Source organism: Streptomyces sp. NBC_00178, assembly GCF_036206005.1.
Classification (GTDB): domain Bacteria; phylum Actinomycetota; class Actinomycetes; order Streptomycetales; family Streptomycetaceae; genus Streptomyces.
Map to the genome: position 1 here is coordinate 1321332 of NZ_CP108143.1, position 55306 is coordinate 1376637.

A 55306-nucleotide genomic window follows, 5' to 3' on the forward strand; every position below is an offset into this window, starting at 1 on the left:
GGCGATGAAGATCGAGGAGTACGCACCTGCGGCCAGACCGACGAAGAGCGACAGCGAGATGTCGTTCAGCGTGCCCGCGCCCAGGACACCGCCGCCGATGAACAGCAGACCGGCGACCGGGAGCAGCGCGACGACGGTGGTGTTGATGGAACGCACCAGCGTGCCGTTGATGGACCGGTTGGCGATCTCGCTGTAGGTCCAGCGGGTCTGCTTGGTGATCCCCTTCGTGCCCTCCTTGAGGCTGTCGAAGACGACGACCGTGTCGTAGAGGGAGTAACCGAGGATGGTGAGCAGACCGATCACGGTGCCCGGGGTGACCTCGAAGCCGACGAGGGCGTAGACACCGACGGTGATCGTGATGTCGTGGATCAGCGCGATGAGGGCCGCCACCGCCATGCGCCATTCGAAGGCGATCGCCAGGTAGACCACCACGAGGACCATGAAGATGCCGAGGCCGGTCCACGCCTTGTTCGCGATCTGCTCACCCCAGCTGGGGCCGACCAGGTCCGCGTTGATCTGCTCCTCGGGGATGCCGAGGTCCTCGGAAAGCTGGCTCTTGATCTGGTCGGCCTTGGCGGTGTCGACCTCGGTGATCTGGATCCGGAGCCCGTCGCTCCCGCCATTGCCGAGTTCTTGAACGATCGCCTCGTGGCCGGAGGCGGCGACCGCGTCCTCGCGGACCTGGGAAAGCGAGATCTTGGCCTTGGTGTCCGTCGTGAAGACGGCACCGCCCTTGAACTCGATGCCCAGGTTGAGACCACTGACCGCCAGGCCGACGATGGCCGTGATGGTGATCAGGATCGATACGCCATACCAGAGCTTGCGCTTGCCGATGAAGTCGTAACCGACCTCGCCACGGTAGAGCCGGGCGCCGAGATCGCCGAGTCGCGACATCTCACGCCTCCTTCGGGTGGTCGGTACGGGCGTTGACGCGGCGCGAGCGGCGGAGCGGCGGCTGGGCGCCCAGCCGCTCGGGGTCCAGACCGGACCACGGGTGACCGCCGCCGAAGAACTTCGTGCGGGCCATCAGCGTCATGACGGGCTTGGTGAAGAAGAACACCACGACCACGTCGAGCACGGTCGTGAGGCCGAGCGTGAACGCGAAGCCCTGGACCTTGCCGACGGTGACGAGGAAGAGCACCGCCGCGGCGAGGAACGACACGAAGTCGGACACCAGGATGGTGCGGCGGGCACGGGGCCACGCCCGCTCGACGGCCGGACGGAGCGTGCGGCCCTCCCGGATCTCGTCGCGGATGCGTTCGAAGTAGACGATGAACGAGTCCGCCGTGATACCGATCGCCACGATCGCACCGCAGACGGCCGGGAGGTTCAGCGCGAAGCCGATGGCCGGACCGAGGAGCGCCATGATCGTGTAGGTCAGGATGCCGGAGGCCAGCAGGCTGAGGAGCGCGATGAGCGACAGACCGCGGTAGTAGGCGACCAGGTAGATCACGACCAGGGCCAAGCCGATGGCGCCGGCGATGAGGCCGGCCTTCAACTGCTCGCCGCCGAGCGCGGCGGTGACGGTGGTGGCCGTCTCCTCGCTGAAGGACAGCGGCAGCGCACCGTAGGACAGGACGTTGGCCAGGGACTCCGCGGACTGCTGGGTGAAGCTGCCGGAGATCTCCGCGCTGCCGCTGAGCGCCTCGTTCACCTGGGGCGCGGAGACGACCTCACCGTCGAGGGCGATCGCGAACTGGTTCTGCGGGGACTGCTGCGTGGACAGCTTCTTGGTGATCGTCTGGAACTTCTTGGAGCCCTTGTCCGTGAACTCCATCGAGACGAGCCAGATGCCGCGCTGCTGGTCGAACTGCGCCTTCGCGTCGTCGACGTCGGTACCGGAGACCGCGGCCGGGCCGAGGAGGTACTTGGCGTCACCCTCCGAGCTGCACGCGACCGTGGGGTCCTCGGGCTTGACGCCGACGCCGGCGGCCACACGGGCCTCCTTGTCGGCGCAGTCGAGCTCCGTGAACTTCTTCTGGAGCGCCGCGGTGGCGGGGTCGGGGGCCTCGGTCGCCGCGGGGCTCTTCGAGGACTCCGGAGCACCGGTGGTGCCGGCCTTGGGGGTCGGCGTCGCGTCCTTCTTCAGGGCGTCGGTGACGGCACGGCCCTGGGTGGTGGCGCCGTCCGACGGGGTCGCCTTTGAACCGGACGCGGTCTCGGGCTCCGTCGCCTTGGCACTCGGCTTCGCCGAACCGGTGGCGGACGGGCTCGCGGAACCCTCCGGGGTCGGTGCACCGTCCGCGACCGTCAGCACGGGCCGGAAGTAGAGCTGGGCGGTCGTGCCGACCTGCTCCCGGGCCTGCTTCGAGTTCGTCCCCTTGGGGATGTTGACGATGATGTTCGAGGCGCCCTGGGTCTGGACCTCGGCCTCGGAGACACCCAGACCGTTGACACGGCGTTCGATGATGCCGACCGCGGTGTTCATGTTGGTCTCGTTGATCGCGTCAGGCTTGCCCGGCTGGCTCTTCGCCTTGAGCGTGATCGACGTACCGCCGGCGAGGTCGATACCGAGCCGGGGCGTGGTGTGACCGGACAGGAAAATCCCTCCGGTCAGGGCGACCATGGCAATCAGGATCAAAGCCAGGGAACGCCCCGGCCTGCCCTGTCCACCGGTTGAGCCCCGGCCTTTCTTCGGTGCTGCCACCTTCTTGTTTCTCCCTGTCCAACCGCCCCGCGCCGGGTACGCGCCCGAGCGGCCACGAAGTGTTGTGAGGACCCGCCCCCGCAGAAGACCGCACGGCCCGTGAGAAGCCGGACACCTCAAGGTGTCCGGCGTCTGTGGGTCGTGGAACTACTTGGCGTCGCTCTCGCCGTCGGCCTTGGCGTCCTTGGTCTCCGCGCCCTTGGCTTCCTTCGCCACGGTCTCGTCCTCGGCCTTCTTGCCCAGGTCGATCTTCGCGACGTCGTCGTCCGCCGTGCTCTCACCGTCGGTGAGGGAGGAGGCGTCGTCGGGCACGAGCGTGCCGTCGGAGTCGTCGCCGTGGACGATGCGGTTGTACTCCGCGTCGTCGAGGACGGCACCGATCGAGTTCTTGGCGTAGACGGCGTGGACGCCGGGCGCGACCTCGAGGAGGACCGTGTCGTCCTGGATCTCCTTGACAGTGGCGTACATGCCTCCGATCGTCCGGACGCCGGTGCCGGGCTGCATGTCGCTGCGCATCTGCGCCGCCGCCTGCTGCTTCTTCTTGGCGGACCGGGTCATCAGGAACATGGCCCCGATGAGCACGATGAAGGGGAGGAGGGTCACGAGACTCACGGGACGGACTTCCTTCGCACGACCACGCTGGATTCACGCGGCCTGGTCTACGGGGGTGGGTACACCGACCTGTACGGGCGGCATCGGCGGAGTCTAAGCGAGTCCGCATCGTTGGAACAACGTCCAGCATGGCACCGGGGTTCCCCTGCTGGCCAACCCGTGACGTGTCACGCCCCGAACAGGCCCTGTTGTCCCTTTGCGCCGTGCTGCGGGGGCACGAGGCCGAGGTGCGCCCAGGCGGCAGGGGTGGCGACCCTGCCGCGCGGCGTCCTGGCGAGCAGTCCCTCCCGCACGAGGAAGGGCTCGGCGACCTCCTCGACCGTCTCGCGCTCCTCCCCCACGGCCACCGCGAGGGTCGAGAGGCCGACGGGGCCGCCGCCGAAGAGCTTGAGCAGCGCCCCGAGCACCGCGCGGTCCAGGCGGTCGAGTCCGCGGGCGTCGACCTCGTACACCCGCAGGGCCGCTGCCGCGATGTCCCGGTCGATGCGCCCTTCGGCCTTGACCTGGGCGTAGTCCCGGACCCGGCGCAGCAGACGGTTGGCGATGCGGGGCGTACCCCGGGAGCGTCCGGCGATCTCGGCGGCGCCGGCCGGGTCTATGGCCACGTCCAGGAGGCCGGCGGACCGGTGGATGACCCGCTCCAGCTCGGTGGGGGCGTAGAACTCCATGTGCCCGGTGAAACCGAAACGGTCGCGGAGCGGGGGCGGCAGCAGTCCCGCCCTGGTGGTGGCGCCGACCAGGGTGAACGGGGGCAGCTCCAGCGGGATGGCCGTGGCGCCGGGCCCCTTGCCGACGATGACGTCGACCCGGAAGTCCTCCATCGCCATGTAGAGCATCTCCTCCGCGGGCCGCGACATGCGGTGGATCTCGTCGAGGAAGAGGACCTCGCCCTCCTGGAGGGAGGAGAGGATCGCGGCGAGGTCCCCCGCGTGCTGGATCGCGGGGCCGGAGGTGATGCGGATCGGGGCTCCCATCTCCGCCGCAATGATCATGGAAAGGGTGGTCTTGCCGAGACCGGGGGCGCCGGAGAGGAGCACGTGGTCGGCGGTGGCACCGCGGGCGCGGGCCGCCTTAAGGACGAGGTCGAGCTGCTCGCGCACCTTTTCCTGGCCGACGAATTCATCGAGGTCCTTCGGGCGCAGGGCCGCCTCGACCGCGGTGTCCTCGCCGTCCGCCCCGGCGGCGACCAGGCGGTCGTCCAGCCGCTCGTCGGTGAGTTCGCCGGTGTCGGGCCCGGTCTCGTCCCAGTTCATCTCTCAGTCCCGCCTCGGGTGTTTCGGTGCCGGTCCGTGCGGTGTTCCGGCCGGCGTACGGAGCGCGTCGGCGCCCCGGGGTCAGCGTGCGCGGTTGAGCGTCTGCAGGGCGGCGCGGAGGAGCTGGGGCACCGGGGCCCGTTCCCCGCCCGCGATCGCGGCCTCGGCCTGCGGGGCCACGGCGGCCACCGCCTCGTCCGCCTCACGGGTCGCGTAGCCGAGGCCGATCAGCGCGGCCTGGAGCTGGTCGCGCCAGGAGGAGCTGACGGCGGCGCCGATGCCCTGCTGCCCGATGTGGGCGCCGACCGGTTCGCCCAGCCGGTCCTTCAGTTCCAGGAGGAGCTTCTGGGCGCCCTTCTTGCCGATGCCGGACACCGCGGTGAGCGCCTTCTCGTCACCGGTGGCGACCGCGATGCGCAGGGCGTCGGGGCTGTGGGTGGCGAGCATGGCCTGGGCGAGCCGGGGGCCGACACCGCTGGCGGTCTGCAGGAGTTCGAAGACCTGCCGCTCGTCGTCGTCGGCGAAGCCGTAGAGCGTGAGCGAGTCCTCCCGCACGACGAGGGAGGTGGCCAGCTTGGCCTCCTGGCCGATCCGCAGGCCGGCGAGGGTGCCGGGGGCGCACTGGACGGCCATGCCGATGCCACCGACCTCGATCACGGCCGTGGTCGGAGCGAGGGCGGCCACCGGGCCGGAGACGAAGGCGATCATGCGGTGCGGCCTTTCAGCGTGCGATGGGCGGCGACGGCCTGCTGCAGTCGGTTCTGCGCGGGTGCGCGCCAGATGTGGCAGATGGCGAGGGCGAGCGCGTCGGCGGCGTCCGCGGGCTTCGGGGGGGCGTCGAGCCGCAGCAGCCGGGTCACCATGGCTCCGACCTGGGCCTTGTCGGCGCGTCCCGAGCCCGTGACGGCGGCCTTGACCTCGCTGGGGGTGTGCAGGGCGACGGGGATGCCCCGGCGGGAGGCGCAGAGCATGGCGACCGCGCTGGCCTGGGCGGTGCCCATCACCGTGCGGACGTTGTGCTGGGCGAACACCCGCTCCACGGCGACGAACTCCGGGCGGTGCTCGTCGAGCCACTCCTCGATGCCCCGCTCGACGGCGACCAGCCGGTGGCCGAGTTCCGCGTCGGCCGGGGTCCGCACGACGCCGACGCCGAGCATGGTCAGCGGCCGGCCGGCGACTCCCTCGACGACTCCGACACCGCACCGGGTCAGCCCCGGGTCCACGCCCAACACCCGCATCTGAGGGCCCCCTCCACCGCTCGGTCACCTGTTCCCGCAGGCTATCGGGTCCCACCGACAATGCGGCGGGCCGACGGGGTGTGTCCCGTCGGCCCGCCGGCGTACCGCGAGTGACCGCCCTCAGGCGTCGACCTTCTCCATGACCTCGTCGGAGACGTCGAAGTTGGCGAAGACGTTCTGCACGTCGTCGCTGTCCTCCAGCGCGTCGATCAGCTTGAAGATCTTGCGCGCGCCCTCTTCGTCGAGCTCGACCTGCATGGTCGGGACGAAGTTGGCCTCGGCCGAGTCGTAGTCGATGCCGGCGTCCTGGAGCGCGGTGCGGACCGCGACCATGTCGGTGGCCTCGCTGAGGACCTCGAAGGTGTCACCGAGGTCGTTGACCTCCTCGGCACCCGCGTCGAGCACCGCACCGAGGACGTCGTCCTCGCCCAGTTCGCCCTTGGGGACGATCACGACGCCCTTGCGGTTGAACAGGTACGAGACCGAGCCCGGGTCCGCCATCGAGCCGCCGTTGCGGGTCATCGCGACCCGGACGTCGGACGCGGCGCGGTTGCGGTTGTCGGTGAGGCACTCGATGAGCACCGCGACGCCGTTCGGGCCGTAGCCCTCGTACATGATCGTCTCGTAGTCGGCGCCACCGGCTTCGAGACCGGCACCGCGCTTGACCGCCGAGTCGATGTTCTTGTTCGGGACCGAGCTCTTCTTCGCCTTCTGGATGGCGTCGAACAGGGTCGGGTTACCGGACACGTCGGCGCCGCCCGTGCGGGCCGCGACCTCGATGTTCTTGATCATCTTCGCGAAGAGCTTGCCGCGCTTGGCGTCGATCACGGCCTTCTTGTGCTTCGTCGTAGCCCATTTAGAGTGGCCGGACATCTGCCTTCTCCTTCGCGTCACCAAAATCGATCCGAACCCGAGAGATCCTACCGGGATCGGATCAGCCCACGGCGCGCACCATGTCGGTGAAGAACGCGTGCAGACGATGGTCCCCGGTCAGTTCCGGGTGGAACGAGGTCGCCAGGGCGTTTCCCTGGCGTACGGCCACGATATGGCCGCCGTGCGTCGCGAGGACCTCGGCGCCGGCGCCCACGGACTCCACCCAGGGCGCCCGGATGAAGACGCCGTCGACCGGCCCGCCGGGCACTCCGTCGACCTCGACGGCCGCCTCGAAGGACTCGTTCTGCCGCCCGAAAGCGTTACGGCGCACGATCATCTCGATGCCGCCGACGGTCTCCTGGCCCGCGCGGGGGTCGAGGATCTTGTCGGCGAGGAGGATCATGCCGGCGCAGGTGCCGTAGACCGGCATCCCGGCGGCGACCCGTTCGCGCAGCGGTTCCATCATGCCGAAGAGCACGGCGAGCTTGGACATGGTGGTGGACTCACCGCCGGGCAGGACCAGCCCGTCGACCTCGGCCAGCTCCTCGGGGCGCCGGACCGGCCTGGCCAGGGCGTCCGCCATGGCCAGGGCCGTCAGGTGCTCCCGTACGTCGCCCTGCAGAGCCAGGACTCCGATGACAGGGGATTCGGTCATCGTTGCTTACCAGCCGCGGTTGGCGTAGCGCTCGGCCTCGGGCAGCGTGTCGCAGTTGATGCCGACCATGGCCTCGCCGAGGTTGCGCGAGGCGTCCGCGATGACCTTCGGGTCGTCGTAGAAGGTGGTGGCCTTCACGATGGCGGCGGCGCGCTTGGCCGGGTCGCCGGACTTGAAGATGCCGGAGCCGACGAAGACGCCCTCGGCGCCGAGCTGGCGCATGAGCGCGGCGTCCGCGGGGGTGGCGACACCACCGGCGGAGAACAGGACGACGGGCAGCTTGCCGAGCTCGGCGACCTCCTTGACCAGCTCGTAGGGGGCACGGAGGTCCTTGGCGGCGGCGTACAGCTCGTTGTTGTCGAAGCCGCGGAGCCGGGCGATCTCGTTCTTGATCTGGCGCAGGTGGCGGACGGCCTCGACGACGTTGCCGGTGCCGGCCTCGCCCTTGGAGCGGATCATGGCGGCACCCTCGGCGATGCGGCGCAGGGCCTCGCCCAGGTTGGTGGCGCCGCAGACGAAGGGGGTGGTGAAGGCGAACTTGTCGCTGTGGTTGACCTCGTCGGCCGGGGTGAGGACCTCGGACTCGTCGATGTAGTCGACGCCGAGGGACTGGAGCACCTGGGCCTCGACGAAGTGGCCGATGCGGGACTTGGCCATGACGGGGATGGAGACGGCCCCGATGATCTCCTCGATCATGTTGGGGTCGGACATCCGGGCCACGCCGCCGTCCTTGCGGATGTCGGCCGGCACCCGCTCCAGCGCCATGACGGCCACGGCGCCCGCGTCCTCGGCGATCTTCGCCTGCTCGGCGTCGACGACGTCCATGATCACGCCGCCCTTGAGCTGCTCGGCCATGCCGCGCTTGACGCGGGCGGTACCGGTGGCCGGGGACTCGGCGGACTGCGGGGTGGTGGGAAGCGTGGACACGGATCGACCTCACTGGGGGTGAAAGACTCTGGGCACTCCAGAGCAAACGCCCCGGGACCGGTCCACAGCAAGGGCCAATGGACACCCCGTGGACCGGTCCGCGACCCGGGTCAGCTGCCCGGCCGGTCCGCGAGCGCCACCGGCGGCTCGTCGTCCATCTCGAAGGCGAGCGGGAACGGCGCGTGCCCGGCGAGCCTGAACAGCCGTACCGTCCGGTGCCTGCGCAGCGCGCGGGCGGCACGCACGGCGTCGTTGTGGAAGCGGCGCGCCATCGGCACGCGGCGCACGGCGGCGGCCAGTTCCCTGGCCGCGTCCTCGCCGCCGGGGACCTCCTTCACCGCGTCGACCTGCGCGGACTCACCGAACACGGCCCGCAGGGCGGTGCTCAGCTCGCTCTCGGCGACCTCGCGCCGCTCCTCCTCGGTCTGCCGCGCCGCGTGGGCCGCCTCGTACAGCACCATCGACGCGGCGGGGTCCAGGACACCGGACGTGGCCACTTCCTGGGTGACCGAGGCGCGCCGCAGCAGCTGGGCGTCAAGTGCCGCGCGCGCCGCGTCGATACGGGCGTGGAGCCGGTCCAGCCGCCCGGCCGTCCAGCTGAGGTACAGGCCGATCGCGACGAGGGCGACGACGGTCCAGATGAGGATTTCGATCACGGGCGGCAAGGCTACCGTCGGCGGGCACCGGCGGGTCCCGCCGGTGCCCGGTCCGCGTCACGGCCCCGGTTCAGTCCCGGGCGAGGCCGAAGCGCCCGCGCAGCCCGAGGCGTTCATCGGTGTCCACGGCGGCGGCGCCGTCCGTGACCGTCTCGTACACGGCCAGGATGTCCGCGCCGACCGTGGTCCAGTCGAAGCGGCGCACGTGCGCGCTGCCGCGTTCCCGGAGCCCGGCACGCCGCTCCGGGTCGCCGAGGAGCCGGATCGCCGCCGCTGCCAGCGCGCCCGCGTCCTCGTTGGCGAACAGGTCGCCCGCCGCGCCCTGGTCGAGGACCTGGGCGAAGGCGTCCAGGTCGCTGGCGAGCACGGGAGCACCCGCCGAGAGCGCCTCCACGAGGATGATGCCGAAGCTCTCGCCACCGGTGTTCGGGGCGACGTAGACGTCGACGCTGCGCAGCAGCCGCGCCTTGTCCTCGTCGCTCACCATGCCGAGGAATTCGACCCGTTCGCGCATCTCCGGCGGCAGCGAGGCCACCGCCTCCTCCTCGTCCCCGCGTCCGGCGACCAGCAGCCGGGTCTCCGGGCGGGCGGCGAGGATCGCCGGGAGCGCCTTCATCAGGACGGGCAGCCCCTTGCGCGGCTCGTCGATGCGGCCTATGAAGCCGATCGTGCCGCCCTGCCACTCGGCCTTCGGCTCGGCGCGGGCGAAGAAGTCGACGTCGACGCCGTTCGGGATGACGACCGCGTCGCCGCCCAGGTGCTCGACCAGCGTCCGCCGCGCGTACTCGCTCACCGCGATGCGGGCGCTGATCTTCTCCAGTGCCGCCTGGAGGATCGCGTAGGCCGCGATCATGGCGCGGGAACGCGGGTTGGACGTGTGGAAGGTGGCCACGATCGGCCCCTGCGCCGCCCAGCAGGTGAGCAGTCCGAGCGAGGGCGAGGTGGGCTCGTGGATGTGGATGACGTCGAAGGTGCCGTCCTTCAGCCAGCGCCGCACCCGTGCGGCGGACAGGAAGCCGAAGTTGAGCCGGGCGACCGAGCCGTTGTACGGCACGGGCACCGCACGGCCCGCGGAGACGACGTAGGGCGGCAGCGGGGTGTCGTCGTCGGCGGGGGCCAGCACCGAGACGTCGTGTCCGAGACGGATGAGGTGCTCGGCGAGGTCGCGGATGTGGAACTGCACGCCGCCCGGGACGTCCCAGGAGTACGGGCAGACGATGCCGATCTTCACGGCGTTCCCCCCCGGGGTTCCAGATCGGAGAGCCAGAGCCGCTGCAGCATGTGCCAGTCCTCCGGGTGCTCGGCGATCCCGCCGGCGAAGGCGTCGGCCAGCGCCTGTGTCATCGCGGTTGTCTTCTCCGCGCGGGTACCCGACTCCGGCACGGCGACCGGCGGGTGCACACGGGCTCCCATCACCGGCGTGCCGTCGTACCAGAGGGTGACGGGAAGCAGGAGGGCGCCCGTCTGCTGTGCCAGGAGGGCGGGGCCCGCGGGCATGCGCGCGGTGTCGCCGAAGAAGTCGACCTCGACGCCCGAGGCCGACAGGTCGCGGTCGGCGACCAGGCAGACGAGGCCGCCGGCCCGGAGGCGGCGCGCCAGGGTCCCGAACGCGGCGCCGCCCTCGTGCGGGAGGACCTCCATGCCCAGTCCCTGGCGGTAGGCCACGAACCGGTCGTAGAGGCGCTCGGGCTTGAGCCGCTCCGCGACCGTCGTGAACGGCACCTTGAGGTCGGTGGTGACCCACGCCCCCGCCAGGTCCCAGTTCCCCAGGTGGGGCAGCGCGAGTACGACGCCCCGGCCCGCGTCGAGGGCCTCGGTCAGCAGGTGGGCGTCGTGGACGTCGATGGACTCCCTGATCCGCCGCGGGCTCCAGGTCGGCAGCCGGAAGGACTCCATCCAGTACCGCATGTACGAGCGCATGCCGGCTCTGGACAGTTCGGCGAGCCGGGCGGCGTCCGCGTCGGGGACCACCCGCGCGAGGTTCGACTCCAGGCGCAGGACGGACCTGCCGCGCCGCTTCCACACCTGGTCGGCGAGGCCGCGGAAGAGAGCGGTGGCCGCCGGCTCGGGAAGCTTCTTGACGGCGCCCCAGCCGAGCCCGTAGAGCCCGTCGGTCAGCCGTTCCCGCAGGTCGGATGCGGTGCCGGTCACTGGGCCTTCCCGCTCCCGCGTCCGGCGGGCCCGTCCTGGACGGCCGCGGCGGCGTCCGCCTCGGCCGACTCCCTGCGGACGGTCACCACCCGCTGGACCAGGGTCACCAGGCTGCCCGCGGCGACGGCCCACAGCGCGATCGGCAGCAGGATCTGGATGCCGGGCACCCCGAAGGCGTGCAGACCCGCGAAGCCGGCGGCGACCAGCGAGATCACCAGCCGCTCGGCGCGCTCCACCAGGCCGTTGACCGCGACCGGAAGCCCGATCGACTCGCCCCGGGCCTTGGTGTACGACACCACCTGGCCGCTGGCCAGGCAGAAGATCGCGACGGCGCACATCACGTTGTCGTCGCCGCTGCCCGCGTACCAGAGCGCGAAGCCGGCGAAGATCGCCCCGTCGGCCACCCGGTCGAGCGTCGAGTCGAGGAACGCGCCCCACCGGCTGGAGATCCCGGCCTGGCGGGCCATGTTGCCGTCGACCAGGTCGGAGAAGACGAAGACCGTGATCACGATCGTGCCCCAGAAGAACTCCCCCATCGGGAAGAACACCAGCGCACCTGCCATCACTCCGGCCGTGCCGACGAGTGTGACCGCGTCGGGGCTGACCCCGAGACGGAGCAGCAGAGCGGCGAACGGCGTGAGGACACGCGTGAAGAATGCACGCGCGTACTTGTTCAGCATGGCCTTCCCGAGGTTCGGTGGGCGCCGTGCGGCCACTTCGGCCACCGGCCGCACCATCGTAGTCACGAGCCGCGCCGGGCATCGGCGGGGCACCCCGTCCCGCCGGGTCTCCCGGATGTCCCGCCGCGTGCCGGGCGACGTATGGACGGGCCGGGCGGCGGGTGCGAAGCTCGAATGACCGCGGGCGTCGCCGAAGCCGCCACGGTGGCCACCGGTCGTCCGCTCTCAGTTCTCGCGGCATCGCGCCGCCGATCGGGAGGCACGCGTCATGGGCGACAGGTCACACACGCACCCCGGGGCCGCCGGCAGGGCGACGGCGGCCGGCCCGCCCGGTTCCGTACGGAACGTCGCGCTGGTCGGCCACAGCGGCTCGGGCAAGACCACGCTGGTCGAGGCCCTCGCGCTGACGGCCGGAGCCGTCAACCGGGCCGGCCGGGTCGAGGACGGGGCCACCGTGTCCGACCACGACGAGAGCGAGCGGCGCGCCGGACGCTCCGTACAGCTGTCAGTGGTCCCGGTCGACTGGGCGGGCTGCCGGATCAATCTCCTGGACACCCCCGGCTACGCGGACTTCGTCGGGGAACTGAGGGCCGGTCTGCGCGCGGCGGACGCGGTCCTCTTCGTGGTCTCGGCCGCGCAGGAGGCGGAGGCCGTGGCGGACACGACCCGGGCGCTCTGGGAGGAGTGCGCGGCGGTCGGGATGCCGGGGGCCGTCGTCCTCACGCACCTGGACACCGCGCGCACCCCGTTCGACGAGCTGACGCGGGTCTGCGGGCGTGTCCTCGGGGGCGGTGACCCCGACGCCCTGCTGCCCCTGTACCTGCCGGTGGAGGGGCCCCGGGGCCCGGACGGGCGCGCCCCGCTCACCGGGCTCACCGGACTCCTCACCCGGCGGATCTTCGACTACTCCTCGGGGGAGCGGCGCGAGCTGCCGCCCGACGGGGACCAGCGGGAGCGGCTCCTGGGGGCCCGCGCGCGGCTCATCGAGGGGATCATCGCCGAGAGCGAGGACGAGACGCTGATGGACCGCTACCTCGGCGGCGGGGAGATCGACACCGGGACGCTCGTCCGCGATCTGCGGCGCGCCGTCGCACGCGGGTCCTTCCATCCCGTCCTCACCGCGGCCCCGGCGGCCCCCGGCGCACGTCAGGGGATCGGGACCGTGGAGCTGCTGGACCTGATCACCGCCGGGTTCCCCGCGCCGTCGGAGCGCGTGGCGCCCGCGGTCACGGGCCCGGACGGCGGGGTCCGCCCCGCTCCGGTCTGCGATCCGGCGGCGCCCCTGGTCGCCGAGGTCGTGAAGACCGCCTCCGACCCCTATGTGGGTCGGATCTCCCTCGTCCGCGTCTTCTCCGGCACCCTGCGCCCCGACGAGACCGTGCACGTGTGCGGCCACGGCGTCGGCGCTCCCGCGGGCGGTCCGCGCCCCCGCCACGAGGCCGACGTGCGCGTGGGGGCGCTCACGGCTCCCTTCGGGAAGCAGCAGCGTCCCCTGGACAGCTGCGGGGCGGGCGACCTGGCCTGCGTGTCCAAGCTGACCGGGGCCCGGACCGGTGACACGCTCTCCGCCTCCGGTGATCCGCTGCTCATGGAGCCGTGGACCCTGCCCGACCCGTTGATGCCCCTGGCCGTGCGGGCCCACGGCCAGGCGGACGAGGACAAGCTCTCGCAGGGCCTGTCCCGCCTCGTCGCCGAGGATCCGGCCCTGCGCCTGGAGCGGAACCCGGACACCCACCAGGTGGTCCTGTGGTGCATGGGCGAGGCCCACACGGATGTCGCGCTGGAACGCCTGCGCGGCAGGTACGGCGTGCAGGTCGACGCGGAGCCCCACCGGGTCCCGCTCCGCGAGACGTTCGCCGCACGCTCGGCCGGGCGCGGACGCCACGTCAAGCAGTCCGGGGGCCACGGCCACTACGCCGTCTGCGAGATCGAGGTGGAGCCGCTGGAGCCGGGGGCGGGTCTGGTGTTCGCCGACGAGGTGGCGGGCGGCTCGGTCCCCCGGCAGTTCGTCGCGTCCGTGGAGAAGGGGGTGCGCGCCCAGGCGGCTCGCGGGGTCGCCGCCGGGTACCCCCTCGTCGACGTACGCGTCACCCTCCTCGACGGGAAGGCGCATTCGGTCGACTCCTCCGACGCCGCCTTCCAGGCCGCCGGCGCGCTGGCCCTGCGCGAGGCCGCAGCCGACGCCCGGGTGGAGCTCCTCGAGCCCGTGGCGGACGTGGCGGTCCTGGTGCCCGACGACTACGTGGGCGCCGTCATGGGCGACCTCTCGGGCCGGCGCGGCCGCGTCGTCGGCACCGAGCAGGCGACCGGCGGGAGGACCCTCGTGCGGGCCGAGGTGCCGGAGATCGAGATCGGCGGGTACACGGTCGATCTCCGCTCGCTGACGCACGGCACCGGCCGGTTCGACCGGGCGTACGCCCGCCACGAGCCCATGCCCCCGCAGCTCGCGGACCGCCTGCGCACATCGCGCGAAACCGCTGCGAACCAGGCCTAGCCGGCCGGGCACGGCGTCTTCCGGCCGCCCCCGGTGAACGTGAGGGCGGCCGCCCGGCCTGGGCGATATCCTGTGATCCCAGCTCAGAAGGTGTGCGACGTCCGGTAGTTGGGAACAGCCGCAGTGGCAGGGCCGTACGGGCGAGTGGGGGCGACAGTGGCCAACGACGGATTCGATTTCTCTCCTGGAGCGCAGATCCCGCTCCAGGGTGCGGGGGCACAGGCGGTGGCGACGAACGCCCTCGCCTCGGCCGCGTACCGCGACAGTGATGTGAAGGAGATCCTGAAGGCCAACAGCGAGTGGCACAAGTCCGAGGTCAAGCCGGGCGAGTCCAAGCTGTTCAAGTCCGACTATTTCAAGCCCAATCTGGGCGAGGCGTTCTCCAGGGCCGTCCAGGAACGCATGCTCGGCGGCGGCCGCGCGGCACTCATCCAGTCGTTCGGCACGGACCCTCAGACCGTCGTCGAGCACTGCCTGTCCGCGACCCGGCTGCGGAAGGCGCGCGACACCAAGCTGACCATGATCACCGCCGTCTGCGGCATCGTCTTCCTGCCCGGGCTGCTGTTCTGGGTGCTCGCCTTCCGGCTGCGCGACTCGCTCAACAAGTCCAAGGACACCTTCTTCAAGGCCCTCGGCGGCCTCCTGCTGGTCATCTTCGGCGGCCTCGCCGCGGTGTTCCTGATCGCCATGCCGCTCACCGGGCTGCCGGCGCTCTATCTGCGTGCCGCAGCCGTCGCGCCGCTGATCGGCTGGCTGCTGGCCAAGCGGATCGCGGAGTCCTCCGTACGGGATCTGCGCGACCGCTGGGCAGGACTCCTCTCCGGCGCCGGCGTCAGCGCGAAGATCCCCGAGGCCGCGCCCAAGAACCCCAACGAGACGGCGCGCGAGGCCCTGCGGCAGGGGCTGGAGAAGCTGAGCGCCGAGCAGCAGTCGAATTCGGTCTTCTACGCGGGACCCAAGGGCATCCTCGGCATGGGGACCCGCTGGGGCAGCTGGCAGCTCGCCGAGGACCTCGCCCCCGAGGACCCGGCCAAGGAGATCCACCAGTTCCGCAGCTGGGACGTCGTCCGCGCCATCCACGACCAGCTGAAGCTGCTGGAGCGCGGCCCGCTCAACACCGGCGGTTTCCCGACCCCTTCCGTCAAGCACTGGGTCGTCTCCCCCGTCGGCGAGAACGCGGACTCGGTGTCCCGGCCCGCGGGCGAGGACGTCGCGACCTTCCAGGTCAAGCCCCACGAGATACAGCGGATCTGCAACCACCAGCAGTTCGGCAGCGGCGACCGTCACTACCTGGGCGTCCAGTTCACGCTGTGGGACGGCCAGCTCGTCATCACGATGCTGATCACGGTCACGGTGCTGCACGAGACCCTGCGGATCGAGGTCACGGGGCACGCCCTGGGCCCGGTCCACTCCCTCTTCCTCAGCAAGCCGGAGGCGCCGACCAAGACGGTCAAGAAGGCCGTGCGGTTCTGGGAGACCCGGAAGATCGCGCTTCCGCTCGTCAAGGCGGACGAGGTGGTCAGGCTCGCCCTGCGCGCCCCGCTCACCTGGTACCCGCCGCTGCTCGACTACCTGGGCGGCAAGATCGTCCTGCCCGAGCCCTTCGGCCTGCGGCACGCCTGGGCGGCCAAGCCGTGGGGCCACCGGTTCATGGCGGACGACGCCATGCGAGCGGCGACCCCCGTCCTGCGCGTCGTGCACTCCGCCGCGAAGAAGGTCCTGATGGAGCACGGCGTCGCGACCGAGCGCTTCGACAACCGTTCCATGGTCCTCAGCGGCATGGTCCAGGACGCCGCCCCGAGGAAGGCCGACGTCTACGACGCGTGAGCTCCTCGGGGCACCCGGCAGAAGCGGTACTCAGCCGGACGGGAGCTCGGCCGGCCACACGCCGGCCAGCATCGTCCGGGTGTCCCCGAGCAGCTGCGGCAGGACCTTGGTGTGCCCCACGACCGGCATGAAGTTGGTGTCCCCGCCCCAGCGGGGCACCACGTGCTGGTGCAGGTGCGCGGCGATCCCGGCGCCCGCGGCCTCGCCCTGGTTCATCCCGATGTTGAAGCCGTGCGCGCCCGAGGCCGCCCGCAGCGCGACCATGGCCCGCTTGGTGAAGTCGGCCAGTTCGGCCGTCTCGGCGCCGTCCAGCTCCGTGTAGTCGGCGACGTGCCGGTAGGGCACCACCATGAGGTGCCCGCCGTTGTAGGGGTACAGGTTGAGCACGGCGTAGACCTTCTCGCCGCGGGCGACGATGAGCCCGTCCTCGTCCGACTTCGACGGGATCACGCAGAACGGACAGCCGTCCCCGGACCCCGGACCGCTCGGCTTGTTCTCACCCTGGATGTAGGCCATCCGGTGGGGCGTCCACAGGCGCTGGAACGCGTCGGGCGTCCCCACTCCGATCTGCTGCTCCGGCTCACTCGTCATGCCCGTCAGCATATTGCGTCACTCCCGCCGCGCGTGTCGCCGGGGCCGACCCGGCCGGCGCACCGGGATGCTGGCGCCATGAGCCACCGCCCCCCGGCCCCCGTCCCCCCTCGGCTCCTGGAGTGGGAGCAGCGCACGGAGGCGCCGCTCTTCGTCGCGGCGATGGTCTTCCTGCTGGGTTACGCGGTCCGCGTGCTCGCCCCCGACGACGCGGGACCCCTGCGCGACCTCGCCCTCGCGCTGGTCTGCGCGACCTGGCTGCTCTTCGCCGTGGACTACGTGACGAGGCTCCGGCTGAGCGGTCTGGGCAGGCACTTCGTACGCGCCCACTGGCTGGACACCGTGGTCCTGCTGCTGCCGCTGCTGCGGCCGCTGCGCATGATCCAGGTCTACACGGCGGTCCAGAAGCGACGGGAGCAGCCCCGGCTGAGCCTCTACGCGCGGGTGATGGCGTACGCGAGCCTCACGGCCGTCCTCCTCGGTTTCTCGGCTGCGCTGGCGGTCTACCACCAGGAGCACGACGCCCCGGGGGCGTCGATCCGCACGTTCGGGGACTCGGTGTGGTGGGCGTGCGCGACGCTGACGACGGTGGGCTACGGCGACGCGGTCCCCGTCACGTTCGGCGGCAGGGTCGTCGCGGTGGGCCTCATGACCTGCGGACTGGCGCTGCTGGGCGCGGTGACGGGTTCGTTCTCGTCGTGGCTGCTGCAGGTGTTCCGGCGGGAGGACGAGAAGGGGCCCCCGGCGGGCGCGTAGCTCTCCGGGGGCCCTTCTCGGCGCGGGTCAGACCTGGACGCGGTCCTCGACGGCCTTCGCGATCTTGGCGATGGCCTCGTCGACCGGGATGCCGTTCTCCTGCGAACCGTCGCGGTATCGGAAGGAGACGGCGCCGTTGGCCATGTCCTCGTCGCCCGCGATGATCATGAAGGGCACCTTGGCCTTCTGCTGGTTGCGGATCTTCTTCTGCATGCGGTCGGACGAGGAGTCCACGTCCACCCGGAGCCCCTGCTTGCGCGCCTTGGCGGCGAACTCCTGCAGGTACGGGATGTGGGCGTCGCCGATCGGGATGCCGACGGCCTGGACCGGGGCGAGCCAGACAGGGAAGGCCCCGGCGTAGTGCTCGAGCAGCACCGCGAAGAAGCGCTCGATGGAGCCGAACAGCGCACGGTGGATCATCACCGGCCGCTGCTTGGTGCCGTCCGGGCCGGTGTACTCCAGGTCGAAGCGCTCCGGCAGGTTGAAGTCGAGCTGCACGGTCGACATCTGCCACGTCCGGCCGATGGCGTCCTTGCACTGCACCGAGATCTTCGGGCCGTAGAACGCGGCGCCGCCCGGGTCGGGGACCAGCGGGAGGCCCTGCTTCTCGGCGACCTGCCGCAGCGTCTCGGTGGCCTCGGCCCAGGTCTCGTCGGAGCCGACGTACTTCTCCGGGTCCTTGGTGGAGAGCTCCAGGTAGAAGTCGGTCAGGCCGTAGTCGCGCAGCAGGTTCAGGACGAAGGTGAGCGTCCGGTCCAGCTCCTCGGCCATCTGCTCGCGGGTGCAGTAGATGTGCGCGTCGTCCTGGGTGAAGCCGCGCGAGCGGGTCAGGCCGTGGACGACACCCGACTTCTCGTAGCGGTACACCGTGCCGAACTCGAACAGACGCAGCGGGAGCTCGCGGTACGAGCGGCCGCGCGCGTCGAAGATCAGGTTGTGCATCGGGCAGTTCATCGGCTTGAGGTAGTAGTCCACCCCGTCGTCGAGCTGCATGGGCGGGTACATGCCGTCGGCGTACCAGTCCAGGTGGCCGGACTTCTCGAACAGCTTGCCCTTGGTCGCGTGGGGGCTGTAGACGAACTCGTAGCCCTCCTCCTCGTGGCGGCGCCGCGAGTAGTCCTCCATGGCCCGGCGGATGACGCCGCCCTTGGGGTGGAAGACGGCGAGGCCGGGACCGATCTCGTCGGGGAAGGAGAAGAGGTCCAGTTCGTTGCCGAGCTTGCGGTGGTCGCGCTTGGCGGCCTCCTCCAGGAACTCCAGGTGCGCCTTGAGCTCGTCCTTGGTGGGCCAGGCGGTGCCGTAGATGCGCTGGAGCATCGGGTTCTTCTCGCTGCCGCGCCAGTACGCCGCCGCGTTCCGCATCAGCTTGAACGCCGGGATGTACCGGGTGGTCGGCAGGTGCGGACCACGGCACAGGTCCTTCCAGCACAGCTCGCCGGTCTTCGCGTCGATGTTGTCGTAGATGGTCAGCTCGGCGCCGCCCACCTCGACGTCCGCACCGTCGTCCGAGGACGCGGAACCCTTGATGCCGATGAGCTCCAGCTTGTACGGCTCGTCCGCGAGCTCCTCGCGGGCGGCCTCGTCGCTGACGACCCGACGGGAGAAACGCTGCCCCCGCTTCTGGATCTCCTGCATCTTCTTCTCGATGGCCTTGAGGTCCTCGGGCGTGAACGGCTTCTCGACGTCGAAGTCGTAGTAGAAGCCGTCCTTGACCGGCGGGCCGATGCCCAGCTTCGCCTCGGGGTGCAGCTCCTGCACGGCCTGCGCCATCACGTGCGCGGTGGAGTGCCGCAGGATGTCGAGACCGTCCTGGGAGGAGATCTCGACGGGCTCGACGACCTCGCCGTCCTTGAGCGCGTACGCCAGGTCCCGGAGTTCGCCGTCGACCCGCGCGGCGACGACGGTGCGCTGCCCGGGGAAGAGTTCGGCGGCCGTCGTGCCCGTCGTCACCACGTGCTCTTCCCGCTCGGAATCGCGTTGGATGATCACACGGACGTCTGACACCGGTCTCTCCTGACTGAGGGGGTACGCCGCTTTCCTCTGCGCGCGCAGAAGCGATCGTACCGAGCCGGGGGCCCTCGACGCGAAAGGGATACCCGGGGCTACTCCTCGTCCCCCGAGCAGGCCTCCTCTAAGAAGTCGACGTTCTCGTGGAGCGACTTCATCAGCCGGTCCCGCTCCGCCTCGTCCACCTGCACCGGCGCGACCTGCGAGGCCCCCGTGAGGCGGCGGAATCCGCCCCGGTTCTCCAGCCGGCCCTCCACCCGCAGGGGCAGTCCGACCAGGTGGGCGTGGCCCGCGATCCGGTAGGCCTCCTCGTCGAGTTCGATCCGTACGTGCGCGACCTCGGCCCCCGCGAGCACCCGCAGGCGCACGACCCCGGGGCCGCGCGGACCCGCGCGCCGCAGCCGGACGACGGCTCCGGTGACGCGCACCGGAACGGCGGGCTCGTCGCGGAGGTAGCGGACGCCCGCCAGGCGCAGCGAGGGCAGGTCACCGGGCGAGAACTCGACGGGCCCGGGGCTCGGGGGACAGCCCGGCGGGGTGCCGGCGGCGGGCGCCCAGGCCAGGGTGATGCCGGCGCCCTCCGCTCCCCTGACCAGCGCCACGACCGCCTCGGTCAGCTCGCGGCTGACCCCTGCGGCCACCGCCGCGTCGAACGCCTCCATCCCGCCGGTGGCGCGCTGGTAGTCGACCGCCTCCCGGGTGGCGTGCAGCGCCGCGTAGAGCTGTACGGCGACGTCCCGGCCCCCGGCCACGGGCACGAACGCGGTGAGGCCGCGCCCTCCGGGAGCGGGTCCGACGAGGGTGCCGTCGAGCGCGGTCCGCGCCTTCCTGCGGTGACGCGCTCCGTGGTAGCCCGCTTTGCCGCGCACGGCCAGGGCCCCGGCGAGCAGTATCTGCCGTGCGGCCGCGCGCAGTTGGTCCGCGCCGGTCCAGTCGGCAGCGCCGGCGGTTCCTTCGGGTACGTCCCTCCACCAGCGGATCTCGTCACTGGGCACGGTGAGAGCGGTGAGGATGTCGCGGGCCGACGGGTCGGCGCTGCGGGTGAGGGCGGTGAGGGCTTCGGCGAGCAGGTCCACGCTGTCGGGGAATCCGGTGGTGTCGGGGACGAGGAGGCTCGTGCCCGAGGCCGGGGGGCCGGGCGGAGTCCAGCGGCCGTAGCGCCCCGGGGGGCCTCCGCGCCGCTGCCACCCGTGCCGCAGCAGGAGGGCTCCCAGGACGGCGGGGTCGACCTGGGCGGGGTCGGGTCCCGGTCCGGGGTCCGGAGCGGGGTACGGGACCGGGCCGGGCCCGTCCGCGCGGGAGCGGGGGTCCGGGTCGTCGGCGTACGGGTGCGTTCGTGTGCCCGCCGGGGGTGTTCCTCCGGTGGGCTCGTCCATCGACCGGTGCATCAGGGTCTCCCTCCCGCCCCGACCCGGGCCATGATCTCGCAGAGTGCGCGGTCGTCGAAGATCCGCGAGGTCGGGATGCGCACGGTGGTCCGGTACCGGCCCGTCACCGGGTGGCCGGCCAGATTCGTCCAGTAGCAGCAGTGGCGCAGGTCGAGCCGTTCGTGGCCGGCCCGCAGCCAGTCGTCCTGGCTGCGGGGCACGAGCATGACGACCAGGATCTTGTGCACCGACACGGGCGTGCGCGCGAGCTTCACCAGGTGCGCGTTGTCGAGGGTGAAGGAGAAGGCGGCGCCGGGCGGGTGCGGGGGGATCTGGTAGGTGCATTTCAGCTGCACCTTGACGGTCACTTCGTCGTCGACGGTGTGCTCGGGCGCGCCGTGGCTGACGTGCCAGTCGATGCCGTTGTCGGGGAAGGGCTGCGAGAGCGAGCAGCCGGCCGCGGCGGCCACGGCGTGGAGGTAGCCCACCTGGAGGGTCTCCATGCAGGCGGTGGTGGCGAGTGTGCCGCGCAGCGGTGGTGGGTTCCGTTGCGACGGCGGCTTTCCCCCGTGGTCCTCGGTGCGGGCGGGACTCCCTGGGTTCGGCTGCGCGAGCGCCATGGCTCCGTGCCTTCCGGGCTGTGCCGACCGGTTGCCCGGTCTCCGCTGACGGGCTGGTCAACTTCCGTGCCCGTCAGTTGTGTTGTCACCGCAGGAGAGGTCCCGTAAACGGCGTATCCGGCATAGGGCGCGGGTATCACCGAATCGGGCGGAGTAATCCCGCCATCTGCCAAGCCGGTGCGAGGAGTTCGGGGATGATGCATTGGTTCGAGGGGCCGCTGGCGGCTTTTGACACCGAGACGACAGGCGTGGACGTCGAGGAGGACCGGATCGTCTCGGCCTCCCTGGTAGTCCAGGACACGGCGGGCGGGCGGCTGCGCGTCACCCGCTGGCTGGTCAATCCGGGGGTTCCGGTGCCGCCCGGCGCCACCGAGATCCACGGACTGACGGACGACCATCTGCAGCGCAACGGCCGGTGGCCCGCACCGGTGGTCGAGGAGATAGCCCGGTCCCTGGCCGAGCAGTGCGCGACGGGTCGGCCGCTGGTCGTGATGAACGCTCCGTTCGATCTGACGCTGCTCGACCGGGAACTGAGGCGTCACCGCGCTTCCTCACTGGCCGCCTATCTGGGCGACGCACCGCTGTGTGTGCTCGATCCGCGGGTGCTGGACAAGCATCTGGACCGCTACCGCAAGGGCCGTCGCACGCTGACGGACCTCTGCGAGCTGTACGGCGTGACGCTCGACGGGGCGCATGACGCGGCCGCCGACGCGGCGGCGTCCCTGGAGCTGGTGCGCGCGGTGGGGCGTCGGTTCTCCACGCGGCTGGAGCGGCTGTCCGCCGCCGAGGTCCACTCGCTCCAGGCGGTGTGGCACGCGGCGCAGGCCCGCGGTCTGCAGGCGTGGTTCGAGAAGAGCGGTACGCCCGAGACGGTGGATCCGGCCTGGCCCCTGCGTCCGGCGCTGCCGGCCGCCGCCTGATCGGAGTGCCGGTACGCGAAAGCCGGTCCGTCGGTGGTGCTGACGGACCGACTCTTCCCGGGTGGGCGATACTGGTTTCGAACCAGTGACCTCTTCGGTGTGAACGAAGCGCTCTCCCACTGAGCTAATCGCCCGGGAACGGGTTGAACCATACAGGGCCCGGCGCCCTGGGTTCAAACTCCTACTCAGTGGCGGAACTGAGTATCCGGACCCATGTGCGCGGATGTGGCCGCCGCCACACTCGCCTGCATGACACATGTGCCGCCACCCGCCGAGGAATTGGCGCTCCTCGATCACGAACTGGCCCGTCTGGACGCCCGGCGTCTGCAGTTGCTGAACCGCCGTGCCTGGCTGGTGAACGTGCTGCGCGCACCGGCCGGCCCGCCGCCCTTCCCGGCGCCCCCCGCCGGGCCCGTCCCGCCGCCGTCCACCGCGCCCGCACACGGTGTGCAGAACGTGCTGCTGGTCCTCGGCGGCCTGCTGCTCACCGTCGCGGCGATCGCGTTCACCCTGTTCAGCTGGGGCGAGATGGGCATCGCGGGCCGGTCGGCGGTGCTGGCGGCGGTGACCGCGGGCGCCGTGGTGGCGCCCGCCGTGCTGCTGGGCCGCCGGCTGCCCGCGACGGCCGAGTCGGTTGCCGCGCTCGCCCTCGTGCTGACGGCGCTGGACGCGTTCGCCCTGCACGCCGTCGCGGCGCCGGACACGGACGGGCTGGTGTTCGCGGCGGTCGCGTCCGCGGTGCTGGCCACGGCGTGGACGGCGTACGGGCTGCTGCTCGGGGGCCTTCGGGTACCGCTTCCCTCGGCCGTGGTGGCGGGGCAGTTGCCGCTGGTGCTGACGGCGTGGGCGGCGGGGGCCTCCGCGACCGGCTTCGGCTGGGCGCTCGCGGTGACGGCGGCGGCGAACGTCGCGGTGGCCCTGCGGGCCCGGGGCACCGCGGTGCGGATCACGGCGTGCGTCGGCGCGTGGCTCACGGGATCGCTCGCACTCGCGCTGGGGCTGGGGCTGTCCCTGACGTCGGACGGCGCCGTGGCGGCCGCGGGCGCGGGGGCGTTGCTGCTGGCCGGTGCGGCGGTGGCGCTCCTGGGGGCCTGGCGGGCGCCGAAGGGCATGGCATCGGCGGCGGGCGCCGTCGCCGGTCTCGCGGTGGTGGCCGCGGTCGGCGGCGTGGTGCGGACGCCGCTGCCGTGGGACTGGGCGGTCGTCGCGTACCTGGTGTGCGGAGCGGCGCCGGCGGTGGCGCTCCGGCTCCCGGTTCCGCGACCGGTGCTCCGGGGTCTGCTGGCAGCGTCGGCCGCGGTCGTGGCGGCCGCGGTGCTGTGGGCGTCGCCGGTGGTCGCCGCGGTGCTCCTGGGGCCGGTGTCGCTGCTGGGGGACGTATGGGCGGGGGCGCCGGAGGACTTCCGGGACGCGCTCGGGCCCTCTGCTCCCTGGCCCTGGTCGGCAGCCGTTCCCGTGGTGCTGGGGACCGCCGCGGCCCTGGCGGCCGCGCTGCACTCCCGGTGGCCGCGGGCCCTCCCCGGCAACGGCCTGCGGGCGGCGGCGGCGGCTTCGGCCTCGGTCCTCGGCTGGGCGGCGGTCCTGACGCTGCCTGCGGTGGCGGACGCCCCGTACGCGGTGGCCGTCGTCGTGGAGCTGTCGCTGACCGCGTCGTTGCTGGCCCTCGCGGTGCGGCGGACGGGTGCCCTCGCGGTGACCTGGCTCGTGTGCGCGCTGGCGGGTGCCGCGAGCACCGGACTCCTGGGCCTCGCCGCCGAACCCGCGACCCACGCGGTGTGCGGGACCCTGACGGTGCTCCTCGCGGCAGGCGCGGCCCGGTCCCGGGTCCCGGCCGTGCGGGCGCTGCTCGCCTGCGGCTCGGTGACGGCCGCGACGGCCGAGGCCGTCGCGGTGGGGGCTTCGCTGGGCTGGAGCGCCGCGCACACGGCTCCGCTGCTGCTCGTGGTGACGGCGGTGACGGTGTTCCTCGGGGGAAGGTTGCGCCACCCTGCGACGGCGGCGTCCGTGGAGGCTGCGGGGGCCTTCGGGGCGGTGGCGGCCGTGCTGCTCGCGCTGCCCGAGCCGCCGGTCCTGGCGCTGGTCCTCGGCCTGTGCGGGGTGCTGGCCGCCGCGACGGCGCTGCGGCCGGAGCGCCGGCCGGCGGCGGGGTACGTCGCGGCAGCCCTGTTCGTGTCCGCGGCGTGGGTGCGGCTGGCGGCGTCCGGGGTGTCGGACCCGGAGGCCTACACGCTCCCGGTGTCGGTGGCGGCGTTCGCGGTGGGGCATCTGCGCCGCCGCAGGGACCCTGCCGCCTCCTCCTGGGTGGCCTACGGCCCCGCCCTGTCCATGACGATGGTGCCGAGCCTCGTCGTGGCCTGGGCCGACCCGCACTGGCTGCGGCCCCTGCTGCTGGGGATCGCCGCGCTGGTGGTGACCCTGGCCGGGGCCCGCCGGCGACTGCAGGCGCCCCTGGTACTGGGCGGTGCGGTGCTGGCCCTGGACGGGCTGCACGAGCTCGCGCCGCACGTGGTGCAGGTCTTCGACGCGCTCCCCCGCTGGGCGCCCCCGGCGCTCGCCGGGCTGCTGCTGCTCGCCGTGGGCGCGACGTACGAACAGCGGCTGCGTGACGCGCGCCGGGTCAGGGAGAGTTTCGGCCGGATGCGGTGACGGGCGGAAGCGCCGTCGGGAGGGGAGCTGCACGGGGCTCCCCCTCCCGACGGCCGCCCGGGTACGCGGAAACACCGATGGCCCGGAAGCTCTTCAAGAGCTTCCGGGCCATCGGTTCCGGGTGGGCGATACTGGGTTCGAACCAGTGACCTCTTCGGTGTGAACGAAGCGCTCTCCCACTGAGCTAATCGCCCCGGCGCACGGCACACATTACCCCATGTCAGCGGCGCCTCAGGACCACCACGGGGTCACTGCTCGATCTTCCACGGCATCACGATGCCGAACTTCCAGACGTAGATCCCCACCAGCACCGCGATGATCACGAGCCCGACCACGGTCAGGACGATGTTGCGCCGGCGCACCTTGGGATCGAGGGCCCGCTGCGCGGCCTCGGTGACCTTGCGCCGGGTCCATCGCAGCACCAGCTGCGCCCACACGAACTCGGTCGCCCAGATCGCCATGCCGCCGAAGATCACCAGCCATCCGGGACCCGGCAGCGGCAGCATCACGATGCCCGCCCCGACGACGGCGAGGCCGACGACGAAGATCCCCACCTGCCAGCTCACGTGCAGCACCTTCGAGGCCCGGATGAACCCGGGCGCCCGCGACCCCAGCTCCCGCTGCGCCGCATGCCCGTCCCCCGCGCGCCCGTCCCCCGCAGCGGACCCGGCGGCCACCGTCGCGGCGGCCACTCCCCGCTCGTCACTCTCCGCGTTCATGGACCCCAACCTACCGGACCCGCTTCCGTCACTGGAATGGACGCATGACGCAAAGTTACACACCGCTGTACGAGCGACCCGAAGCGACACAAATAGGTCAGAGGGGTTTACAACGCCACCGTAGGTGGCATGTCGATTTCGCCGACGTGCGAATCCCCGAGCGCACACTGAGCGAAAGGCCCTGGCGCTTATGAACACCACGGTCAGCTGCGAGCTGCACCTGCGCCTCGTTGTGTCGAGCGAGTCCTCACTGCCTGTACCCGCGGGCCTGCGGTATGACACGGCCGATCCCTATGCCGTGCACGCCACCTTCCACACCGGAGCGGAGGAGACGGTCGAGTGGGTTTTCGCCCGTGACCTCCTTGCCGAGGGGCTGCACCGGCCCACCGGCACCGGAGACGTCCGCGTCTGGCCATCTCGTAGTCACGGTCAAGGCGTCGTCTGCATCGCACTGAGCTCCCCTGAGGGAGAAGCCCTGCTGGAGGCCCCGGCGAGGGCCCTGGAGTCGTTCCTGAAGAGGACCGACGCCGCGGTTCCGCCCGGCACCGAGCATCGTCACTTCGACCTCGACACGGAGCTCTCACACATCCTGGCCGAGAGCTGAGCCAGGCCGAGAGCTGCGGGACGCCGTCCGACTCGGGGCGACGGCGTCGCGCGGACAACTCCATACGCCTCACACCGGCGCCGTCGCCGCGGAACCCACCGCGGCGGCGGCGCCGGCGCGGTTCGGGCCGGGGCCGCCGACGGGCGCGGAGGGCTCCGGCGGCGTCGTACGCGGCCGACGGGCCGCCCCCGCTCCCGCGCGGGCAGGCACCGGGCCCTGGCGCCTCCCTGTGAGCCAGTAGAGTCAGCCCGCATCGGCGGGCACCCGTCCGCCGGAGGCCAGGGAGCGAAGCGTGCTGATCCCACACGACACCCGGATCGCCCTCGAAACGGTGGTCGATCTGGTGAACACCGCGCCGGAGGACGGCGCCGGCGACGGTCTCGCCGACGTCCCCGCCCTCTACGGTTTCGCGGAGCGGCACCGGATCAGCGGCGTCGGGGCCCTCGGCGACAGGGACCTGCGGGCCGTGCGGGACGTACGGGGCAGGTTCGCCGAGATATTCGCGGCGCCGGACGCCCGGACCGCCGCGGAGCTCGTCAACGGCCTGGTGGCCGCCGCGGGCACGACACCGCAGCTCACGAACCACGACGGCTACGACTGGCACGTCCACTACTTCGCACCGGACGCGTCGGTCGCGGACCACCTCGCGGCCGACTGCGGCATGGCACTGGCCTTCATCGTCGTCGCGGGCGAGCAGGAACGCCTGCGCCGCTGCGATGCCCCGGACTGCCGGGACGCGTTCGTCGACCTCTCGCGCAACCGCTCCCGCCGCTACTGCTCGAGCCGCACCTGCGGAAACCGGCTCCACGTCGCCGCCTACCGCGCCCGCCGCCGGGAAGCGGCGGGCTGACCGTCCTCGCGCGCCGGGGGTGTGAGCGGCCGCCGGCGGCCGCTCACAGCAGTAAGAGGTCGTGCAGGGCGGCCATGAGCAACAGGCCGCCGACCACCGTCAGGAAGATCATCAGGGGCGGCTGGGAAAGCGCGAAGAGACATCCACGCGGCTCTTCGGCACTGGGTGCGGGGGCTTCGCCCCGGGCTGTGTCCACCATCTCGCAGTGATCATGACGCAGCTCGGCACTCCGTACGTCAACAGGGCATCTTTCAGGGGAAGTTCGACCACTCCCGGATGAACGGCCCTCGCTCGCCCGTCCGAAATCCCGTCACGCATTCGCACCCGCGTGCCTCGCACCCCGCTCCGCCGGTGCTCCGCGGGCGGGCGGCCGCCCGGGTGTCAGCGCGGAGCGGCGCTGGAGGCGCGGACCACGAGTTCGGGCTGGAGCACCACGCTGCGGTGCCGGTGACTGCCGTCACCGTCGTCCGCCTCCTCCAGGAGGAGTTCGGCAGCCATCCTTCCCATGACCACGGCGGGCTGCCTGACCGAGGTGAGCGGCACGGCGGCGGCCGCGGCGAACTCGATGTCGTCGTATCCGACGATGGCCACGTCCTGCGGCACCCGCACCCCGGCGGCGTACAGCGCCTGCAGGACGCCGAGTGCGAGCAGATCGTTGGCGCAGAACACGGCGGTCGGCCGCGGGACGAGTCCGAGCAGCCTGGCCCCGGCGTCCCGCCCGGCCGCCACGTCGAGGCGGTCGGACTGGATCTCCACCAGGGCCTCGGGGCCGAGCCCGGCTTCCGCGAGAGCGGCGAGGGCCCCCTCGCGGCGGTCCCTGATCTGGTGCAGGTCGCCGGGTCCGCTGACGTAGGCGACGGACCTGTGACCCGCCGAGACGAGGTGCCCGACGGCCAGCAGTCCTCCGCGCACGTCGTCGACGGAGACGGCGCAGGTGTCGGTCGACGAGGCCACCCGGTCGACCAGGACGTAGGGGATCCGGTGGCGGGCGAAGGCTTCGAGACTGCCGCCGGTGGCGTCGGCCGGGGTGACCAGGACGCCGCACACCCGCTGTTCGGCGAAGAGGCCGAGGTACTCGGCCTCCTCCTCCGCGCTCTGGCCGCTGTTGCACACCATCACACCGAGGCCCGCGTCCCGCGCCGCGCGCTCGGCACCCCGGGCGATGTCGACGAAGAACGGGTTGCCCATGTCCAGCACCAGGAGCGCCATGATGCGGCTGCGGCCGGCCCTGAGCTGCCTGGCCGACTCACTGCGTACGTAGCCCAGCTCCTCGATGGCCGCGAGCACCCGGGCGCGGGTGTCGGGCAGCACCGCCTCGGGGCGGTTGATCACGTTGGAAACCGTGCCGACCGAGACTCCGGCCTGCCGGGCCACGTCCTTGATCCCTGCCACACGCCCCACTTGTCCTGCCCCACTGATGCGTTTCGCCGCCGCCCGGCGGCGCCGGTGACCGATGTGCCGTTTCCCGGCGCCCGACGGACGTCCGGCACAGCCGCCGCTCGGCAGAGCCATGACATCATCGGATTGAATTGTTTCAAATCGTCCCGGGACGCTAGCCGCATCACAGGATGACGTCAAGATCCGCTCGCCACGGCAACGAGCATCGCGACACGACCCGAATATACCGACGCGCGGAACGCGGGCCGACGACCGGCGTGCGCATGAATCGATTCATGTCATCGCCATGCCGACGGAACGTGCTTCGGCCGGGCCTCACACCCCTGTCAGAGGCCGTGCTTCTTCAGGATCGCCTCGATGTCGCTGAAGTCGTCGCCGGTCCCCTGCCCGGACTTCTTCCTCGAGCCGTCCCGCGTCCCGGCCGCCGTAGCTCCGCCGGACGTCAGCGGCCGCGAGGAGGCGGCCTGGGCGACCGCCCCGTCCCCCGGAGCCGCCTTCGCGGCCTTGCGCTCCTCGCGGGTCCGGCCGCCCCGGCGCTCCACGGCGCGCGTGAGCATGAAGAGCAGCCAGGCCAGGGCGAGCAGACCGAAGCCCAGCCAGACGGCCGGCTTGAAGACGACGTCCGTCAGCCAGTCGATGACCCCCGTCAGCACCAGCCCCACCGGCACCAGGGAGTACGCGGCGATCCGCGTGGCCGCGAGGAACCTCTTCCGGTACGCCGTGATCGCGGCGATGCCGAGACCGGCCGCCGACACCGCGGAACAGATGGTTTCGGCAAGCATCGCGGCCTCCAGCCCTCGGGAAACGTCCCTTCCATCCTGCACCGGCCACGGGCGACAGGGCCACGCCGCCGCCCCGTATCGGGGACATCTCAGGGCCGCGCTCCTCCTCAGGTCCCGATTGGGAAGCTCCGCCCCGGCCTGGGAGACTGCCCGCATGAGCGATTCCCCCTCCGCAGCGCCCGTCGTCCTCGACGTCTGGTGCGAGCTCGAGTGCCCAGACTGCCACCGGGCCCTCACCGACATCCACGCCCTGCGCGCACGCTACGGCGACCGGATGGCGATCCGGCTGCGCCACTTCCCGCTGGAGAAGCACAAGCACGCGTACGCGGCGGCTCAGGCAGCCGAGGAGGCCGTCGTCCAGGGCAAGGGGTGGCCGTACGTCGAGGCGGTGCTCGCCAGGACCGCCGGACTCACCACCGGCGGGGAGCCCCTGCTGCTCGATGTCGCGAACGAACTCGGTCTGGACGCGGAGGAGTTCGACACCGCGCTGATCGACGGGCGCCACCTGCTGATCGTCGACGCCGACCAGGCCGAGGGCAAGGCCATCGGCGTCACCGGAACCCCGACCTACGTGATCGGCGACGAGCGGCTCGACGGCGGGAAGAGCCAGGAGGGGCTGCGCGAGCGGATCGAGGAGATCGCCGACCGTCTGCTCGCCGGCCAGGGCTGACGCGGGGGCCCGCGCCCGTCAGAGCGCCTTGGCCAGGTTGTAACGGGTGGCCTCGTATCCCAGGGACTCGTACAGCCGCAGCGCGGGGGTGTTCGAGGCGAAGACGTGCAGGCCGAGACTTCCGAGGCCCGCGTCGAGGGTGATGGCCTCCGCAAGGTGCATCAGCGCCCTGCCGTAACCGCTCCCCCGGTGGGCCTCGCGCACCTCGACGTCGAAGACGTAACCGATGTCGTCGCCCTCCGTCTCCCGGTGGCGGGAGACCCAGACGTGGCCGAGGGTCTCGCGGTTCCGCACGAGGACGTGGATGTACATGTCCGGGGTGGCGAGGCCGGCCGGCAGGAGCCGGGCGTGGTCGGACTCCGACTTGTGCCGGGCCTGCTCCTCCGTCACGCCGCGCTCCACCCAGCTCCGCGCGTAGGTCTCGATGCTGGTCGAGGCCCACTCGGTGAACTCGGACTCCGTCATCGGGCGCCCGGCGAGCCCCTCCGGCAGTGCGGGGGCCGTCCTCCGCAGGGACTTGAGCATGTTGCGGCTGCGTTCGGTGTAGCCGAGCACGGCAGCCAGGCCCCGGGCGGCCTCGTTGCCGGCGGGGGCCACCAGACGGACCCGGGTGCACCCCCAGCCGCGCAGGACCTCCTCTGCGGCGAGCGCGGCGATGGTGCCGCGGCCCCGCCTGCGGGCCGCCTCGTCGATGCGCAGTGCGTGGATGACGCCCGCCGACGTCCCGAACTCCGGGTCGGTGGCGATGCCGACGGCACCGACGGGCCGCCCGTTGTCACACACGTCGTAGGTGCGTGCCCGTGCGCCGTCGGCGCCTTGCTCGATCGGCCCGGCGGGCCGGAGGGTCGTGGTCATCAGGGTGTTCTATCCGCTGGACGCCGGTCCGTCACCCCGTTTACGCAAGCGGTTCCGGGAGTCCGGCCCGCCCGCACGGGTCCCCGGGGTCCGCTCAGGGGTCGAGGTCGTCCGCCGCGCGCTCGTCGAAGATCCGCATCGCCTTGCAGGTCACCGGTCCCGGGGCTCCCGGCAGCTCCCGCCCGTCGATCCGGTGCACCGCCTGGATGTCCCGCAGCGAGGAGGTCAGGAAGATCTCGTCGGCCTCCTCCAGCACGTCGAGGGGGAGGTCCGTCTCGCGGGCGCCCGCCCACTCCACGACGAGGGCCCTGGTGATCCCGGCCAGGCAGCCCGAGGCGAGAGGAGGCGTGTGGATGCGGCCGTCGAGGACGACGAAGACGTTGGAGCCGGTGCCCTCGCAGAGCCGCCCCACCGTGTTGGGGAAGAGGGCCTCCGACGCGCCGTGCTCGTGGGCGCGCGCGAGGGCGACGACGTTCTCGGCGTACGAGGTGGTCTTCAGGCCGGTCACGGCGCCGCGCTCGTTGCGCGTCCAGGGGACGGTCACCACCGCGGTGCTGTCGGGGCGCCTGGCGGTCTCCCCCATCGCGACGACCAGCGTGGGGCCCGCGTCCCCCCGGTCGGAGCCGAGCGGGGAGAGCCCGCCGGTGTACGTGATCCTCAGCCGGCCGAGCTCCATCGGGTTGCCCTCGACGACGGCGGCGACCGCCCGGCGGACCTCTTCGTGGTCGGGCTCGGCCAGCCCCAGGCCCCTGGCCGAGCGGCTCAGGCGGTCGAGGTGCCGGGTGAGGGCGAAGGGCCGGCCCGCGGCCACCCGGACCGTCTCGAAGATGCCGTCCCCCACGGTCAGTCCGTGGTCGAGCACGGACAGCCTGGCGTCCTCGGCGTCCTTCAGTCCGCCGTCGGCCCAGATCCTCATCACGCGGTCCTCCCTGTCTCCTCGTGGACGCCCGACGCTACAGCGAGCAGCCGTGATGCCTTGAGTTCCGTCTCGGCCCACTCGCGCCGCGGGTCCGAGCCCCAGGTGATGCCCGCCCCGGTGCCGAAGCGGAGCAGCGGTTCCGGGCCGGTGCGGTCGATCCAGAAGGTGCGTATGCCGACGGCGAGCCCGGCGGTGCCGCGGTCGGCGTCCACCCAGCCGACGGCTCCGCAGTACGGGCCGCGGGGCGACGTCTCCAGGGCCTCGATGATCCGCAGCGCGCTGGACTTGGGCGCGCCGGTGACGGAACCGGGCGGGAAGGCCGCGCCGAGCAGTTCCGGCCAGCCCGCACCGTCGGCCAGGCGCCCCCGCACCGTGGAGACGAGGTGGACGAGCCCTGGGTGCTTCTCGACCACGCAGAGGTCCGGGACCTCGACGCTGCCCGTCGCGCAGACCCGGCCGAGGTCGTTGCGGACCAGGTCGACGATCATCACGTTCTCCGCGTGGTCCTTCTCCAGGAGGTCCTCCTCGGTGCGCCCGGTGCCCTTGATCGGTCCGGACGCGACGGTCCGGCCGTCACGGGAGAGGAAGAGCTCGGGCGACGCGGTGGCTATCTCCACCCCGTGACCGGGCAGCCGGATCGTCCCGGCGTACGGCGCCGGGTTGCCCCGGGCGAGCAGGGCGGTGAGGGCGTCGACGTCCGCCCGCGGGTCGGGCAGCGGCGCGGAGAGGACCCGGCAGAGGTTCGCCTGGTAGACCTCGCCGGCCGCGATGTGTTCACGGATCCGACGTACTCCGGCCACGTAGGCGTGCTCGTCGAGTGAGGACTCCCAGTCCTCGGGGGCGGGGCCCCGCCAGGCTCCGGACACCGGCGGCGGGACCTGCTCGGACCGCACATCGGCGAAGCGGGCGCAGACGAGACGGCCCTCGAAATCAGCACATACGGCCCAGAAACCGGATGATTCGAGAGCCGCGGGGTCGCTCGTGACATCCCGCAGACCGGAGGCGACAAGGCCGCCGAAGCGGGCCAGGGGGGTGAGCTCGTGCACGCGACCGAGTCTAGGGCGGCACGCGGTGACCTGCGGCGGGGCGGCGGGGGCTCAGCACGCTGCGCAAACGCGTTTTTGTACTGGCCCGGGAATCCGCTAGAGTTCAACACGTCGCCGGGACGCGCAAGCGGGCCGGGAAAGACAAGCGGACGTAGCTCAGTTGGTAGAGCGCAACCTTGCCAAGGTTGAGGTCGCCAGTTCGAACCTGGTCGTCCGCTCGCAGAAGGTGGGGGATCTTCCCGAACCCCCACCCCTGGTGGAGTGGCCGAGAGGCGAGGCAACGGCCTGCAAAGCCGTCTACACGGGTTCAAATCCCGTCTCCACCTCCAAGGACGATTAGCTCAGCGGGAGAGCACTTCCCTGACACGGAAGGGGTCACTGGTTCAATCCCAGTATCGTCCACCGGTCCGCAAGGATCCCCGCGCGATTAGCTCAGCGGGAGAGCGCTTCCCTGACACGGAAGAGGTCACTGGTTCAATCCCAGTATCGCGCACGCAGTACACGCAGGGTCACCCTGCGCGATTAGCTCAGCGGGAGAGCGCTTCCCTGACACGGAAGAGGTCACTGGTTCAATCCCAGTATCGCGCACCGTCCGAAAGCCCCGGTCGTCTCGACGACCGGGGCTTTCGTCATGCTCGGGGGTGGCCGTCAGCCGGTGAAGAGCTGGGTGGCCTTGCGGGCGAGCTCGTAGAGCCCGTAGCCGAAGGGGACGGCGACCCAGAGCCAGACGAACACCATGAGGGGCTTATGACTGCTGGTGGACACGGGGGCTCTCCTCCGGGGTCTCGTGGAAACGTGCGTGGACCGGGCGGATGAGCTCGTTGGCGACGAATCCGACGACCAGCAGTCCGATCATGATCGTGAGGGACGTCGTGTAGAGGCTGGGGCCGCTGTGGCCGGCCCGCTCCCCCGCGTCGGCGACCCGGTTGACGATGAGCGGCCCGAGGACCCCGGCCGTCGACCACGCGGTCAGCAGCCGCCCGTGGATGGCCCCGACCTGGTAGGTGCCGAAGAGGTCCCGGAGGTAGGCCGGCGCGGTCGCGAAGCCTCCTCCGTAGAAGGAGAGGATCACCAGGGCGCAGCAGATGAAGAGCGGCTTGGAGTCGTTGCCGAGCTGGGCGATCACCACGTACATGAGGGCGCCGACGCCGAGGTAGACCCGGTACATGTTCTTACGGCCGATCAGGTCCGAGGTGGAGGACCACAGAAGACGCCCTCCCATGTTGGCCAGGGACAGCAGGGCGACGAAGCCGGCGGCGGCGGAGACGGTCACCGGGGCGGAGGTGCCCGCGAAGAAGTCCTGGATCATCGGCACGGCCTTCTCGAGGATGCCGATGCCCGCGGTGACGTTCATGCACAGGACGACCCACAGGCACCAGAACTGCGGGGTGCGCAGCGCGTTGCGGGCGGAGACCTGGGCGTTGGTGACGAGCCTGCGGGTCTCCTGCTTCGGCTCCCAGCCGTCGGGCAGCCAGCCGTCCGGCGGGACCCGTACGAGGAGGACGCCGAGGGCCATGAAGGCGGCGTAGACGACCCCGTGGACGAGGAAGGCCTGGGCTATCCCGGAGCGGTCGGTGCCGAAGCTCTCCAGCATCCCGGTGGACCAGGGCGAGGCGATGAGGGCGCCGCCGCCGAAGCCCATGATGGCGATGCCGGTCGCCATGCCGGGGCGGTCGGGGAACCACTTGATGAGGGTGGAGACCGGGGATATGTACCCGATGCCGAGGCCGATGCCGCCGATGAAGCCGTAGCCGAGGACGACGAGCCAGTACTGTCCGGTGGCCGCGCCGAGCGAGGCGACGAGGAAGCCGGTGGAGAAGCAGACGAGCGAGACGGACATCGCCCAGCGCGGGCCGTTGCGTTCGACGAGGGTGCCGCCGAAGGCGGCCGAGAGGCCGAGCATCACGATGCCCAGCTGGAACGGGAGCGCGCTGGCCGTGCCGGAGAGACCGAGAGCGGATTCGAGCGGGGGCTTGAACACACTCCAGGCGTAGGCCTGTCCGATGGAGAGATGTACGGCGAGCGCGGCGGGTGGTACGAGCCAGCGGCTCCACCCCGGGGGCGCGACAGTTCGGGACCTGTCGAGGAAGTTCATGGATCCGCACTTTAGGCATCAGCCCTGGCCATTACTAGATCATGAACGGAAGTGCGTCGGCCGCATGCGATGCGGGTCGGGACATTCTGTCCCGTACGTGTACGGCGGGTCCGGACGTCCCGCCTCGTGCGCGCGACGTGACCGGTGGGACGCTGCCCGAGGGGCGGCCGCGGGTCGTCGACCGGCGGCCGTGAGCGCGGTGCGGGCCGTCGACCGGCAGCCGTGAGCGCGGTGCGGGCCGTCGACCGGCGGCCGTGAGCGCGGTGCGGGCCGTCGGGACGTGGTCCCAGGTGCGGTGCGGGTCCGGGCGCGGGCCCGGACCCGCCCGTGCGGAGACGGCCGCACGGCGGCACGGTCAGGAGGAGAACAGCATCCGGCCGAAGCTCTTCTGACGGTGGTGACCGTAGTTCCCGTGCCCGCCCTGGTGCGGGGCACCCCAGGCGGGAGCCGGCGCCGCGGGGTACGCCTGCGGGGCGGGCGGCTGCGGCGGGGCCTGCTGCGTCCACTGCGACTCCAGGCGCGTCAGGGACTCCAGCTCGCCGTAGTCGAGGAATATCCCGCGGCAGCCGCTGCACTGCTCGATCTGGACACCGTTGCGGTTGTACGTGTGCATCTGGGCATGACACTTGGGGCACTGGATCATCGAGTCGGCTCCTCAGTCGTGACGACGTCACCGGAATGCATGCCCGGTGACGATCGCTTCACCCTACGACGCGTGGCTGACGGCCAACTCGGGTGGGAGGGAGGCGATGCGGACACATGCGTCGATCATCAACTGCTCCACCTCGTCCGGACGGCGCTCCTCCGCCGCGGACTTGGCGAGGGCGAGTGCGGCCGTCTGCACGGTGAGCGCCCGCGCCACGACGTCCAGCGCGGGCCACGGGTCGCCCTCGGCCGGTACGGCGGGCCCCCCTGCGGCCCGGTACGCGTCCAGGAAGCGCAGCCACACGTCCGGCGCGAGCAGTCCGGCCGCGTACCAGGCGGCGGGCCGTGCGAGGTCCCAGGCGGGGTCGCCGAGACCCGTGTCGTCGATGTCGATCAGCAGCCACGCACCGGGCCGGCCGGGATGGCGGACGAGCTGGCCGAGGTGCAGGTCGCCGTGGCAGAGGAACCCGTCGCGGTGCTCGGGCGGGGGGCCCTCGCCGCGTGCCCAGCGGGGCAGGCCCTGCCAGGTCGCCAGGACGGGGGCGAGGCCGGGGTCCCCGGTGCGGGCCCCACGCATCCGTGCGACCGCCCGGGCGGCCTTGACCGGACCGCGCATCGGCGGAAGGGCGTGCGGCGGCGGGGTGCGGTGCAGCCGTGCCAGCAGGGCGGCGGCCTCCTCCCAGGGGGCCGCGTCGGGATCCGCCGGGTCGACGGGTTCGCCGTACGGCCAGAGGCTGACGGCCCGGCCCGCGACCGAGCGAGGCGTCCCGTCCGGAACCGGGAGGGGCCGGAGCAGGGTGCCGGACAGCCCGGGGCGGGCGGCCAGAGCCAGGCGGGCCGCGAGTGCTGCCGTCTCCGTGTCGGGGGCGTGGGCCTTGGCGACGACGGGTCCGCTGCGGACCACCGTCCCGTCCGGGCGGTCGGCGAGCACCTCGGGCGGAGCGCATGCACAGGGGCCGGCGGCCGCGTGCGCACTGCCGTGTGCGAGGTCGCCCAGGGCGTGCACGACGGGGTCGGTGGTCATCGGCTCGGCTCCACGGCGCTGGTCGGCCCGGCCCGGCCCGGCGGCCGGGCCCGGCGCCGATCGTACGCGGCGGCGAAGAGGCACGGACACGGCGGCGGTCAAGGGGCCCGGACAGCGACGGCGAAAGGGCCCGGACAGCGCGATGTCCGGCCAGCTCCCCAGCTGGCCGGACAAACGCTGTCGTCCGCCGCACCCCCGTCCCCACGGGGCTGTTGGCCGGATGTCCCGGTCCGGACCGCTCTTCCGGACCCGGGGCGCCGCTCAGCGCCCCAGCATCACGCCCACGGACGACGCCTGTGTGACCACCGCGTCCCAGCCGCCGAAGACGACCACGAGCAGGGCCGCCAGAGGAAGGACCATGGCCGTCGCCACCAGTGGGTGACGCGTCCCGGACGGGCGCGCGCCGAACGAGGCGTATGCCCTGCGTTCCCGCGTGCGGTTCATGGACCGCGCAGCCGTGTCCGCCATGGTTCCTCTCCTGGCCTGTCGGTGCGGCGGGCGGTACGGCCTCGGGGGACGAGTTCCGCGCCCGCCGCATGAGTTCAACACTAGGGACGGGGGGCCGGCCCGGCGTCATGCCCGCGTACCGAATGACGGGCCTCCCGGAGGATGAGCCGGCCACCCCGCTCGTACTCCCCTGGGTGGAGATCGGCCCTGAGTCGCGGCGTTATCCACCTAGGGGCCCCGGCCGGGCCCGGGCACCCGGGGCGAGGGCTGCGGGTGTCCGGCCCGGCTCCGGCCGGCGGGGGAGCTCTATGCCTCGGGGCCTTCCCGGAGAGGGCGCTCGGAGGCGTCCTCCCTGGGGACCGGCTGTTCGACCAGGGCAAGCACCCGGGTCGCCATGAAGCGGGCGGTACGGACAACTGATCCACTTCGGGTGACTTCACTCACTTCCACCACACCCCGGCGGACCGCTGTCTCCACCCGGCGGCCTGCCCTGGAGGCCACCACTTCGTACGTCCTGGTCGTGTCACCCGCGTCCACGACTATTTCCACACGATCGCCCTTCATTGATCCAATCCCCCTTCTGCGACGGTCCTTTGAGATCTCGCACGGGCCACAGAGCCTGGATCCCCGGCTCCCTGACCACTGCTCAATTCTCCCACCGGGCACTGACAATCGATGGGACGGCGAGGGCGCGGCCTCTGAGCGCCCCGCGCCGGGGGTACGTAAGCTGTGCCTCGTCAGGCGGACCAGGCAGCGGGGATGGGCAGACGATGGCGATGATGCGGCTCCGGCGCGAGGACCCGCGTGTCGTCGGCTCGTTCAGGCTGCACCGACGGCTCGGCGCGGGCGGTATGGGCGTCGTCTACCTGGGCTCGGACCGCCGGGGCCAGCGGGTGGCGCTCAAGGTGATCAGGCCGGACCTGGCGGAGGATCAGGAGTTCCGTTCGCGTTTCGCGCGCGAGGTGTCCGCCGCCCGGCGGATCCGCGGGGGCTGCACGGCCCGGCTGGTGGCCGCCGACCTGGAGGCCGACCGCCCCTGGTTCGCGACGCAGTACGTCCCCGGCCCCTCACTGCACGACAAGGTCGCCGAGGAGGGTCCGCTCCCGGCGGCCGAGGTGGCCGCGATCGGCGCCGCGCTCTCGGAAGGGCTGGTCGCGGTCCACGAGGCCGGTGTCGTCCACCGGGACCTGAAGCCGTCGAACATCCTGCTCTCCCCCAAGGGCCCCCGCATCATCGACTTCGGCATCGCCTGGTCGACGGGCGCCAGCACGCTGACCCATGTCGGTACGGCGGTCGGCTCGCCGGGATTCCTGGCACCCGAACAGGTACGCGGCGCGGCGGTGACACCCGCGACGGACGTCTTCTCCCTCGGTGCGACGCTCGCGTACGCGGCCATGGCCGACTCCCCCTTCGGGCACGGCAGTTCCGAGGTGATGCTGTACCGCGTGGTGCACGAGGAGCCCCATCTGCTCGACGTGCACGACGCGCTCGCCCCGCTCGTACGCGCCTGCCTGGCGAAGGACCCGGAGGAGCGGCCGAGCACCCTGCAGCTGTCCATGCGGCTCAAGGAGATCGCGGCGCGCGAGGCGCAGGGACTGCAGGAGCGCCGCCCGCCCGCGCAGCGGAGCGAGCAGGAACTCGACCGCCCGACGGGGCGGCTCGAGGGCGGTTCGTACACCGAGCAGGCGACCCGGCGTGCCGGGGGTGGCGGAGCGCCCGCACCCCGTTCCCAGGGCCGGCGTCCCACGTCGTCGCGTTCCGGGGCTCCCCGCACGGACGGCTCGCCCTCTCGGGCCGCCCGGGGGGCCGCGCGTTCCGGGCAGCACCCGCAGGGGCAGAAGCCCACGAACGGCAGGCCGGGCACCCGGCCCGGGGTCCGGACGACCTCGGCCGGCAAGAGCGGGAAGCGGCGTCCGGCCAACCCCCGCCTGCTGCGTCAGCGCCTGGTCGTCTTCGTCGTGGTCACCCTGCTCGTGGCCTTGGGGATCGCTGCGGCGCAGGGCTGCCAGGGGCCCGCCCGGGGGCTGGAGGCCCCGCTGTCGCACACGTACGACGGGGCCGCCGCGCCGTCCGTGCGGACGGGCGGGCCCTCACCCGGTCAGGACGGAGCGATCCGGGTCGCGTAGAAGGCGACCGCGGAGGCCGCGGCGACGTTGAGCGAGTCGACTCCGGCGTCCATCGGAATGCGTACGTGGGCGTCGGCCGCCGCGAGGGCCCGGGGCGTGAGGCCGTCGCCCTCCGTCCCGAAGACGAGCGCCAGCCTCTCGTGCCGTTGTGCGACGAGTTCGTCCAGGGTGATCGACCGGTCACTGAGGCACAGGGCGGCCGTGGTGAAGCCGGCGTCGCGCAGCAGCCCGATGTCGTCGGGCCACGAGGTCAGACGGGTCCACGGGACGTGGAAGACGGATCCCATGGAGACCTTCACCGCACGCCGGTAGAGCGGGTCGGCGCAGCGCGGGGTCAGCAGGACGGCGTCCACGCCGAGCGCCGCGGCGTTGCGGAACGCGGCCCCGAGGTTGGCGTGGTCGACGATGTCCTCGAACACGGCGACCCTCCGCACGTCGCCCTCCGCCGGGGCCAGGAGGGTCGCGGCGTCGGGCAGCGGCCTGCGCCGCATGGACGCGAGGGCCCCACGGTGCACGTGGTAGCCGGTGACGCGCTCGGCGAGCTCGGGTGTGACGGCGTAGACCGGTGCCGTCGCCTCGTCGATCACGTCGCGCATGACATCGGTCCACTTGGCGGAGAGCATCATGGACCGCATCTCGTACCCGGCGTTCGCGGCGCGCCGGATCACCTTCTCGCCCTCGGCGATGAAGAGGCCCTCGGCGGGTTCCCGACGGCGCCGGAGTTCGACGTCGGTCAGGCCGGTGTAGTCGCCGAGACGCGGGTCGTCCGGGTCGTCGACGGTGATGAGTTCTGCCACGGGGTGCAACTGCCTTGTCGGGTGGGTGGAGTGCGGCCGTCGGGCCGGATCGGCCTTCGGGTCGGGAACGGCCGGTGGGCCGCGTCGGGAACGGCCTTCGGGTCGGGTCGGGAACGGCCGGTGGGCCGTCGGGCCGGAAGCCGCGGGGTCGGCCGCCGGTCCGGGAACGGCCGGGTCAGCCGTCGAGCGCCCCGGACGGTTCCGTGGCGACGGCGACGACGTCACCGATGACGATGACGGCGGGGGGACGTACCTCCTCGGCGACGGCCCTCTCGCCGACCGTCGCGAGGGTGGCGTCGACCCTGCGCTGCGCCGCGGTGGTGCCTTCCTGCACCAGGGCCACCGGGGTGTCGGGGGACTTGCCGTGGGCGATGAGGGCGCGGGCGATGGCGCCGATCTTGTCGACGGCCATCAGGAGGACCAGGGTGCCCCGCAGCTGTGCGAGGGCCTGCCAGTCCACGAGGGAGCGGGGGTCCTCCGGCGCCACGTGCCCGCTGACCACGGTGAACTCGTGCGCCACGCCGCGGTGGGTCACGGGGATACCGGCCGCGCCCGGCACGGAGATCGAGCTGGAGATCCCGGGGACGACGGTGCAGGCGATGCCCTCGGCGGCCAGCGCCTGGGCCTCCTCCATGCCCCGTCCGAAGACGAACGGGTCGCCGCCCTTGAGGCGGACGACGGACTTCCCGGCCTTGGCGTGGTCTATCAGTGCCTGGTTGATCGCCTCCTGCGCCATGAAGCGGCCGTAGGGGATCTTCGCGGCGTCGATGACCTCGACGTGCGGCGGGAGTTCGTCGAGGAGGTCACGGGGGCCGAGCCGGTCGGCGATGACCACGTCGGCCTCGGCGAGGAGACGGCGGCCACGGACCGTGATCAGGTCGGGGTCGCCCGGCCCGCCGCCGACGAGCGCGACACCGGGGGCGCGGGTGCGGTGGTGGGGCGCGGCGAGCGTTCCGTCGCGCAGGCCCTCGACGATCGCGTCGCGGACCGCGGCGGAGTGCCGGGGGTCGCGGCCTTCCGAGGTGGTGGTGAGGACGGCGACCGTGATGCCCTCGCTGCGGCCGGTGGCGGGCGTCCAGGCGGTGGCGGCCTCCGCGTCGTCGCTCCGCACGCACCAGGTGCGGGTGCGCTCGGCCTCGGCGGACGCGGCGTCGTTGGCGACGGCGTCGGAGGACGCGACGAGGGCGTACCAGGTGTCGGTGAGGTCGCCGTCCTGATACCTGCGGCGCTCCCAGCGGATCTCGCCCGCGTCGGCCATCGCCTCGACGGAGGCGGTCGCGGACGGGGAGACCAGGGTGACGTCGGCTCCGGCGGCGATGAGCGCGGGAAGCCGGCGTTGCGCGACCTGGCCGCCGCCGACGACGACGACACGGCGCCCGTTCAGGCGCAGACCGACGGGGTAGGCAGGGTGATCGTCATGCTCGGCCATGGTCGTGCGGGCTCCTCGTGCAGATGCGGTGTGCTGCGGGCCGCTGCGGCGGTGGAGCGGCTGTGACGTGGGCTGAGTGGGTGGTGGCGCGTGGGACCACGATACGGGGTGGTGACGGCGGGACCCCGGGCGGCGGCGGTGGCCCGCGGCGCGGGGGCCTCTTCGCGGGAAGGCGGCCGGATCCCGCCGCGCAGTGCGTGCCCGGGACCCGGGAGGGGTTCCCGGCTCTCGCTCCACGCGTCGGCGCGGGGCCGGTGCCGTCGGGCACAGAGGGCCGGGCGGGCGGGAGCGCGGGCGTGCCCGGGCGGGCCGGTCGGCCACGCCCGGGCACGGGGACGCCTACTTCTCGGTGACGCCCGCGGAGTCGAACGTGGCCACCTCGTGCATCGCGCGCGCGGCGCTCTGCACGATGGGCAGCGCGAGCAGGGCGCCGGTGCCCTCGCCGAGGCGCAGGTCCAGGTCGACCAGCGGGCGCAGGCCCAGCTTGTTGAGTGCGGCGACGTGCCCCGGCTCCGCACTGCGGTGGCCCGCGATGCACGCCGCGAGCGCCTCGGGGGCGATCGCCCGGGCGACCAGGGCGGCGGCGCCGGCGCTCACGCCGTCGAGGATCACCGGCGTACGGAGGGAGGCGCCGCCCAGCAGGAAGCCCACCATCGCGGCGTGCTCCAGACCGCCGATCGCGGCGAGCACGCCGATGGGGTCGGCGGGATCGGGCTGGTGCAGTTCCAGGCCCCTGCGTACGACGTCGACCTTGCGGGCGTGCATCTCGTCGTTGATCCCGGTGCCCCGGCCGGTCACCTCGGCCGGGTCCATGCCCGTGTAGACGCAGATCAGCGCCGCCGAGGCGGTGGTGTTGGCGATGCCCATCTCACCGGTGAGGAGGCCCTTGTTGCCGGCCGCCACCAGGTCGCGGGCGGTCTCGATGCCCACCTCGATCGCGGCGAGCACCTCTTCGCGGGTGAGCGCGGGCCCGGTGGTGAAGTCGGCCGTCCCGGCACGCACCTTCCGGGGCAGCAGACCGGGCGTCGCGGGGAGTTCCGTCGCGACGCCGACGTCGACGACGCAGACCTCGGCGCCCACCTGCGCGGCGAAGGCGTTGCAGACCGCCCCGCCGCCCAGGAAGTTGGCGACCATCTGGCCGGTGACCTCCTGGGGCCATGCCGTGACGCCCTGGGCGTGCACCCCGTGGTCTCCGGCGAAGATCGCGACGGCGGCCGGTTCGGGGATGGGCGGCGGGCACATCCGGGAGAGCCCGGAGAGCTGGGCGGAGATGATCTCCAGCATGCCGAGCGCACCGGCGGGCTTCGTCATCCGCTTCTGGCGCTCCCACGCCTCGCCGAGGGCCTTGGCGTCGAGCGGTCGGATCCCGGCGATGGTGTCCTGGAGCAGGTCGTGCGGCTCCTCGCCGGGGAGGGCGCGGCGGCCGTACGTCTCCTCGTGGACGACCCAGGACAGCGGGCGGCGCTTGGACCAGCCCGCCTGCATCAGTTCGGGCTCCTCGGGGAACTCGTCGACGTAACCGACACAGAGGTACGCGACGACTTCGAGGTGCTCGGGCAGGCCGAGGGCGCGGACCATCTCACGCTCGTCGAAGAAGCTGACCCAGCCCACGCCGAGGCCCTCGGCGCGGGCGGCGAGCCACAGGTTCTCCACGGCGAGCGCGGACGAGTACGGCGCCATCTGCGGCTGGGTGTGCCGGCCGAGGGTGTGCCGGCCGCCCCGGGTGGGGTCCGCGGTGACGACGATGTTCACGGGCGTGTCGAGGATCGCCTCGATCTTCAGTTCCTTGAACTGCTTGGCCCGGGCCTTGGGGAGCGACTTGGCGTAGGCCTCCCGCTGGCGCTGCGCCAGTTCGTGCATGGAACGGCGCGTCTCGGCCGAGCGGATGACGACGAAGTCCCAGGGCTGTGAGTGGCCGACGCTCGGTGCGGTGTGCGCCGCCTCCAGGACGCGGAGGAGGACCTCGTGCGGGATGGGGTCCGCGCGGAAGCCGTTGCGGATGTCCCGCCGTTCCCGCATCACGCGCAGGACGGCCTCGCGTTCGGCGTCGTCGTAGCCGGGTGCGGGCGGGCTCGCGGGCGCCGCATCGGCGGGCTCGAGGGCCTCGGTCCCTTCCGGCGCCCCGGCCGCCTCGGCCGTCACCGGCTCCTCGGCGACTGCCGGCGCTTCGGCCGTCACGGGTTCGTCGGCGACCGCGGGCGCCGCGGCCTCCACGGGGTCCTCGGAGGGCGCGGGCTCCTCGGAGGGCGCGGGCGGCGCGGGCAGATCGGCGAGGAGGGGGATCTCGGACATGTAGGCCGGCGCCGGGGCCTCGGCCGGGGCCGGGCTGACGTTGTCCTGCACCTCGGGGGTCTCGATGATCTCGGGCCCGGTGCCGGGCTCCGGCTCGGTGAAGTCCTGGAAGCCGGTCCGGGGCTCGGCCCCCGGCGCCGGCTCGGGCTCCACGGCGGCCGGGGCCTCGGGTGCCTGGACGGCGACCGGCTCCGCGGCCTCGGGAACCGGTACGGGCTCGACCGCGACCGGTGCCTCAGCGGAAACGGGTTCCGGCGCGGCGACGGGCTCCGGCTCGGCGACGGGCTCGGGCTCGGCGGGCACACCGGGCGCCTCGGCCGCGGCAGCGGGCGGAGCGGCGACCTGGACGGGGTGGGAGACCGGCTCGGCAGGAACGATGACCGGGGCGATCGGCTCGGCCGGAGCGGTGGCCGGGGCGATCGGCTCGGCCGGAGCGGTGGCCGGGGCGATCGGCTCGGCCGGAGCGGCCTGTGCGACCGCGGCCGGAATCCCGGCCGGAAGCTCGGCGGGGGCCTCGGCCGGAAGCTCCTCGGCGGGGGTCTCCGGAGCCACGGCCGCCTCGGGGGCGACCGTTTCTGCGGGACCGGCCTCCACCACGGCTTCGGGGGGCGTGACCACGGCCGTGACGTCCTGGCCGGGCGTCTCCTCCGGCAGGGCGGAAAGCGCCGGTTCGGCGGTCTGCGTGGACTCGACGGGCTGCGCCGGCTCGGCGGGCTGCGCGGTGACCGCGGCCACGGTGACGGGAGCCGCATCGGCGGAGGGCGCGGACGGGACGGGGGCGACCGGTTCCGCCAGGACGGCCTCGGATGCCGCCGGAGCATCGGGGGCCGGGGACCCGGCGGGGGCCGTGGCCGGCCCGGGCACGGCCTCGGGGGCCGCGGCCGGCTCCGGCGCACCCCACGCGGGAGCGCCCTGCGGCGGGATCTCCCCCATCTGCGGGCCGGGCAGCTGAGCCGCGTCGTCCGCGGGGACGTCGAAGTACTCGGGACCCGCCGTGGGCGGACCGGCGGGGCGTACCGGCGCAGCGGTCTGCGGGGCACCGGCCGGTCCGCGGTCCGCGAGCGAGCGGACCACTCCGGTGGCGCCCCCGTAGGAGGGTGCTTCGGTGGACGACGGGCCGCGGTGCAGCGGACGCCGGACCGGGGAGGCGGCGACCGGGACCTGGACCGGCTGGTGCGCCGGGATGCGTACGCCGTTGACCTCGGCGGCGCCGGACGGGTGCGTGCCGTTCGCCGGACCGCCCTGCGCCGGGACCTGGTGCGGCAGGACGTTCTCGTACTGTCCGGTGGCCGGCGCGTCGCTCCACGCGCCCTGCGCCGCGGGCATCAGGAGGAGGTCGTCGTCCTCGGGGGCGTGCTCGGAGGGTTCGAGGTAGGTGTAGGCGTCCGGGGCGGGTACGCCCGGCTGCTCCACCATGCCTGCGTTCTCCGGCAGTCCCTCGCCCGGGATCTGGCCGGTGTCAGTCATGCGTACCCCTCGCCCATCGTGAGTGCTCCTTCGCCCTTCGCCCGGGATGGCCGAACCACGGCACGCCGGCGCTCGTCAACAAGAACGAGCGGGCTCGCCGCGCGGCACGAAACGCGCGCGGAGCTACATTCTCGCGGGCGATCACCGCCGCGACGGACGGTTCCGCCTCGGCTCGCTGTGGACTGCGCCACGTTGCGCGTCCCCCGGTTGCGCTGTACCACATCGCGGACCAATACGGTCCACTTTTCCGGACATTGACGAACGAATGATCGAACACCCGGGCGCGGTACAACAATCGGTCAGCCTACCCCGCGTACCGCCGCGAACGTTCAGGGGGCGAGGTCGGAGCGCACCGCCGCGAGCAGGAACACGACGGACCGTTCGCGCTCCGTCCAGGCGGAGGTGTCCAGTTCGACGGACTGGATGAGCGCGCACTCGACCGTGTAACCGTTCTCCGCGAGTGCCGCCCCCAGGGCTTCCGCCTCGTCCCGGTTCGAGGCGTGGGTGACGATACGTTCCGGCCGCCGGTCGGCGACCGCGATGGCCACCGGCACGCCCCCGCCGCCTATCCGTACGACGTCGGGCTCGGGCAGGCTCTCCAGGACGTGCGGGGCCGAGCCGCGGACGACCTGGACGGCGACCTGGAAGGTGCGGGCCGCGGCCGCCGTGCGCGCGCAGGCGTCGGGGTCGCTGTCGACGGCGAGCACGGCGGCGCCGAAGCGGGCCGCCTCGACGGCCAGCGCGCCGCCGCCCGAGCCGATGTCCCAGACCAGGTCGCCGGTGCGCGGTCCGAGGCGCGCGAGCTGGGCGGCGCGCAGGCCCGGGGACTCCCCTTCGCCGCCGTCCCCCGCACCGCCGTAGGCGGCGCCGGGCAGTGCCCAGCCCCTGACGTCCTCGCGCTGGGCGGGGCGCCGCCCCGCGATCCAGGCGCCGTTGGCGGTGGCCTCCGGTCCGCCGCCGACGACGATGACGACGTTCGGGTCGCGCCACGTGTGGTCGGCGGTCTTGTCCGAGGTGAGTACGGTGACGCGCTCCCGCGCGGTGCCGAGCTCCTCGCAGATGACGAAGGTGCGGTGCACGCCGTCGAGGAGGAGGGCCAGCTCGGCCGGGCCCGCGCCCGGGGACGTGAGCACGGCGACCTTGTGGTGGGCGCGGATGACGTTGACCGCGCGGCGCAGCGTGCGCGGGTGCGCGACGACGACCTGCGCGTCGTCCCACGGCATGCCGGCGCGGGCGAAGGCGGTGGCGACGGAGGAGACCGCGGGGACGACCTCGACCTCCAGGCCGTGTTCCGGCTTGCGGAGCGTGCGCACCACGCCGAAGAAGCCCGGGTCGCCGTCGGCGAGCACGACGGCGCTGCCCCGGTGACCGGCGATCCTGCGGGCGGCCAGGTCGACGCTGCCGAGGCGGATGCGTTCTGCCGGGCCGGGGACCTCGGGGAGCGCGAGGTGATGGGCGGCGCCGGCGACGAGCGTGGCGGCCGAGAGGGCGGCCGTGGCCGCTCTGGACAGGGGCGAGCCGTCCCAGCCGATCACCGTGACGCGGTCGGCCATCGTCGTCAGTCTCCTGGGGTGTCGCAGGCGGGAGCCGTCCGCGGGATGTCGCGGAGCAAGGGGGAGCGTATCCGGTCCGTACCAGCGCCCCTCGGGGGGCTCCCCGGGCCCGGTGTCCGGATCAGTTCCAGTCCTGGTACGCGCCGTATCCGCCCGCCTCCGCCAGTTGCTCGGCGACGCCCTCCAGGTCCTCCGGCAGGAGACCCCAGACGATGAGGTCGGTCCTGATGTCGGTCCAGCCGCCGTCCTCGGTCGCGGTCCTGGCTATGCGGGCGTTGCGCAGGACGCCCTCGCTGATGCAGCCCAGTTTCTGGGCGACCTGCTGGGAGGCGGTGTTCCCGGCCGGGGTGCGCAGTTCGATGCGCTCGAACCCCTGGTCCCGGAAGAGCCATTCGGCGACGGCCAGCACGGATTCCGTGGCGTACCCCTCACCGCGGGCCCAGGGGGCGGTGATGTAGCGGACCTCGGCGGCGAGGGTGCGGCGGTCCGTGTTGAGGAGGCGGACCGATCCGACCAGGCGCTGCGTGAGGAACTCGGTGACGGCGAAGACGATGCCGTGCCCCTGGGAACGCTCGGCGGGGGCGATCCTGCGCACCCAGCGCTCGGCGTCGGTCCGGGTGTAGGGGTGCGGTGCCTCGGTCCAGGCGACGACCAGTTCGTCGTTCATCATCTCGATGTAGGCGGGTACGTCCGCCATGTCGAAGGGGCGCAGCACCAACCGGTCCGTGCTGATGGAGATGGACGGGAAGGTGAGAGTCATGCGCAGCTCCATGCCGAAGACCGTGTGAAGACACAGCATGCAGCATCGGGCGGGCGGCGCGCATGGGCGGGTCCGCACGGCGGAGCCCCGCACACCGTGTGGGGGTGTGCGGGGCTCGCCGTGCAAGTGGCGCCCTGGGGTCAGGACTTGGCGGGGGCACCGAAGGCGGGGATGATCGACCCCTTGTAGGTGTCCTCGATGAACTTCTTGACCTCGTCGGAGTTCAGGAGCTTGGCGAGCTTCTCGACCCGGGGGTCCTTCTCGTTGCCCTTCTTGACGGCGAGGAGGTTGGCGTACGGGTTGCCCTCGGCCTTCTCCAGCACCAGGGAGTCCTTGCCCGGCTGGAGGCCGGCCTCGATCGCGTAGTTGCCGTTGATGACGGCGGCGTCGACGTCGCCGAGGGCGCGCGGCACGGTCGCTGCCTCGAGCTCCTTGAACTCCAGGCCCTTCTTGTCCGTGATGTCACTGAGCTTCGCGTTCGTACCGACGCCGTCCTTGACGGTGATCAGTCCGTTCTCGGCGAGGAGCTGGAGCGCGCGGCCCTCGTTGGTGGTGTCGTTGGGGACGGCGACGGTCTGGCCGGGCTTGATGTCCTTGAGTGCCTTGACCTTCTTGGAGTAGAGGCCGAGGGGTTCGAGGTGCACGTCGACGACCGGGACGATGTGGGTCCCGTTCTTCTTGTTGAAGTCGTCGAGGTAGGGCTTGTGCTGGAAGAAGTTGGCGTCGACCTGGCCGTTCTCGGTGGCGGTGTTCGGCAGGACGTAGTCCGTGAACTCCTTGACCTCCAGCTTGAGGCCGGCCTTCTGCGCCAGGTTCTTCTTGACGAAGTTCAGGATGTCGGCGTGCGGCGTCGGGGACGCGGCGACGACGAGGGCCTTGGAGGTGTCCGCGTCGGCACCCGTCGCGCCCTTGGCGGACGGGTCGGAGTCCGTACCGCAGGCGCTGAGCCCGAGGGCCAGGGCGGCGGTGACGGCAGCGGCGGCGGAGAGCTTGATGTTCTTGCGCACGAAGAGTGCCTCTTTCCGGTGGTGATGGTGGTGCGCCCGGACAAGGAGTTCGGGGCTTCTCGGGTGGGGGGAGGATCAGGGGTCAGGAGGTGGTGCGTCCCCGGCGTGCCAGCAGGCGTACGGCTCCGTCGCCGATCAGCTGGACCGCGGTCACGATGACGATCAGCAGCGCGACGGTGATGAGCATGAACTGGTTGTCGAAGCGCTGGAATCCGTAGGTGACGGCCTTGGAGCCGAGTCCTTCGCCGCCGACCGCGCCGGCCATCGCGGAGTAGCCGACGAGGACGATCACGGTCGTGGTGACACCGGAGACGATCGACGGCAGCGCCTGGGGCAGCAGGACCTTGCGGACGATGGTCGGGATGGATCCGCCCATGGACTGGACGGCTTCGACGAGTCCGTGGTCGACCTCGCGCACCGCGGTCTCGACGAGCCGCGCGAAGAAGGGGATGGCGCCGATGGCGAGCGGCACGATCATCGCGGACGGCCCGATGAAGGTGCCGACGACCCAGGTGGTGAACGGGATCAGGGCGATCAGCAGGATGATGAAGGGCAGCGAGCGGCCGATGTTCACGATCACGCCGGTGACCTTGTTCACCACGGTGTTCTGCAGCAGTCCGCCCTTGTCGGTGAGGACGAGCAGGATGCCGAGCGGCAGCCCGCCGAGCGCGGTGACGAGGGTCGACCAGAACACCATGTAGAGCGTGTCGACGGTTCCCTGCGAGAGCAGTGGCTGCATTTCGGACCAGGTCACTTCGCCACCTCCTTGGTGAGATCTGCGGGGGTGCGGTCGGCAGTGCCGGCGGAGTCGCCGTGCACGACCTCGGCCTGGAGGCCCTGCTCGCGCAGGAAGCCGATCGGTACGACGTTCTCCTCGAAACGGCCGGGCAGTTCGATGCGCATGCGGCCGATCTGCTTGCCCCCGACGGTGTCCATCGCCGCGCCCAGGATCGAGATGTCGATGTTGTAGGTGCGGGAGAGCTGCGAGATCACCGGCCGGGCCGCCGACTCCCCGTGGAAGGTGACGTCGACGACCGTCTGCTCGGGACCGGAGGCGGAGCCGCCCACGGGGAACAGCTCGTGGGCCAGCTCGGAGCCGGGGGTGGCCAGCAGGTCGCCGACCGTGCCCGACTCGACGATGCGGCCCTTCTTCATCAGGGCCGCCGAGTCGCAGACCGTCTTGACGACGTCCATCTCGTGTGTGATGAGCAGGACGGTGAGACCGAGTTCCTGGTTGAGGTCGCGCAGGAGCTGCAGGATCGAACGGGTCGTCTCGGGGTCGAGCGCCGACGTGGCCTCGTCGGAGAGGAGCACCTTCGGGTCACCGGCCAGCGCGCGGGCGATGCCGACGCGCTGCTTCTGCCCGCCGGAGAGCTGACCGGGGTAGGCCTTCGCCTTGTCGGCGAGGCCGACGCGGTCGAGGAGTTCCAGCGCCTTGCGGGTGCGCGCCTTCCCGTCGATGCCGAGGATTTCCAGGGGGAGCTCGACGTTGTCGCGGACGGTGCGTGAGTCCAGCAGGTTGAAGTGCTGGAAGACCATGCCGATGCGGCTGCGGGCCCGGCGGAGTTCCTTGCCTGCCCGGCGGCCGCGGCCCGCCAGGGCGGTGAGGTCCTGGCCGTCGACGGTCACGGTGCCCGAGGTGGGGCGTTCGAGGAGGTTGACGCAGCGGATGAGGGAGGACTTGCCGGCGCCGCTCTGTCCGATGACGCCGTGGACCTCGCCCTCGCGGACGTGCAGGTCCACGCCGTCCAGGGCGGTGACGTCACGGCCGCGTGACTGGTAGACCTTCGTGAGGCCCGAAGTGGTGATCACAGGGTTTCCGTCGCTGTCGAGTGCACGGCGCGGTGTCCGCCGGGCACGGGGCATTCGTCTGATGAGACTGTTCTCAGTGGTCGACCGGTGGGAGTCTCGGCACGGTCCGGCCCCGGGCGGGCTCGGAGACATGCGGGAGCAGGCTCGATCCGCAGGGCGCGGACGGCGCGGGCTCGGTCTCGCTTCGGGGCGCGAGGCTCAGGCGGGGGCCCTCAGAAGGCGCGCATTCGACACATACAACGAGCACCGGGCGTCGTGATCGCCTCGGTCGCAGGGATGCGGTAGCTCGTCGTGGTCATGTCCCAAGTAAAACAGACGTAATTTTCGGTCCGGACGCGCCGTCCGCATCCCGGACAGCCGTGGACGCGCCGCTCCCGCCCTCCGGATTTCCGGGCGCACCGCTGTGACCTGCATAAACGCCAGATCATCGGCGTGGGCCCGGCCGGCTGGGGAAGGGGCGGGCTGCGCCGGCGCTGTGGCAAAGGCCACGGTACGTACACGGGGACCGCACTCCGGTCGGCCCGCACGCGGGGGCCCGTGCCGTCCGTAATACCCTCGCTCCATGCTCGATGCCCTGACGGTCGCGGTCTCCGTGACCGCGCTCGCCCTCGCCGCCTGGTGCGGACACGCCGCCTACCGGGACCAGCCCACGAAGGACTGGCACTTCATCGGCATGGCCGTCGTCTCCGTGCTGGCTCTGGCGCAGCTGGCCGTGGGGATCGTGCAACTGGCGCGCGGTGAGCGGCCCGACCAGGGCATGACGATCTTCATCGCCTATCTGATCGGCGCCGCGGCCGCCGTGCCCGCGGCGGGTTTCCTGTCGCTGACGGAGCGGACGCGGTGGGGTTCGGTGACGGTGGCGGCGGGCGCGGTCGTGCTCGCCGTCCTCGAAGTGCGGCTCTACGACATCTGGGGAAACTGAGCATGAGCGACACCGACCGCACGGAGACGCCCGCGGCCCCTGCCCCCCGGCAGAAGCAGCAGTTCGAGCTCGGCACCGGGCCGGGCCGGGTACTGGTCTGGTTCTACGGGGTGTTCACCGTGGCCGCCGCGTCCCGCTCGATCGTCGAGATGATCCTGGACTTCGGGAAGGCGCCGCTCGCCTACACCCTGTCGGCCGTCGCCGCGGTCGTGTACGGCTTCATCACGTACTCGCTGGTGCGCGGCGGCGAGAAGGCGCGCAGGGCGGCGCTGATGTGCTGCGCCGCCGAGCTCGCGGGCGTCCTGATCGTCGGCACGTGGACGCAGGTGGAGCCGTCCGCCTTCCCGGACAGCACCGTGTGGTCCGGGTTCGGCATGGGCTACCTGTTCATCCCGGTGATCCTGCCGGTCACCGGGATGCTCTGGCTGCGCCGGGCACGTCGCGCCTGACGCCCTCCGTCACAGGCGGTGTTCAGGCACTGGCCACGAAGTCGGGCGCGTCCGCGTCCTTCTCCAGCAGGACCAGCCGCACGCCGTCCCCTCCGGTCGTGCCGCCCACCCGGGAGTACCCCGCCTTGCGGTAGAGCCTCAGATTGCGCTCACTGCGCTCGCCCGTGTGCAGCCTGAAGCGGGTTGCCGAACGTCCGTCCGCGAGGCCCGACTCGGCGGCGGCCAGGAGCCGTGTGCCGAGCCCGTGGTTGCGCAGCCTGGGGTGGACGCAGAGCTTGCCGATCCGGCCGACGCCGTCGTCGTCGGTGAAACCGCGTACGGAGCCGACGACTTCCTGCCCGAGCCGGGCCACGTACACGAGATCCGTGGCGACTTCCTCGCGCACCGAGTCGAGCGTCTGGACGAGGGGATCGATCCGGTAGTTGCCGTACAGCTCCGCCTCGCTCTGGAAGCAGAGGTACTGGAGTCTGAAGATCTGCTCGACGTCCTGCGCCGTCGCCGCCGAGATGGTCACACTCATGCCCATGTGTGCATGCCTCCCGCTCACCTGCTCCACCGGTTGTCTACCGCTCCATTCCCCGCGGTTCAGGAGCTACAACCTCCGCCGCGAGCATTCTGCGCAGACATCCAAGGCATCGGGAACGCATAGGACCCAAACTGCCCTGTGACATACCCAACTCCCCTGCGATTTCCCGGTAGGTCGGATCGTGGGGGGCGAGCATCGCCTCGAGTAACCGGCGGCAGCGTCCCGGCAGTCGTCCCACCGCGCGGCGCACGGCCCGGCGTTCGTCCGCGCCCACCGCGATCCGCTCGGGGCATCCGGCCCAGTCCGCGGGGGACTCGCCCGACGCGTAGGCGCGCTCGTTGCGGACCCTGCGGCGGGCGGTGCGCGCCTCCGCCCGTACCGCGGCGCGGACCCGGCGGGCGGGGTCGGCGAGGGCCGATGCCCCGGCGTCCCGGCGCTCCAGCAGGCGCAGCCAGACCGCCTGTTCGAGGTCGGCCGCCTCGATGCCGGCGGCGTACGCCTCGGCCGTCGCCTCGGCCCGGACCAGGGCGTGCAGGGCGCCGACCAGGTCCCGCCCTTCGCCGCGGGCCAGGTCCGTCCGGGCCACGGCCGGGCGCCCGGCCGGTCCGAGTCCGGGTTCGTCGCCGCGGCTCCGGTGCCGGACCGGGCCCTGCGGAACATGATCAAGGAGTTTCATGTCCCGTCAACGCTCCCCGGACGCGGCCGGTTGCCGCGCGCGGGGAGCTCCACCCGACCGGGGCATCCTGGCCGGGCGGCTGACGTGTCCGTGGACGTGGCGGGAGCCTCAGGCCTCGCCGAAGTCGGCCGCCGCGAGCAGCGCGGTGTCCGGGTTGTCCGAGAAGACGCCGTCGATGCCCGTCGCGAAGTACGTACGGAAGGCGCCGAACGCGTCGCCGTAGGCGTTGGGGTCGGTGCCCCGCCGGAAGTCGGCCGGCAGGAAGCTGTTCTCGTTGCGCATGGTGTACGGGTGCAGGATCAGGCCCCGCGCGTGCGCGTCGGCGACCAGCGTGGTCGGGGCGGTGAGGCGGCCCGAGGCGTCCTTGGGGATGACCAGGTCGAGGGTGGGGCCGATGCCCTGGGCGAAGGACGCGATCCACTTCAGTCCGGCGGGCGTCACCAGGTCGGCCACCGTGCGGGGGTCGCCCGCCTCCACGAAGTCCCAGGGCCTCTCCTTCGGTCCCGACAGCAGGACGACACGGGGTGTGGCCACGAGCTTGGCCAGCCGCTGGATCGAGCCCGGCTCGAAGGACTGCAGGATCAGCGGGGAGTCCGCGCGGTGCCGGCCGTGGCGGCGCAGCAGCCGGGCCAGCGGCTCCTCCAGGCCGAGCCCGAGCCCCCTGAAGTAGGTGGGGTGCTTGGTCTCGACGTACAGCCAGACGGGGCGGCCGCGGCGGCGGCCCTCCTTGTCGGCCCAGCGCAGGACCTCCTCGAACGTCGGGATCTCCCACCGGCCGTCGTACAGGGTGTTCTTCTGGCGGTTGCCCGGGATGCGCTCCTCGGCCCGGAGGGTCTTCAGCTCCGCGAGGGTGAAGTCCTCGGTGAACCAGCCGGTGAGGGAGACGCCGTCCACCTTCTTGGTGGTCCTGCGGCCGGCGAACTCGGGGTGGTCGGCGACGTCCGTGGTCGCGGTGATGTCGTTCTCGTGGCGGCAGACGAGGTGCCCGTCCCTGGTCGGCACGAGGTCCTGCTCGACGATGTGCGCACCCATGTCGAGTGCCAGCTGGTAGGAGCCGAGCGTGTGCTCGGGGCGGTAGCCGCTCGCTCCGCGGTGACCGATGACCGTGGGTACGGGAAGGTCCCGGAGGGAGCCGTGTCCCCCGCCCCTGGCGTCGGGCGCGCCACGCCCGGCCGCGGCGGCCGTTCCGGTGATTCCGAGGGCCGCCGAGCCGAGGACGGCCGCCCCGAGGAGGGTCCGCCGCCCGGGACCCGACTGCGCGCGCTCTGTCATGGATGCTCCTCGCCTGTGATGTCCTGCCCCTTCGGGGAAGGCTTGATCGTAGGCAGCTACGCCATCGGCGGGGCGGCCCGTGGACGAACATGGCGGAAACACACGTCAACACTGCGTATCCGCTCCGTGAACCCGATGTGCGCGGAGGGCATACCCGCGAGTATCGTCCTCACCTGCACAGACCCTCATGAACATCCGCACCGGCCGCCCGGCCACGACACCGGAGGAAGCGTTGTCCCGACTCACGGTCATCAAGGCAGTGCTCGGACCCATCCTGCGCCTGCTCTTCCGGCCACAGGTGGAGGGTGTCGAGAACATCCCCGGGACCGGTCCGGTGATCCTCGCGGGGAACCATCTGACGTTCATCGACTCGATGATCATGCCGGTCTGCTGCGACCGGCCGGTGTTCTACATCGGCAAGGACGAGTACGTCACGGGCAAGGGCTTCAAGGGCCGGCTGATGGCCTGGTTCTTCACCGGCTGCGGCATGATCCCCGTGGACCGGGACGGTGGCCGGGGCGGCGTCGCGGCGCTCATGACGGGTCGCCGAGTGCTGGAGGGGGGCAACGCCTTCGCGATCTACCCGGAGGGCACCCGCTCGCCCGACGGCCGCCTCTACCGCGGCCGTACGGGCATCGCGCGGCTGACGCTCATGACGGGCGCCCCGGTCGTGCCCTTCGCGATGATCGGCACCGACAAGCTGCAGCCGGGCGGCGCGGGCCTGCCCCGTCCGGGCAAGGTCACGGTCCGGTTCGGTGAGCCGATGGAGTTCTCCCGGTACGAGGGCATGGACCGCGACCGCTATGTGCTCCGGGCGGTCACGGACTCCGTGATGGCCGAGGTGATGCGCCTGTCGGGCCAGGAGTACGTCGACATGTACGCCACCAAGGCGAAGGCCGCCTGAGCCGGACGAGTGTCTTCGAGGGGCCCGGCGCGCGCACGCGCCGGGCCCCTCACTCGTCGGCGATGATCCCCTCTTCCAGCTTCTCGTTGCGCAGCAGGAACCAGGCCGCCCCGGCGGTCGCGAGCAGCACGACGGCGCCGACCGCCGCCGACACCCGCAGCCCGTTGACGAATGCCTCCTGAGCCGCCGTGACCAGCTCGCCCGCCAGGGGTGCGGGCAGGCTGTCGGCCATCTCCACGGCTCCCCCGAGCGACTCGTGAGCGGCAGCGGCGGCCCGGGGCGATACGCCCTCGGGCGTGGCGAAGCCCTGGTAGACGCCGGTGACGATGGAGCCGAGCAG

At 72.3% G+C, this 55306-nt stretch carries 54 protein-coding genes and 7 tRNA genes (2 of these 61 only partly in view); 17 read left to right on the forward strand and 44 right to left on the reverse strand.

The genetic code is table 11. The features are described 5' to 3' along the window. The 13 genes from secF to pgsA all read right to left on the reverse strand — a co-directional run. Nucleotides 1-894 carry the 5' portion of a protein translocase subunit SecF gene (gene secF, locus OHT61_RS05515; protein WP_329035543.1) on the reverse strand. Its footprint begins 228 nt before the window's first position, so only the first 894 of its 1122 coding nucleotides appear in the window; its start codon is at nt 892-894; its stop codon lies off the left edge, out of view. A gap of 1 nt (nt 895) precedes the next feature. Next, the gene (secD, locus tag OHT61_RS05520; RefSeq protein ID WP_329035544.1) at nt 896-2647 is read right to left on the reverse strand and encodes a protein translocase subunit SecD; all 1752 of its coding nucleotides are present in this window, start codon (nt 2645-2647) and stop codon (nt 896-898) included. A 147-nt stretch (nt 2648-2794) separates the two neighbouring features. Further along, nucleotides 2795-3259: a preprotein translocase subunit YajC gene (yajC, locus tag OHT61_RS05525; RefSeq protein ID WP_329035547.1), complete on the reverse strand. Its 465-nt coding sequence runs from the start codon at nt 3257-3259 to the stop codon at nt 2795-2797. A 167-nt stretch (nt 3260-3426) separates the two neighbouring features. Then, the gene (gene ruvB / locus OHT61_RS05530; RefSeq protein WP_329035548.1) at nt 3427-4512 is read right to left on the reverse strand and encodes a Holliday junction branch migration DNA helicase RuvB; all 1086 of its coding nucleotides are present in this window, start codon (nt 4510-4512) and stop codon (nt 3427-3429) included. Nucleotides 4513-4593: 81 nt separating this feature from the next. Continuing rightward, nucleotides 4594-5220, reverse strand: a complete 627-nt coding sequence (gene ruvA / locus OHT61_RS05535) for a Holliday junction branch migration protein RuvA (protein ID WP_329035549.1) — start codon at nt 5218-5220, stop codon at nt 4594-4596. Then, the gene (gene ruvC, locus OHT61_RS05540; protein ID WP_329035550.1) at nt 5217-5750 is read right to left on the reverse strand and encodes a crossover junction endodeoxyribonuclease RuvC; all 534 of its coding nucleotides are present in this window, start codon (nt 5748-5750) and stop codon (nt 5217-5219) included. Before ruvC ends, ruvA begins: the two co-directional genes overlap by 4 nt. 120 nt (nt 5751-5870) lie before the next feature. After that, the gene (locus OHT61_RS05545; RefSeq protein WP_329035552.1) at nt 5871-6623 is read right to left on the reverse strand and encodes a YebC/PmpR family DNA-binding transcriptional regulator; all 753 of its coding nucleotides are present in this window, start codon (nt 6621-6623) and stop codon (nt 5871-5873) included. A gap of 61 nt (nt 6624-6684) precedes the next feature. Next, nucleotides 6685-7278, reverse strand: coding sequence for a pyridoxal 5'-phosphate synthase glutaminase subunit PdxT (pdxT, locus tag OHT61_RS05550; protein ID WP_329035554.1), 594 nt, complete (start codon nt 7276-7278; stop codon nt 6685-6687). A gap of 6 nt (nt 7279-7284) precedes the next feature. Beyond that, the gene (gene pdxS, locus OHT61_RS05555; protein WP_329035557.1) at nt 7285-8205 is read right to left on the reverse strand and encodes a pyridoxal 5'-phosphate synthase lyase subunit PdxS; all 921 of its coding nucleotides are present in this window, start codon (nt 8203-8205) and stop codon (nt 7285-7287) included. A 110-nt stretch (nt 8206-8315) separates the two neighbouring features. Continuing rightward, nucleotides 8316-8861, reverse strand: coding sequence for a hypothetical protein (locus OHT61_RS05560; protein ID WP_329035559.1), 546 nt, complete (start codon nt 8859-8861; stop codon nt 8316-8318). A 70-nt stretch (nt 8862-8931) separates the two neighbouring features. Continuing rightward, a complete protein-coding gene (locus OHT61_RS05565; RefSeq protein WP_329035561.1) occupies nt 8932-10092 on the reverse strand; it encodes a glycosyltransferase family 4 protein in 1161 nt (386 codons plus the stop codon). Beyond that, complete coding sequence (locus OHT61_RS05570; protein WP_329035564.1) at nt 10089-11012, reverse strand: phosphatidylinositol mannoside acyltransferase; 924 nt, start codon at nt 11010-11012, stop codon at nt 10089-10091. Before OHT61_RS05570 ends, OHT61_RS05565 begins: the two co-directional genes overlap by 4 nt. Further along, the gene (pgsA, locus tag OHT61_RS05575) at nt 11009-11692 is read right to left on the reverse strand and encodes a phosphatidylinositol phosphate synthase (RefSeq protein ID WP_329043105.1); all 684 of its coding nucleotides are present in this window, start codon (nt 11690-11692) and stop codon (nt 11009-11011) included. The genes OHT61_RS05570 and pgsA overlap by 4 nt, the downstream gene beginning before the upstream one ends. Nucleotides 11693-11960: 268 nt before the next feature. Between pgsA and OHT61_RS05580 the strand changes: the two genes are divergently transcribed. Both OHT61_RS05580 and OHT61_RS05585 read left to right on the forward strand, forming a co-directional pair. Then, a complete protein-coding gene (locus tag OHT61_RS05580; RefSeq protein ID WP_329035565.1) occupies nt 11961-14186 on the forward strand; it encodes an elongation factor G-like protein EF-G2 in 2226 nt (741 codons plus the stop codon). Between the two features lie 156 nt (nt 14187-14342). Next, nucleotides 14343-16013: a hypothetical protein gene (locus OHT61_RS05585; RefSeq protein WP_329035567.1), complete on the forward strand. Its 1671-nt coding sequence runs from the start codon at nt 14343-14345 to the stop codon at nt 16011-16013. 30 nt (nt 16014-16043) lie between these two features. Here OHT61_RS05585 and OHT61_RS05590 read toward each other — a convergent pair whose 3' ends face one another. Then, entirely contained in the window at nt 16044-16616 is a 573-nt protein-coding gene (locus OHT61_RS05590) for an HIT family protein (RefSeq protein ID WP_329035568.1), read from the reverse strand. Between the two features lie 66 nt (nt 16617-16682). Between OHT61_RS05590 and OHT61_RS05595 the strand changes: the two genes are divergently transcribed. After that, nucleotides 16683-17360: a potassium channel family protein gene (locus OHT61_RS05595; RefSeq protein WP_329035570.1), complete on the forward strand. Its 678-nt coding sequence runs from the start codon at nt 16683-16685 to the stop codon at nt 17358-17360. 27 nt (nt 17361-17387) lie between these two features. Here the strand turns inward: OHT61_RS05595 and thrS are convergent, their stop codons facing one another. The 3 genes from thrS to OHT61_RS05610 form a co-directional block, all read right to left on the reverse strand. Further along, nucleotides 17388-19364, reverse strand: a complete 1977-nt coding sequence (gene thrS, locus OHT61_RS05600; RefSeq protein ID WP_329035572.1) for a threonine--tRNA ligase — start codon at nt 19362-19364, stop codon at nt 17388-17390. Between the two features lie 98 nt (nt 19365-19462). After that, the gene (locus OHT61_RS05605; protein ID WP_329035573.1) at nt 19463-20755 is read right to left on the reverse strand and encodes a hypothetical protein; all 1293 of its coding nucleotides are present in this window, start codon (nt 20753-20755) and stop codon (nt 19463-19465) included. Further along, nucleotides 20755-21354 (reverse strand): DUF4365 domain-containing protein, encoded by a 600-nt coding sequence (locus OHT61_RS05610; protein ID WP_329035575.1) that lies wholly within the window; start codon nt 21352-21354, stop codon nt 20755-20757. Before OHT61_RS05610 ends, OHT61_RS05605 begins: the two co-directional genes overlap by 1 nt. Before the next feature lie 194 nt (nt 21355-21548). Here OHT61_RS05610 and OHT61_RS05615 point away from each other — a divergent pair, with 194 nt between their 5' ends. Next, nucleotides 21549-22274 carry a 3'-5' exonuclease gene (locus tag OHT61_RS05615; RefSeq protein ID WP_329035577.1) on the forward strand — a complete coding sequence of 242 codons (726 nt, stop codon included), beginning with the start codon at nt 21549-21551 and terminating at the stop codon, nt 22272-22274. 62 nt (nt 22275-22336) lie between these two features. On the opposite strand, the gene OHT61_RS05620 is transcribed toward OHT61_RS05615, so the two are convergent. Further along, nucleotides 22337-22408 (reverse strand) — tRNA-Val (locus OHT61_RS05620). A gap of 115 nt (nt 22409-22523) precedes the next feature. Between OHT61_RS05620 and OHT61_RS05625 the strand changes: the two genes are divergently transcribed. Beyond that, nucleotides 22524-24920 carry an SCO7613 C-terminal domain-containing membrane protein gene (locus tag OHT61_RS05625; RefSeq protein ID WP_329035580.1) on the forward strand — a complete coding sequence of 799 codons (2397 nt, stop codon included), beginning with the start codon at nt 22524-22526 and terminating at the stop codon, nt 24918-24920. Nucleotides 24921-25042: 122 nt separating this feature from the next. On the opposite strand, the gene OHT61_RS05630 is transcribed toward OHT61_RS05625, so the two are convergent. Beyond that, nucleotides 25043-25114, reverse strand: a tRNA-Val gene (locus OHT61_RS05630). 54 nt (nt 25115-25168) lie between these two features. Beyond that, entirely contained in the window at nt 25169-25639 is a 471-nt protein-coding gene (locus OHT61_RS05635) for a TIGR02611 family protein (RefSeq protein ID WP_329035582.1), read from the reverse strand. Nucleotides 25640-25829: 190 nt separating this feature from the next. Here OHT61_RS05635 and OHT61_RS05640 point away from each other — a divergent pair, with 190 nt between their 5' ends. Further along, nucleotides 25830-26243, forward strand: coding sequence for an SsgA family sporulation/cell division regulator (locus OHT61_RS05640; RefSeq protein WP_003959770.1), 414 nt, complete (start codon nt 25830-25832; stop codon nt 26241-26243). Nucleotides 26244-26535: 292 nt separating this feature from the next. Next, entirely contained in the window at nt 26536-27093 is a 558-nt protein-coding gene (locus OHT61_RS05645; RefSeq protein WP_329035584.1) for a CGNR zinc finger domain-containing protein, read from the forward strand. Between the two features lie 43 nt (nt 27094-27136). On the opposite strand, the gene OHT61_RS05650 is transcribed toward OHT61_RS05645, so the two are convergent. From OHT61_RS05650 to OHT61_RS05660, 3 genes are all read right to left on the reverse strand, one after another. After that, a complete protein-coding gene (locus OHT61_RS05650; protein ID WP_327120509.1) occupies nt 27137-27292 on the reverse strand; it encodes a hypothetical protein in 156 nt (51 codons plus the stop codon). 182 nt (nt 27293-27474) lie between these two features. Further along, a complete protein-coding gene (locus OHT61_RS05655; RefSeq protein ID WP_443049364.1) occupies nt 27475-28485 on the reverse strand; it encodes a LacI family DNA-binding transcriptional regulator in 1011 nt (336 codons plus the stop codon). A 332-nt stretch (nt 28486-28817) separates the two neighbouring features. Further along, nucleotides 28818-29273: a hypothetical protein gene (locus tag OHT61_RS05660; protein WP_329035589.1), complete on the reverse strand. Its 456-nt coding sequence runs from the start codon at nt 29271-29273 to the stop codon at nt 28818-28820. Between the two features lie 154 nt (nt 29274-29427). Between OHT61_RS05660 and OHT61_RS05665 the strand changes: the two genes are divergently transcribed. After that, a complete protein-coding gene (locus OHT61_RS05665; protein WP_329035590.1) occupies nt 29428-29943 on the forward strand; it encodes a DsbA family protein in 516 nt (171 codons plus the stop codon). An 18-nt stretch (nt 29944-29961) separates the two neighbouring features. Here OHT61_RS05665 and OHT61_RS05670 read toward each other — a convergent pair whose 3' ends face one another. From OHT61_RS05670 to OHT61_RS05680, 3 genes are all read right to left on the reverse strand, one after another. Next, nucleotides 29962-30798 (reverse strand): GNAT family N-acetyltransferase, encoded by an 837-nt coding sequence (locus tag OHT61_RS05670; RefSeq protein ID WP_329035592.1) that lies wholly within the window; start codon nt 30796-30798, stop codon nt 29962-29964. Nucleotides 30799-30892: 94 nt separating this feature from the next. Further along, nucleotides 30893-31714 (reverse strand): aminotransferase class IV, encoded by an 822-nt coding sequence (locus OHT61_RS05675; protein WP_329043107.1) that lies wholly within the window; start codon nt 31712-31714, stop codon nt 30893-30895. Beyond that, complete coding sequence (locus tag OHT61_RS05680) at nt 31714-32763, reverse strand: chorismate-binding protein (RefSeq protein WP_329035595.1); 1050 nt, start codon at nt 32761-32763, stop codon at nt 31714-31716. Before OHT61_RS05680 ends, OHT61_RS05675 begins: the two co-directional genes overlap by 1 nt. Nucleotides 32764-32908: 145 nt before the next feature. On the opposite strand from OHT61_RS05680, the gene OHT61_RS05685 reads away from it, so the two are divergent. The 5 genes from OHT61_RS05685 to OHT61_RS05705 all read left to right on the forward strand — a co-directional run bounded on the left by OHT61_RS05685 (nt 32909) and on the right by OHT61_RS05705 (nt 33351). Further along, a tRNA-Gly gene (locus tag OHT61_RS05685) sits at nt 32909-32981 on the forward strand. Between the two features lie 37 nt (nt 32982-33018). Then, nucleotides 33019-33092: transfer RNA gene (locus tag OHT61_RS05690), tRNA-Cys, on the forward strand. 1 nt (nt 33093) lies between these two features. Then, nucleotides 33094-33165 (forward strand) — tRNA-Val (locus OHT61_RS05695). A gap of 19 nt (nt 33166-33184) precedes the next feature. Further along, a tRNA-Val gene (locus tag OHT61_RS05700) sits at nt 33185-33256 on the forward strand. Nucleotides 33257-33279: 23 nt separating this feature from the next. Then, nucleotides 33280-33351 (forward strand) — tRNA-Val (locus OHT61_RS05705). A 60-nt stretch (nt 33352-33411) separates the two neighbouring features. Here OHT61_RS05705 and OHT61_RS32480 read toward each other — a convergent pair. The 6 genes from OHT61_RS32480 to OHT61_RS05730 form a co-directional block, all read right to left on the reverse strand. After that, on the reverse strand, nt 33412-33501 hold the full coding sequence (locus tag OHT61_RS32480) for an MFS transporter small subunit (protein WP_415925071.1): 90 nt from the start codon (nt 33499-33501) through the stop codon (nt 33412-33414). Nucleotides 33502-33508: 7 nt separating this feature from the next. After that, on the reverse strand, nt 33509-34858 hold the full coding sequence (locus OHT61_RS05710; RefSeq protein WP_329035597.1) for an L-lactate MFS transporter: 1350 nt from the start codon (nt 34856-34858) through the stop codon (nt 33509-33511). Between the two features lie 355 nt (nt 34859-35213). Then, on the reverse strand, nt 35214-35501 hold the full coding sequence (locus tag OHT61_RS05715) for a TFIIB-type zinc ribbon-containing protein (RefSeq protein WP_329035599.1): 288 nt from the start codon (nt 35499-35501) through the stop codon (nt 35214-35216). Between the two features lie 63 nt (nt 35502-35564). Beyond that, nucleotides 35565-36527: a phosphotransferase family protein gene (locus OHT61_RS05720; RefSeq protein WP_329035601.1), complete on the reverse strand. Its 963-nt coding sequence runs from the start codon at nt 36525-36527 to the stop codon at nt 35565-35567. Between the two features lie 261 nt (nt 36528-36788). After that, nucleotides 36789-36995 carry a hypothetical protein gene (locus tag OHT61_RS05725; protein WP_329035602.1) on the reverse strand — a complete coding sequence of 69 codons (207 nt, stop codon included), beginning with the start codon at nt 36993-36995 and terminating at the stop codon, nt 36789-36791. A gap of 285 nt (nt 36996-37280) precedes the next feature. Continuing rightward, nucleotides 37281-37538 (reverse strand): hypothetical protein, encoded by a 258-nt coding sequence (locus OHT61_RS05730; RefSeq protein WP_329035604.1) that lies wholly within the window; start codon nt 37536-37538, stop codon nt 37281-37283. 206 nt (nt 37539-37744) lie between these two features. On the opposite strand from OHT61_RS05730, the gene OHT61_RS05735 reads away from it, so the two are divergent. Next, complete coding sequence (locus OHT61_RS05735) at nt 37745-39100, forward strand: serine/threonine-protein kinase (protein ID WP_329035605.1); 1356 nt, start codon at nt 37745-37747, stop codon at nt 39098-39100. Here the strand turns inward: OHT61_RS05735 and OHT61_RS05740 are convergent. The 8 genes from OHT61_RS05740 to OHT61_RS05775 all read right to left on the reverse strand — a co-directional run bounded on the left by OHT61_RS05740 (nt 39073) and on the right by OHT61_RS05775 (nt 50217). After that, the gene (locus OHT61_RS05740) at nt 39073-39897 is read right to left on the reverse strand and encodes a TrmH family RNA methyltransferase (protein ID WP_329035608.1); all 825 of its coding nucleotides are present in this window, start codon (nt 39895-39897) and stop codon (nt 39073-39075) included. The genes OHT61_RS05735 and OHT61_RS05740 overlap by 28 nt on opposite strands. A 175-nt stretch (nt 39898-40072) precedes the next feature. Next, nucleotides 40073-41326, reverse strand: coding sequence for a uroporphyrinogen-III C-methyltransferase (cobA, locus tag OHT61_RS05745; protein WP_329035609.1), 1254 nt, complete (start codon nt 41324-41326; stop codon nt 40073-40075). A gap of 339 nt (nt 41327-41665) precedes the next feature. After that, entirely contained in the window at nt 41666-45085 is a 3420-nt protein-coding gene (gene cobT / locus OHT61_RS05750) for a nicotinate-nucleotide--dimethylbenzimidazole phosphoribosyltransferase (RefSeq protein WP_329035611.1), read from the reverse strand. A 329-nt stretch (nt 45086-45414) separates the two neighbouring features. Continuing rightward, nucleotides 45415-46638: a precorrin-6y C5,15-methyltransferase (decarboxylating) subunit CbiE gene (cbiE, locus tag OHT61_RS05755; protein ID WP_329035613.1), complete on the reverse strand. Its 1224-nt coding sequence runs from the start codon at nt 46636-46638 to the stop codon at nt 45415-45417. Nucleotides 46639-46759: 121 nt separating this feature from the next. Then, nucleotides 46760-47437, reverse strand: a complete 678-nt coding sequence (locus tag OHT61_RS05760; protein WP_329035616.1) for a GNAT family N-acetyltransferase — start codon at nt 47435-47437, stop codon at nt 46760-46762. 101 nt (nt 47438-47538) lie between these two features. Then, on the reverse strand, nt 47539-48405 hold the full coding sequence (locus tag OHT61_RS05765; RefSeq protein WP_329035617.1) for a MetQ/NlpA family ABC transporter substrate-binding protein: 867 nt from the start codon (nt 48403-48405) through the stop codon (nt 47539-47541). A gap of 82 nt (nt 48406-48487) precedes the next feature. Continuing rightward, on the reverse strand, nt 48488-49159 hold the full coding sequence (locus OHT61_RS05770; protein WP_329035619.1) for a methionine ABC transporter permease: 672 nt from the start codon (nt 49157-49159) through the stop codon (nt 48488-48490). Then, on the reverse strand, nt 49156-50217 hold the full coding sequence (locus tag OHT61_RS05775; protein WP_329035620.1) for a methionine ABC transporter ATP-binding protein: 1062 nt from the start codon (nt 50215-50217) through the stop codon (nt 49156-49158). Before OHT61_RS05775 ends, OHT61_RS05770 begins: the two co-directional genes overlap by 4 nt. A 562-nt stretch (nt 50218-50779) precedes the next feature. Between OHT61_RS05775 and OHT61_RS05780 the strand changes: the two genes are divergently transcribed. Then, on the forward strand, nt 50780-51139 hold the full coding sequence (locus OHT61_RS05780) for a hypothetical protein (protein WP_329035622.1): 360 nt from the start codon (nt 50780-50782) through the stop codon (nt 51137-51139). A 2-nt stretch (nt 51140-51141) separates the two neighbouring features. Then, nucleotides 51142-51588: a hypothetical protein gene (locus OHT61_RS05785; RefSeq protein ID WP_329035624.1), complete on the forward strand. Its 447-nt coding sequence runs from the start codon at nt 51142-51144 to the stop codon at nt 51586-51588. Nucleotides 51589-51610: 22 nt separating this feature from the next. On the opposite strand, the gene OHT61_RS05790 is transcribed toward OHT61_RS05785, so the two are convergent. The 3 genes from OHT61_RS05790 to OHT61_RS05800 all read right to left on the reverse strand — a co-directional run bounded on the left by OHT61_RS05790 (nt 51611) and on the right by OHT61_RS05800 (nt 54062). Next, entirely contained in the window at nt 51611-52114 is a 504-nt protein-coding gene (locus OHT61_RS05790) for a GNAT family N-acetyltransferase (protein WP_329035626.1), read from the reverse strand. Between the two features lie 37 nt (nt 52115-52151). Further along, a complete protein-coding gene (locus tag OHT61_RS05795) occupies nt 52152-52790 on the reverse strand; it encodes a sigma-70 family RNA polymerase sigma factor (RefSeq protein WP_329035628.1) in 639 nt (212 codons plus the stop codon). 108 nt (nt 52791-52898) lie between these two features. After that, nucleotides 52899-54062 carry a glycerophosphodiester phosphodiesterase gene (locus OHT61_RS05800; RefSeq protein WP_329035629.1) on the reverse strand — a complete coding sequence of 388 codons (1164 nt, stop codon included), beginning with the start codon at nt 54060-54062 and terminating at the stop codon, nt 52899-52901. 232 nt (nt 54063-54294) lie between these two features. Between OHT61_RS05800 and OHT61_RS05805 the strand changes: the two genes are divergently transcribed. Then, complete coding sequence (locus OHT61_RS05805) at nt 54295-54966, forward strand: lysophospholipid acyltransferase family protein (RefSeq protein ID WP_329043108.1); 672 nt, start codon at nt 54295-54297, stop codon at nt 54964-54966. Between the two features lie 49 nt (nt 54967-55015). On the opposite strand, the gene OHT61_RS05810 is transcribed toward OHT61_RS05805, so the two are convergent. Next, nucleotides 55016-55306, reverse strand: partial view of an MFS transporter gene (locus OHT61_RS05810; RefSeq protein WP_329035630.1) — the 3' end only. Its footprint extends 1257 nt past the window's final position; only the last 291 of its 1548 coding nucleotides appear in the window; its start codon lies off the right edge, out of view — the gene reads right to left on this strand; its stop codon occupies nt 55016-55018.

What these genes read in the sequence shown, in the direction of transcription:
- OHT61_RS05710 (WP_329035597.1), bottom strand. Translation starts at nt 34,858, where the DNA reads ATGAACTTCCTCGACAGGTCCCGAACTGTCGCGCCCCCGGGGTGGAGC.
- OHT61_RS05715 (WP_329035599.1), bottom strand. Translation starts at nt 35,501, where the DNA reads ATGATCCAGTGCCCCAAGTGTCATGCCCAGATGCACACGTACAACCGC.
- OHT61_RS32480 (WP_415925071.1), bottom strand. Translation starts at nt 33,501, where the DNA reads ATGGTGTTCGTCTGGCTCTGGGTCGCCGTCCCCTTCGGCTACGGGCTC.
- OHT61_RS05635 (WP_329035582.1), bottom strand. Translation starts at nt 25,639, where the DNA reads ATGAACGCGGAGAGTGACGAGCGGGGAGTGGCCGCCGCGACGGTGGCC.
- OHT61_RS05795 (WP_329035628.1), bottom strand. Translation starts at nt 52,790, where the DNA reads ATGAAACTCCTTGATCATGTTCCGCAGGGCCCGGTCCGGCACCGGAGC.
- OHT61_RS05640 (WP_003959770.1), top strand. Translation starts at nt 25,830, where the DNA reads ATGAACACCACGGTCAGCTGCGAGCTGCACCTGCGCCTCGTTGTGTCG.
- pdxT (WP_329035554.1), bottom strand. Translation starts at nt 7,278, where the DNA reads ATGACCGAATCCCCTGTCATCGGAGTCCTGGCTCTGCAGGGCGACGTA.
- OHT61_RS05605 (WP_329035573.1), bottom strand. Translation starts at nt 20,755, where the DNA reads ATGCACCGGTCGATGGACGAGCCCACCGGAGGAACACCCCCGGCGGGC.
- OHT61_RS05580 (WP_329035565.1), top strand. Translation starts at nt 11,961, where the DNA reads ATGGGCGACAGGTCACACACGCACCCCGGGGCCGCCGGCAGGGCGACG.
- OHT61_RS05660 (WP_329035589.1), bottom strand. Translation starts at nt 29,273, where the DNA reads ATGCTTGCCGAAACCATCTGTTCCGCGGTGTCGGCGGCCGGTCTCGGC.
- OHT61_RS05720 (WP_329035601.1), bottom strand. Translation starts at nt 36,527, where the DNA reads ATGACCACCGACCCCGTCGTGCACGCCCTGGGCGACCTCGCACACGGC.
- OHT61_RS05625 (WP_329035580.1), top strand. Translation starts at nt 22,524, where the DNA reads ATGACACATGTGCCGCCACCCGCCGAGGAATTGGCGCTCCTCGATCAC.
- OHT61_RS05725 (WP_329035602.1), bottom strand. Translation starts at nt 36,995, where the DNA reads ATGGCGGACACGGCTGCGCGGTCCATGAACCGCACGCGGGAACGCAGG.
- OHT61_RS05780 (WP_329035622.1), top strand. Translation starts at nt 50,780, where the DNA reads ATGCTCGATGCCCTGACGGTCGCGGTCTCCGTGACCGCGCTCGCCCTC.
- OHT61_RS05760 (WP_329035616.1), bottom strand. Translation starts at nt 47,437, where the DNA reads ATGCTGTGTCTTCACACGGTCTTCGGCATGGAGCTGCGCATGACTCTC.
- OHT61_RS05785 (WP_329035624.1), top strand. Translation starts at nt 51,142, where the DNA reads ATGAGCGACACCGACCGCACGGAGACGCCCGCGGCCCCTGCCCCCCGG.
- pgsA (WP_329043105.1), bottom strand. Translation starts at nt 11,692, where the DNA reads ATGCTGAACAAGTACGCGCGTGCATTCTTCACGCGTGTCCTCACGCCG.
- OHT61_RS05610 (WP_329035575.1), bottom strand. Translation starts at nt 21,354, where the DNA reads ATGGCGCTCGCGCAGCCGAACCCAGGGAGTCCCGCCCGCACCGAGGAC.
- OHT61_RS05665 (WP_329035590.1), top strand. Translation starts at nt 29,428, where the DNA reads ATGAGCGATTCCCCCTCCGCAGCGCCCGTCGTCCTCGACGTCTGGTGC.
- OHT61_RS05545 (WP_329035552.1), bottom strand. Translation starts at nt 6,623, where the DNA reads ATGTCCGGCCACTCTAAATGGGCTACGACGAAGCACAAGAAGGCCGTG.
- OHT61_RS05670 (WP_329035592.1), bottom strand. Translation starts at nt 30,798, where the DNA reads ATGACCACGACCCTCCGGCCCGCCGGGCCGATCGAGCAAGGCGCCGAC.
- cbiE (WP_329035613.1), bottom strand. Translation starts at nt 46,638, where the DNA reads ATGGCCGACCGCGTCACGGTGATCGGCTGGGACGGCTCGCCCCTGTCC.
- cobA (WP_329035609.1), bottom strand. Translation starts at nt 41,326, where the DNA reads ATGGCCGAGCATGACGATCACCCTGCCTACCCCGTCGGTCTGCGCCTG.
- OHT61_RS05595 (WP_329035570.1), top strand. Translation starts at nt 16,683, where the DNA reads ATGAGCCACCGCCCCCCGGCCCCCGTCCCCCCTCGGCTCCTGGAGTGG.
- OHT61_RS05800 (WP_329035629.1), bottom strand. Translation starts at nt 54,062, where the DNA reads ATGACAGAGCGCGCGCAGTCGGGTCCCGGGCGGCGGACCCTCCTCGGG.
- OHT61_RS05650 (WP_327120509.1), bottom strand. Translation starts at nt 27,292, where the DNA reads ATGGTGGACACAGCCCGGGGCGAAGCCCCCGCACCCAGTGCCGAAGAG.
- OHT61_RS05735 (WP_329035605.1), top strand. Translation starts at nt 37,745, where the DNA reads ATGGCGATGATGCGGCTCCGGCGCGAGGACCCGCGTGTCGTCGGCTCG.
- OHT61_RS05675 (WP_329043107.1), bottom strand. Translation starts at nt 31,714, where the DNA reads ATGAGGATCTGGGCCGACGGCGGACTGAAGGACGCCGAGGACGCCAGG.
- OHT61_RS05590 (WP_329035568.1), bottom strand. Translation starts at nt 16,616, where the DNA reads ATGCTGACGGGCATGACGAGTGAGCCGGAGCAGCAGATCGGAGTGGGG.
- ruvB (WP_329035548.1), bottom strand. Translation starts at nt 4,512, where the DNA reads ATGAACTGGGACGAGACCGGGCCCGACACCGGCGAACTCACCGACGAG.
- OHT61_RS05730 (WP_329035604.1), bottom strand. Translation starts at nt 37,538, where the DNA reads ATGAAGGGCGATCGTGTGGAAATAGTCGTGGACGCGGGTGACACGACC.
- cobT (WP_329035611.1), bottom strand. Translation starts at nt 45,085, where the DNA reads ATGACTGACACCGGCCAGATCCCGGGCGAGGGACTGCCGGAGAACGCA.
- OHT61_RS05615 (WP_329035577.1), top strand. Translation starts at nt 21,549, where the DNA reads ATGATGCATTGGTTCGAGGGGCCGCTGGCGGCTTTTGACACCGAGACG.
- ruvA (WP_329035549.1), bottom strand. Translation starts at nt 5,220, where the DNA reads ATGATCGCCTTCGTCTCCGGCCCGGTGGCCGCCCTCGCTCCGACCACG.
- OHT61_RS05790 (WP_329035626.1), bottom strand. Translation starts at nt 52,114, where the DNA reads ATGGGCATGAGTGTGACCATCTCGGCGGCGACGGCGCAGGACGTCGAG.
- ruvC (WP_329035550.1), bottom strand. Translation starts at nt 5,750, where the DNA reads ATGCGGGTGTTGGGCGTGGACCCGGGGCTGACCCGGTGCGGTGTCGGA.